Here is a 56,481-nt window from a genome sequence, read left to right as displayed (position 1 = left end):
GCCACTCGGTCCGGGTGGCCGAGGCGGTCGAGCGGGCCGGGCTGGAGTCGCTGGCCTCCCGCCAGGTGCGCAAGTGCTCCGGCGGGGAGAAGCAGCGCATCCGGTTCGCGATGGCCCTGGTCTGCGATCCCGCACTGATGATCCTCGACGAGCCGACCACCGGGATGGACGTCGAGGCCCGGCGGAGCTTCTGGCAGGCCATCCACGCCGATGCCGCGCTGGGCCGGACCGTCCTGTTCGCCACCCACTACCTGGAGGAGGCCGATGAGTTCGCCGACCGGATCATCCTGATGAGGTCGGGACGGATCGTCGCCGACGGCACCGGCGCCCAGATCCGGGCGATGGTCTCGGGACGTACCCTGCGAGCCACCCTGAAGCCGGGGATCGACCGGGGGAAGGTGCTGGGAATCCTGGGCGGACTCGACCTCCAGGCGGTCGAGGTCCTCGGCAGTGCCCTCACCGTCGTCGCAGACGACACCGATCCGGTCGCCCTGGCCCTGCTGCGGGAGGGAGCCGCCGCCGACCTGGACATCTCCTCCCGAGGTCTCGAGGACGCCTTCATCGCCCTCACCAGCTCCACCGGCACCACCGGCGCCATCGGTTCCAGCACGACCGCCGGCGCCCCTCCCCTCGCCCACTCCCACCAGAAGGTCCTCGCATGACTGCCATCGGCTCCACCGCCCGTTCGGTTCCCCCGTTCGGCGGTCTCAACCCCACCCTGCTGCGTGTCGAACTGCTGCGCGTGGTGCGCAACCGGCGCACCATGATCCTGGCCCTGCTGCTGCCGGTCGTGCTGTTCTGGATGGTCGGCTCCGACAGGTACAACCACATCCCCTACGGGCACGGCACGGTGGCCGGGATGGTGATGATCGGCATCGGTCTCTACGGCGCGATCATCTCCACCACCGGAGCCGGCACCGCCGTCTCGATGGAACGGGCGGCCGGCTGGAGCCGACAGCTGCGCCTCACCCCGCTCTCGCCGGTGGCATATGTCCTGGTCAAGGGGGTCGTGGGGATGCTCGTCGGCGCCCTGTCGATCGCGGCGGTGTGCGTCACCGCGGTGATCAAGGGGCTCGACCAGCCGCTCCACATCACGATCCTCAGTGGGCTGCTGGCGTGGCTCGGATCCGGCCTGTTCTCCGCCTTCGGGCTGTTCATGGGGTATCTGCTGCCCACCGACAGTGCGATGCAGGTCACCAATCTCTCCGTCGTGATGCTGGCCTTCCTCAGCGGGATGTTCGTCCCCGTCGACCCGTCCAGCGTGCTGGGTCACATCGCCCGGATCGCACCGATGTGGGGGATCCATCAGCTCGCCCTGGTGCCCTTCGGGGCGGGAGGGTTCGGCATCGGGGAGGCCGTCAACATCATCGGATGGCTGGCCGCCTTCGTCTCAGGTGCGGCATGGCTGATGAGCCGCGACACCGCTCGGGTCTGATCCCGGGACCGTGGCCCGTGGTGCGTCTCCCCGGGGAGGGCACAATGACTGGGCGCGGGATGGTGGAGCAGACAGGGGCGACGATGACGGGAACCGGCCGGAGCAGAACCATCGGCGGGCTGCGGCTTCCTCCCGGTCGACGCAGCCCGAGGGGCCTGGTGTGGTTCCTCTTCTGGTTCCTCTGCCTGCCCTCGGTCGTGGAGTCGGCCCTGGCGGTGGGCGGCGCCAGGTGCTGGATCGCCCTCACCGCGACCGTCATCGCCCTGTGCGCCTTCACCGTCGGCTGCTGGTACTCGGTGGGGTGGCTTCGCGAGACCGGCGAGGTGCCAGCGGGGCAGATATGGCCCTGGCTGTCGATCCTGCTGGCCGGCGGGGCGGTGGTGATCTCCACCCTGGGGTCCGGCGGGTTGGCGCTCCTCGTCTACCCGGTGATCCTGATCGGCCTCGACTTCTCATGGCGGGTCACCGCAGCGATCGGGCTGCTCCTGGCGCTGGTGCTCTACCTCAGCCTGCGGATCTGGACCCACTTCCCCGACCTGCAGGGTTGGGCATTTGCCGTGCTGAGCGGTGGGGCCGGGGCCGCCTTCGGCCGGATCGGCGCCCAACGACTCCACCAGAGAGAGCTTCTCCAGCGCCGGGAGCACGAGTTGGAGATCGCCGACACCCGCAACCAGATCGCCCGCGACCTGCACGATCTGCTGGGACACTCACTCACGGCGATCTCAGTCAAGGCGGAACTGGCCGAAAGACTCATCGACGTCGACCCCCTCCGGGCGCGCGCCGAGTTGTCCGACGTCCGCTCCCTCACCCGCTCGGCACTGGCCGAGGTGAGGGCCACCGTCAACGACTACCGGGATGTGTCCCTGGCCGCCGAGATCGGCCGGGCCCACCAGATGCTGGACGCGGCGCAGATCCGTCACGAACTGCCCGGTGCGATCGACCAGGTCCCCGAGGACCTCCGGACCCTGTTCGCCTGGGCGCTGCGGGAGGGGGTCACCAATGTCGTGCGGCACTCCGGGGCACGGCACTGCCGGGTGGAGCTCTCCGCAACCTCGATCACGGTGACCGATGACGGAGACGGCGTCGCGTCGTCCTCCGGAGACTCCTCGGGGGGCAATGGCATCGCCGGACTGCGGCAGCGCGCCGCCGAGGCGGCAGCGGTGGTGCGCACCGGTCCGGCACCCGAGGGGACCCCGGCGCGCCCCGGGTTCCGGCTGGTGGTGGGCAGGCCCGAGGCGATGGAATCCGCTCCTGGCCGGCCTCACTCGAAGGATCGTGCGCGGGAGACGGCGTGAGAGGCTGACCGCATCATGATCACAGTCCTGCTGGCCGACGACCAGGCGATGGTGCGCGGGGCGATGGCCGCCCTGCTGGAGCTGGAGGGCGACATCCGGGTGGTCGCCCAGATCGGCCGTGGCGACGAGGTGGTCGCCCAGACCCTGCGGACCCGACCCGACGTCATCCTGATGGATGTCGAGATGCCCGGCCTGGACGGACTGGCCGCCACCGCGCAGGTTCTGCAGGCGGTACCGACCGTGAAGGTCCTGGTGGTCACCACCTTCGGAAGGCCCGGTTTCCTGCGGCGGGCGGTGGACAGCGGGGCGCACGGGTTCATCGTCAAGGACGCCCCCGCCGCTCAGCTCGCGGAGGCGGTCCGCCGGGTGCACGCCGGGTTGCGGGTGGTCGATCCCCAACTGGCTGCCGACTCGCTGATGTTCGGCGAGTCCCCCCTCACTAGGAGAGAGGCCGAGGTGCTGGAGGCGGGGGCCGACGGAGCGACCGTGCAGGTGATCGCCGGGAGGATGCACCTGTCGGAGGGCACCGTCCGCAATCACCTCAGTGCGGCGATGGCCAAGACCGCCGCCGGGACCCGGGCCGAGGCGATCCTGATCGCCACCGAGCGGGCCTGGATCGTCGGGCCCTGACATGTCGCGAACGCACCTCGCCCCGGTCCCGCGGGCTGTCTGCGGAGCCGGGGCGAGGCTGTCATCGCGAGCCAGCGCTCAGGTGAGCGAGGCGTGGTAGATCGCGTCGATCGACGCCGCCAGAGTGGCGTTGAACTGCTCGTCGGTCTGGGAGTCGGACAGCCCCTCCGACAGCGCCCGGGAGAAACTGGCGATCAGCCCGTGGTTGCGCGCCAGCAGCGCGTCGGCCTCGTCGCGGCTGTAGCCGCCCGACAGGGCGACCACCCGCAGCACCGCGGGGTTGGCGATCAGCGGCGCGTAGAGGTTGTCGACGGTCGGGATGCTCAGCTTGAACATCACCGGTCCGGGGAACGGGTCGGAGTCCAGCCGCCTGGTGATCTGCTCGAGCAGCAGAGCCTCGCTGCGGGACTTGTCCTGGGCCGTGACGGTGACCTCCGGCTCCAGGATCGGCACCAGGCCGGCCTCGCAGATCTGATGCCCGAGCTCGAACTGCTGGGCGACGATGGCGTCGATCCCCCTCGGGTTCGCCTCGTCGATCACCGAGCGCATCTTGGTCCCGAAGATGTGGGCCCCCACGGCCCTCTCCAGCAGTCCGGCCAGGCCGGGGATCGGCTTCATCACCCTGACGCCGTCGGCGGGTTCGGCCAGTCCCTTGTCCACCTTCAGGAAGGGGACGACGTTCTTGGTCTCCCACAGGTAGTCGGCCGCCGGCCGGCCGGCGAACTGGCGGCCCATCGTCTGCTCGAAGAGGATCGCCGCCAGGATCTGCTCCCCGGAGAAGGCGGGGCTGGTGACGATCCTGGTCCGCATCGCGTGGACCAGGTCGAACATCTCCTCGTCATCGACGTAGCGGTCCTTCTCGATGCCGTAGAGGTGCAGGGCCTTCGGAGTGCTGCACCCCGCACGACCCCGTCCATCGCCTCGCCTAGGATCGGTGTGCTCGAGCCCTTCGCCGGGAGGAATCTCGCAGTGTCGACGGAGAGGACGCCTGGTGGCCTTCAACGAGGGACTGCGCCGACTGTGGCGGCTACCCCGGTTCCGCCGGATCCTCGGAGTCCGGGTCTCCACCCAGGCCGCTGACGGCACCCTCCAGGTCGGTCTGGCCTCCTACGTCCTGCTCTCCCCCGAGCAGCAGCCGGACGCCTGGTCGATCGCCATGGTGCTGGCCATCACGATGCTGCCGTTCAGCGTCATCGGCCCCTTCGTCTCGCTGGCCCTGGACCGATGGCCCCGTCAGCGCATCCTGGTCGGCACCGACGGGTTGCGCTGCCTCATCGCCCTGATGGTCGGCGTCCTGGTCTGGGGAGGGGCGAGACAGAACCCCGCCCACATCTCACTGCTGCTCCTGCTGCTGGTGGCGATGAGCCTCAACCGGTTCCTGCTGGCCGCCCTCACCGCCGGACTGGAACACACCATCGACCGCCGGGAGTACCTCACCGCCTCCTCGATCATGCCGGTTATCGGGCCCCTCGGGATGATGATCGGGGTCGTGATCGCCGCCGCCGTCCGGGTGATCGGCGGCCACTGGATGCCGGTGCACCACGCCGACACCGTGATCTTCTGCATCTCCGCCGTGCTCTTCGCCCTGTCCGCCCTGCTGGGCACCCGGTTCGGCCGCGACGAGCTCGGCCCCACCGCGCCCGACACCAGCCGGACGGCGTCCCAGATCCTGCACGGCATCGTCGACGGCTTCGGCCACCTCCGGCAGCTGCCCCATGTCAGCGCCGGACTCGGGCTGATCGGGGCCCAGCGGCTGCTCTTCGGGGTCTACTCGGTCGCCATGATGCTGGGCTTCCGCAACTACTTCCACGCCAAGGCCGAGGTCAATGCGGCGATGGGCGACATGGCGGTCTGGGGAGTGGTGATGGGCGCCGGGTTCGTCCTGTCGGCGGCCTTCATGCCGCGAGTGGTGCGGATCCTGGGGATGAGGGCGAGTCTGATCGGCCTGCTGGTCGCCACCGCGGTGGTCCAGGTCCTGCCGGGAGCGATGCTCAACCGGTGGTCGCTCATCGTGGCCTCCTTCTTCATCGGGCTGTTCGCCCAGTCCCTCAAGGCGGGGGTGGACACCGTCTGCCAGGCCCATATCGACGACGCCTACAAGGGCCGGGTCTTCATCGTCTACGACATGATCTACAACGCCATGTTCGTCGGCGGAGCCGCCCTGGCCGCCCTGGTGCTCCCGGTGCACGGCCTGTCCCATCCTCGTCTGATCGGTCTGGCCGTGGCATATCTGCTGGTCGCGGGGCTGTTCGCGATGATCACCTCGAGACACGGCTCGTCCCTTTATGACCGGGGGACCGGGCGGGCCTGAGGGACCGCAGGGCCCTGAGGGGCCGGATCCTGGGCCGTTCGGCCGTTTCGACCCGCTGACCGGCACGCATCCTCGGGCCGGCCTCTGCGCCGTCGGACCCTCCGGCTGTTCCGGCACTTCGTGCCCCTCTTGCCCCTCTGGCCGCTCCGGTCCGCTGACCAGCCGGAATGATCAGATGGTGAGACCGCCGTCCCACATTCTTGGTGATCCCTATTGTCTGACTCGTGAGACAGACCGGCGAGGTTATTAGCTAGCGCGTCCACCCGCCAAGAGGCGAGCGCGACGCGCATCCCGTTGCCCCTTTCGGGGCGGCGGGTTTTTTCTTGCCTGCCACTCAACCCGACACCAGAAGGAAGCCAGAGATGAAGTACACAGTCATCGGAGCCGGAGCCATGGGATACCGCTACGGCGTGCTGCTCCAGGAGGTCGCGGGCCTGGACGTCGACTTCATCGACACCTGGCAGCCCAACCTCGACGCCGTCCACCGCCAGGGCGGGGTCTACGTCTCCCGCGACCACGAGAACCGGCACCTGGTGCCGATCAAGATGTTCACCCCCGAGGAGTACACCGGCTCCCCGGACGTCTGGATCGTCTTCGTCAAGCAGATGCAGCTCGACGAGGTGCTGTCGCGCTGCGCCCACCTGTTCCGCCCCGAGCAGTACATGTTCACCGCGATGAACGGGATGGGCCACATCGACAAGATGCGCAAGTACTTCAGCGATGACCGGCTGGTGGCCGGCACCGCTCTGGTCGCCACCGTCCTCAACGGGCCCGGCGACGTCGACTTCATCGGCGCCCCCGGAGCCGGCACCATGCACATGGTCAACTGCACCGAGGAGCCGGACGACACGACCCTGGCGATGGAGCAGGACTTCAAGACGGCCCACCTCAATCCCGAGCTCACCCGCAACCTGTACGGCACCCTGATGGCCAAGGTGATCTTCAACTCCGTGGTCAACACGCTGTGCACGATGTTCAGCGCACAGATGGGCCAGTTCGCCTCCTACGAGCAGTCCGACGAGGTCACCCGAATCCTGGTCGACGAGGCCTACGACGCCTGTGAGCGGGCCGGGATTCAGCTCATCAACACCCGCCAGGAGGAGGTCGACTCGGTGCGCTACGTGAGCACCGTCGGCAACCCGCTGCACTACCCCTCGATGTACCAGGACTTCTCCAAGGGACGCCCCACCGAGGTGGACTTCATCAACGGCTACATTGCCAAGCTCGGCCGCGAGCACGGCTACGTCTGCCACGTCCATGAGTTCGTCACCCAGCAGATGCACCTGGCCGAGGCCATTCGCGACGCCAAGGCGCGCGACGCGGCCAAGGCCTGATTGGCTGGGGCGTGTGGGCCGACCCAGTGGGGTCGGCCCTTCGTAGGGTCGACACCGGTGTGACTGGTCCCTGTCGGCGTCACACCGCCAAGGTTCAACACTGACGGAGCCATCTCGTCCGCGGATGCAGGGAAAAGGCACGGATACGTGCTCTGCCGGGTCCGTCCCTGTCGGAATCCGGCCCCGGCGGAGCCACCCATCCCACGGATGCAGGGAAAAGGCACGGATGCAGTGGAGCTCCACTGCATCCGTGCCTTTTGGCTGCCTCTGTGCGGTTTGGCTGCATCCGTGCCGCCACTGGACCGGCTTCGCTCGGCGGTTTGGCTGCCTCTGTGCGGTTTGGCTGCATCCGTGCCGGGACGACACCTGGCCGAAGCCATCAGCCGGGACCGGTGCGGAACCGGCCCCGACTGAGTTCAGTAGGTCACTTGTTGTAGCGACCCTGCTTGTACTGGGCGGTGACCACCTTGCGGTGGGTGTAGAACTCCACGGAGTCCTTGCCGTTGGCGTGCAGGTCTCCGAAGAAGGAGTCCTTCCACCCGGAGAACGAGAAGTAGGCCACCGGGGCGGGCACACCGAGGTTGATGCCGAGCATGCCGGCGTCGATGTTCTCACGGAAGTAGCGGACCGCCGTCGCCGAGTCGGTGAACAGGCAGGCACCGTTGGCCAGGTGGTGGGAGTTGGCGAAGTCCACGGCCTCGGGCAGATCCTTGACGCGGATGATGTCGACCACCGGGGCGAAGATCTCGTCCTTCCAGATGCTCATCTCCTGGCTGACCCGCTCGAAGATGGTCGGACGGCAGAAGTAGCCGCCCTCGGGCACACCCTCGCGGCCGTCGAGGACCAGCTTGGCGCCGTCCTTGACGCCGTCCTCGATGTACTTGAAGGTGCGCTCCTGGTTCTCCTTGCGGATGACCGGCCCGAGGTAGTAGTCCTCCTCGTTCGTGTCGCCCATGTCGATGTCCTTGGCGGCCTGGGTGAACTTGGCGACGAACTCGTCGGCGACGGCGTCCTCGACGAGGATGACCGAGCCCGCCATGCAGCGCTCGCCGGCCGACCCGAAGCCGCCGGACAGCGACTTGGTGACGGCGTCGTCGATGTCGGCGTCAGACAGCACGATGGAGTGGTTCTTGGCACCGGTGAGCGCCTGGACCCGCTTGAAGTGAGCGGTCCCGTGCTCGTAGACGTAACGACCGACACCCTCGGAACCGACGAAGGAGACCGACTTGACGGTCGGGTTCTCCAGCAGCTCGTTGACGACGTCCTTGGCCCCCTGGACGACGTTGAGGACACCGGCGGGAAGCCCGGCCTCCACCGTCAGGTCGATGATCTTGTTCATCAGGTTCGGGGTCTTCTCGGAGGGCTTGAGCACCATGGTGTTGCCACAGGCGATCGCCATCGGGAACATCCAGAACGGCACCATCATCGGGAAGTTGAACGGGCAGATGGCGGAGGTGACGCCGATCGGGTACCGGTAGTTGGTGACCTCGACGTCGGTCGCGACGGTCGACAGCGAGTCGCCCATCAGCAGGTTGGGGATGGAGGCGGCGTGCATGACATTCTCGATGCCACGGCCCACCTCGGCGACGGCCTCGGCGTGGGGCTTGCCGTTCTCCATGGTGATGATCGTGCCCAGCTCGTCCTTGTCGCGCTCCAGCAGCTGCTGAAGGGCGAACAGGATCTTGGCCCGCTTGATGACCGAGGTCTTGCCCCAGGTCTTGAACGCCTCGGCGGCCTTCTCAATGGCGGCGGCGGTCTCCTCGCGGGTAGCCAGCGGCACCCGGGCGATGATCTCTCCGGTGGAGGGGTTGGGAACATCGATCGACTCGGTGGAGGTGGACTCGACCCACTCCCCGCCGATGAAGTTCTTGATGGTCTTGACGGATGACGACTCAGCGCTACTCATGTCTGTTACCAGCTTCAATTGATGGGACAAATACTCTTGCGCAGAATCGAGTGTAGCTTGTCGTCACCCTATTGTCAGCTCGAACCCAGTAGTTGTCCTGACATGGCAGAATCTGACCGCCCCGGGACCCGAAGATGCCCCACATCGGCGGTGCCAACGGACCTCACACCGTCCGGGCACGGGGCCGGCCCCGACGATGGCGCTGGTCGTGGCGTCGCTGATGGTCACACCACTCGGGCCCTCGGCCGGCCCTCCATCACCTCCTGGAGCAGCACCACGGTCTCCTCCGACAGGTCGACGCCGAGTCTCCTGGCCCGGCGCGACAGCAGGTAGACCAGTCGTTCCACCTCGGAGCGCTCCCCCGCCAGATCGGCCAGTCGGATCCGGCAGACCAGGAGCTCCTCGTCCTCGGGGCAGCACACCAGGGCCCTGGCCAGGGCCAGCCGGGCGGTGTCGAGGTCCCCGCTGTCGATCGCGCGGCGGGCCAGCTCGATGCCGATGTCGCGGACCGTCTGCATCATCTCGACCCGCCACTCCTCGGCCCAGTGCCACTGTCCGGGGGCGGCGTCGGCCAGGGGTGCTCCGCGCACCAGATCCAGGGCGGCCCGAAGGTTGCGGTCCGCCGCCGCGGCGATTCCCCCGGAGATGAGCAGCTGGAGTCTCTCCCAGTCGGTTCCGACCGCCTCGTTCAGCCGGATCCTCCCGTCATAGGCGTCCGGCAGGTAGAGCCTGCCCTCGTCGTCGCGACCCAGCCACCTCCGCAGCCTGGAGGTGTTCGAGCGGCGGGTCGGTTCGGCGACCATCAGCCCCTCGCGCATCCGCGCCGAGCCCGACCCCGGATGGTCCAGGATCCAGGCGCAGTACTCGACGCACTGGCGCACGGACCTGGCCGGTTCGGGGCCCCTCGCCCCGATGAGATCGACCGGGCCGAGCAGCCTCAGCATCGGGGTGGCCGGTGTCCCGGTCTCGCCCTGATCGGGGTCCGGGACGTCGCTGCGGTGTGACACGGTGACCTCCCCGATGGTGCTGATGGTGGACTGGTGGGGTGCATCTGTGTGGGAATGGGATGGGCTGAACAGGGTTTGGCCGGAACTGGGAGGGCCGGACTCGGGTGGGTCGGGCTCGTCCGGGTCGGGACCGGGTGGGCCCTGTTCGGAGGGACTCCACGGGGGCGGACCGACCTGGTGCGGTCCGGGAGGCGCCTGCGGCAACTGATCGGGATGTGGCGTCTGGTCGGCAGGATCCTGGCTCTCCGGTCGCCCCGTGGCGGCATCGGGATCGTCGCCGTTCCACCACCGGGCCGGCTCGGTGTCGGTGCGCGATGTGGTGGCGACCAGATCGAGGACCCCACGGCGCACCGGCTCGCCGACGAGTTGGGCGGTGAACCTCAGATCGCCGAGTGTGGCGCTGCCGTCGGCGTGCACCCGGACCAGGTCCTCCCCCTCCAGCTCGGCGGAGTCGCCCGGGACAGGGCTCACGATGACAGTCCCGAAGCTGCGGATCAGCCGCGGATCGGGGAGTCCGACGGGGGCGACATCCATCACCAGGACCCGTTCCAGGACGGGCTGCTGCGGACCCACTGGATGGGGGGACGACACCAGGTCGGACAGATCCTCCAGGGCCTCGTCGTGGTCGACGATGGTGGCGGCCTCGCTGCCGGTCCGGGCCAGCCAGGACAGCGAGTCACCGCAGGCGACCACCTCCAGACCCTCGCTCCACCAGGCGCAGGTGAGGCTCAGGGCGATCCCGGCGACCATCGCCCGGGCATCCTCAGGGGATCCCGCCACCCCGAACCACCCGGAGGTCGCGGCCAGATCCACCAGCACGGGCTCGTCCGCGTCGATCCCGCCGTCAGCCCGCTGGGCGTCGGGAGACCTCGTGCCGAGCACCACCGTCCCGGGGGTCATCTCGTGACTTCCGGAGGACGCCGGGTCGTCGCCGGGATCAGGGTCCGGCAGGGCCTCCGGCTCCGCGTCGGCCGCGGTGTCGAGGGCCGCCCGGAGGTGGGCGGCGTCCTCGCCGAGGACCGGAACCCGTCGACCCACCGGCCGACTGAAGAGTTGACGTCGGCGTCCGGTGACCAGGGCGCCGGCGATCCCGCCGGCCAGAAAGAGGCTGAGTCCGGCCAGTGTCCCCCGGATGGGGGACACCGACACCCCGTCGTGGTCCCCGGACTCCGCCGACGAAGGGACTCCGGGGATCGACTGAGCGCTCCCGGTGGGCCCGGTTGACGCCTCCCCACCGCCGGTCCCGGCTTCCGGGTCCGCAGATCCGGCGTCCGGGGCCGCGGCACGGGAGGGGGCATCCGCGGCATCGGTTCCCGCGGCATCGGTGTCCGCGTCGCGGGAGGTCTCGGGCCCGGCGTCCCCGGAATCGGTGCTGTTCGGGGCAGCGTCGTCGGGTGCAGCGCTGCTCGGCGCGGGTGAGGGCGTCCCGCCAGCATCCCCGGCATCCTTTGAGGGCGGACTCTGCTTCGCCGGCGCGGTAACCGCCGGTATCCGCAGTCTCCAGCCGATGTCGATGAGGTCGGGGTCGGAGATCTGGTCGCGGTTGAGACTCCAGATCTCCGGCCACCGGTCGGCGTCGCCCAGATGGGTCTGGGCCAGTCCGCTGAGGGTGTCACCGGCGACCACGACGATCGTCGGTCCCTGCCGATCCCCGGTGGCCGGAAGGGCTCTCGCCGGTCGAGCGGTCGGCGGGGAGGCGGGCGCGGCCCCGGACGGGTCAGGGGTCGGCGCAGATCTGGTCTGGGCAGGGGTGGTCCCGGCCTGGACGCCGGGAATGAGGATGATCTGTCCGACCGGCAGGTTCGCCGGGTCAAGCCCCGGGTTGCCAGCCACGATCCGCCGCCAGGCGGTGCCGTCCCCGTACCAGTGCTCGGCCAGCGACCACATCGAGTCCTGAACCGTCACGCGGTGCCAGACCCCCGCGCGGCTCTCGGAGGAGTGGCCGGCGGGTTGGGCGAGACGCGAGTCCGATCGTCCCATCGACGCCCGCTGGACGACCTCCTCGGACGCCGTCCCCGACGTCCCCACGGAGAGAGCCTCAGATGATCTGTCCCAGGTCCTCCCCGACGTGTTCTCGGACCCCGCGGTCCGGTCCTGGGCGGGGGAGTCGTCAACGGGCAGGGTCCTGCTGATCGCGGCTGGCTGGCCGGTCGACGTCGCGGGTCCCACCGGGGCGATCAGGGCGATGCTGGCGACCAGCAGTCCGGCAGCCAACCCCTGGACCTGACCGAGGCCGGGCACCCGCAGCCGGACCCGCGACCCGCTGGCCAGATCCACCGCCTCCACCAGCACGCAGACCGTGAAGACCAGCCATGCCGCCCACCCGACGAGGGTGGCCAGGCCGAGCAGGACCGAGCCGTCGTCGGGTGCGGTCAGTCGCGCCAGACTCAGCCCCCGCAGCTCCCCGATCCGACCCCAGACCGTCAGGGCGGCCGGTGACCCGAGGACCAGGGCGACCAGCAGGGCGGTGGAGGCGAGTCCGCGCAGCACCCTGCCGACGTCCTTCCGCAGATGACCCGATGTGCTCATGATCCGCGCTCCCTGTGACTGTCGACCGGGGCCGAGGCCTGTGCCGAGATGTGGATGCTGCCCGGCAGCCCGGGCACCAGGAGGTCGGACATCGCCACGGTGCAGCCGATCCGGGCGCTCACCGTTCCGGACTCTCCGACCGGGACCCCCAAACCCGAGGGATTGATCGAGACGCTGGCCTCCCGGCACCGGGTACCGGCCAGCTCCGCCCTGGCGACCGCGCTCCCAGAAGCCAGTCCGTTGGCCGGACCGGCTGCCACCGAGACGGCGCGGGCCGCCGTCTCGGCAGCGGACTGGGCGTCCCCGCGCGCCTGGTGGACCCGCCACGATGCGGCGGTCAGCGCCGCCAGGATGAGCAGGGCCGGGACCAGCAGGGCGACCTCGAGGCTCACCGCACCGCGCTGACGGTCGGCCGGACGCCTGCGCGCGAGGCTGCGGGACGCCGGGGAGACCGGGGTGGTCACCGGGAAGGTCAGCATGATCACGTTCCCTCCCTGACGGCCACGGCACCGGCGGACAGATGGACCGACCCGGCGTCGAGGAAGAACGGCGCCCGGCCGGTGACCTCGGCGCGCAGCAGACCGTCGCCCTCGCTGATCCTCACGCTGATCTCGCGGACCCCGGAGGGGGAGGCGACCTGGCGGGCGGCGCTCAGGGCGTCGCCGCGGCGCGACCCGACCAGAGCCTCGGCGCGCACCGCGGCCCGGGCGGCCTCGGTGACGGCCGAGCGGGCCTGCATGATCACCGCCGCCTGGACGATGCCGATCACCGCGAGGATCACCACCGGCCACACCAGGGACCACTGCACCGACTCCGAGAGTCCGCGCTCCCGGCGGGCCGAGGCCCTCAGCCGGGCAGATTGGACTGGACGTACCTGGTGACGGCGGTGATGACGATGGTCGCCACCGCGACCGCTCCGACCAGCAGGATGGCGTTCTCGGTGGACTGGCTGAGGCCGCGCTCCCCGGTGCGTCTCGGGGCCGGCCACAGGCCCGCGAGGATCGGCATCAGGACCGCCATCAGGCGGGCCCGCTGGGACCGGAGTCGGGGAAGGGATGACTGGGGACTGCTCATGATGTGCTCCTGAGGTGTGGTGACGGGCGGTCGAGGAAACGGATCGGGCGGCGGACAGGGGGCGGGAACGGGTGAGCGTCCTTGTGGGGTCGGGATGGAGAAGAGATGTGATCATGGCGCCACTCCCGACAGACTCAGCAGGGGCGGGGTGAGCAGCACCAGGCCGAGGACCAGCACCGGGACGACCATCCACACGGTCATCGACTCGGAGACCTGATGGGCGGCAAGCTTCTCCTGGGTGAGATGGGCGTCTCGCATCTCGGCGGCCCGTGCTCTGAGGGTGGCCACCAGGGAGGCGCCCTGGTCGTCGAGGGTGAGCACCTCGACGAGATCGCCGAGTCCCGGCAGGTCAAGCTCCCTGGAGAGCCGTTGCAGACCGGCCCAGGGCGCCTGCTGCTCCAGCCGTGAGCGCTCCAGGCTGGTGCGGATCCGCACCATCACCGGGTGGTCACTGATCTGCGAGGCCTCCAGCACCGCCCGGGAGGCCGACTGGTTGGCCAGCCGGGAGAGGGTGACGAGGTCGACGAAGGTGAGCACCGCCTCGGCGGCGTCCTGATGGACCGCCTTCTGCTCCGACCGCAGTCTCAGATCGGGAAGGAACCACCCGCCCACCCCCAGCACCAGACTCAGCAGGACCGGCGTCACCGGGAGGGCCATGCCCATCAGCTGGGCCGACATCTGGGCGATCAGCGGCACCATCAGCCCGCCCAGCACCCAGACCGACTTCTCCACCAGCAGGTCACCGACCGACCGGCCCTGCAGGGACAGCACCCGTCTGGTGCGCTCCGGGACCGCGCCGATCCGGCGGGTGGCCAGCCAGGCACCGAACCGGTCCAGGCGTCCGGCGTCGGCAGGCAGCTCGACCACCGGTTCGGTGCGGTCGTCGCCGGACAGGTGCGCCAGGCCCTCCGACAGCCGCACCGGGGCGGGCCGGCGTCCCGCCCAGATGAGCAACGGTGCGCAGGCCAGGGCGGAACCGGCGACCAGGGCGAGCATCAGGGAGGGCATCGCCAGCAGTGCGGCGAGCATGGCAGCGGTCGACAGGGGCGGCGCCGGGGCGGTGGGATCAGGCATCGCCGACCTCCTCGGTGTGCCCCGGGCCGCCGCGCGGACCGGAACCGCGTCCGCCCAGCGACCGCGGAGCGGGCCCGACGGCGGCCCGGACCAGGATCCGCTCCCGGTGCCGCGGCCGGGAGCGCCTGGCCAGCACCACCAGGGCCCCGGCGTAGGCGGCGGTGTAGATGCACAGCAGCAGCTGTCCGAGCAGGGAGGAGTAGGGGGCGAAGAAGTCGCGGCCGACGATGATCGCGGCACCGAGCACCACGCCGATCACCGCGGTGACCTGGCGCACCACGATCCGCGGCTTGGCCCGCTCGGTGGCGATCTCGCGCATCGCCCGGGCGCGCTCCTGCAGGGAGCCGGCCAGGGCGCCGAGGGTGGCCGATGCGCCGGTGCCACCCCGTTCGGCGGCGATCACCACCGCGGCGACCACCTGATCGGCGTCGGCGGAGTCCAGGTCGTCGGCGAACCGCTGGAGGGCGGATCTGGGACCCCACCGGGAGTCCAGCCGGCTCACCAGGGCCGCCAGCGGTTCGGCGAGCACCTCGGGGGCCTGGCCGCGGGTGGCACGGATGGCGTCGACCACCGACTTCCCGGTGGTCGCCGAGCCGGCCACCAGACGTACCCAGCGCTCCAGGCCGCGCAGCTTCTCCAGTTCGGTCTCGGGGGGATCGGCGAGCAGCGGGGGAAGCCCGATCAGCATCGCCGGAACCAGGATCAGACCGATCGGCCACCCCGTGATCAGATAGCAGACGACCCCACCGGCGACACCGGTGATCCACCGGATCCGAGCGGCCCGTGGGGCCGTTCGCCAGCTCTTGTCCACCCGTGTCCACAAGCCTGTGGACACCCCTGTGGATAACTTTCTCGGTCGGGGGATCGCGCCGATCAGCACCATCGCCATTCCACCGGTGATCATGGCCGCCAGCAGGGCGGCGCCGAATGCGTTCATGCCCATCCCCCGATCTCCGGCTCCACGACGGCCAGCTCGGCCAGCAGCTCCGGATCGGGGTGGAAGACCGCCGCAGAGCCGACCCCGGCCGTCCCGCCGATCCCTCCCGGACTCCCCCGGGAACCCCGCAGACCGGGCGCTGAGTAGGTGAGATGGGTGATCGGGCGGCCCTCCTCGACGGCCCCGGTGAGCTGTCGGATCTCCGAGATGAAGCGTCTGCGGGTGCCCTGCCGCCAGGTGTCGTCGACCAGCACGACATGGACCAGCAGGGTGATGTTGTGGGCGATCTGGCGGTAGGCCTCCTCCATGGTGAGCACTCCGCCCTGGGCGACCCGGGCCGCCAGCCGGTCCATCGTCGAGGAGGCCGAGTGGGAGTGGGTTGTGGACAACGTCCCGGCTCCGGTCTGCATCGCCTCGAACATGGCGCCGGCCTCGCTGCCCCGCACCTCCCCGATCACCAGCCGGGAGAGGTTCTGGCGCAGTGCCTCGGGCACCAGGTCGGCCACCGTGTACTCCCCCAGCGCCCGGCCGTCGACCTGCTCACCCAGACCCACGGTGGCCTGCAGGGCGATCATGTTGCGCTGCTCGGCGTGCAGATGGGTGAGCAGCTCATAGTCGGTCTCCAGGGTGCCGAACCGCTCGGTGGGCGGAATCGCATCGACCAGGGCCCTCAGCAGGGTGGTCTTCCCGGCACCTTGATCACCAGAAATCACGATCGAGCGGCGGGCCCGCACCGCCGCCCTCAGCAGCACGGCGACCTGGTGGGGCATCATCCCGCCGGCGGCCAGGTCGTCGAGGGTGATCTCGGTGAGGGTGTGGTGGCGGATCACGATCGAGGGCCGGTGGGCCAGCCCGAAGCCGATCGCGTGGAGCCGGTAGCGGTCGCCCAGGGCCACGGTGATGGTCGGGTGGGCGTCGTCGAAGGGCCGCGGGGGGCTGGCGGACTCCCCCAGGAAGCGGATCGCCTCGACCAGCTCCTGGTCAGAGTCGGCGACCGGGGGCTGAGTCTCCCGGTGACCGTCCGGGAACTGCACGAGCACCCGGTCGCAACCGTTGATCTCGATGTTCTCGGCGTCGGGGATCTCGAACAGGGGCTGCAGCCTGCCGTAGCCGAAGATCGCGTCGGCCACGACCCGGACGTGGCGCATCTCGATCTCCAGGGACCACAGGGCCTCGCCGGTGGTGGTGAGGCGCTCGGCGTGATCATGGACCACCTGCCGGATGACAGCGTCCCCGAGCAGCCTCAGGTCCTCGGCCTCCAGATCGGTCCCGAACCGTTCGCGGTGATCGGCGCGCTCCCGGCTGATCCGTTCGCTGGCCTCGCGGCGCAGCCGCACCACCAGCCCCCAGTCCACCCCGTCGTCTCCGCCCGCGGCAGTGCCGGTGAGGGCGGGACGCCGACGGGTCCAGCCCGGCGTCCCGGAGGTCACCGGAAGAGTGGAGACGTCGGAGAGGCTGAGGCGCCGGGCCCCGCGATCCTCCCCATCGGTCGATGAACGCCGTGTCGAGAGAGAGTCGCCGGGGAGAGGGTCGGGGAGAGGGGAGAGAGGGTCGTGCGGGAGGGTGGTCCGGGCGGCCTCCGGGGTCCCGATCGCCATCCGCCCGAGGGCCGCCGCCAGGCCCTGCTCGCCCCGGTCGTCGGGCTCGGGCCGAGGGTCGCGCGCGGGAAGGTCGGCCAGACGCCGTGGCAGGGTCATGTCGCCTCCTCGGCGCCGGCCCCGGGCTCCTCGAGGAGCTCGGGATCGACGAGACCTGCGTGCCTGGCCATCTGCCGGTGCAGGACCGATGCCCCGTGGCGCAGCGAGGAGACGTAGCGGCCCCGGCCCCAGCCGCGCGGCAGCGATCCGGAGGTGATGCCGACGCCGTCTGAGAGCACCGCCGCGGCCCGCGGGTCCTCCGCGACCTCGGCGAGCACGGGCAGCCCGAACTGGCGGCGGATCTCGTGGGCGGAGTAGGGGTGTCCGGCGCCGATCAGTACCAGCCCGACGGTGGCGGTGGTGCCAGCGACCAGGGCATCGATCCGGTCGCGGTGCAGACTCAACCCGGCCAGGGAGCGCAATCCGGCCCGCACGACGAGCGCCAGCAGGCCGGAGCGGGCCACCAGGTCGCCCGGCAGGCCGATACCTGCGGCCCCGCCGGCACCCGATGGCGCCCGTCCCAGATCGACGATGACGTCGACCCCGGCCTGGTCCAGTTCGACCAGGGAGGTCGACAGAGCCGGCCAGACCGCCTGGAAGAGGGAGGGCTGGGCGGGATGGCCGAACCCCGGCAGGAGGTGGGCCGGCTCCCCGCCCCCGTCACGGGCCGCCTCACTGTTCCCGTCACCGTCGCGGTCGACGCCTTCACCGATCGGCTCCACCGCCGCCGTCCCGGCAGTGCGGGAGGAGACAGTGCGGGAGGACACAGGGCGGGAGAAGGCAGGACGGGAGGAGCGCGCGAGATCCTCGGGTCGGGGAAGATCGATCAGCTGGGACCAGAGGGCGGCGGTGAGGTCACCGCCCTGCCGGTGCACCCGAGCCAGCTCCGGAAGTCCGCCGCCCGCCCGACCGCGCCCCCCGAGGTAGCCGGCCTCCACGGCATGGCAGGGATGCGGGTCGGCGTCGACCAGGACCACCTCGCGGGGCCACCACAGGGCCAGCCCGAGAGCGGTCGAGGTGACGCCGGGAGCCCCGGCGGCGCTGGTGAGCAGCAGGACGGCCATCAGCTCCCCCTCACGATCACCGCGACCCGGTCGCGGGCCGCCAGATCGGCGATGACCGCCGCATCGGCCTGAGGGACCTCGACGTCCAGCAGCCAGCTGGACCGGTCCTCGGCGCGCACCGGGGCCCTCGAGACCACCGCGTCGATGGTCCTGGGAACCGTCCCGGTGGACGGCCCGCCGGCGGCCGGACTGCTCTGCCCCGACGGGCTGCCGGTCTCTGCGGAGGTGGCATCGCCGGTCACCTCGACGATGGTGATCCGGGTACCGGCGGGCATCGGCTCGGTAGGGACCCGGCCGGCGGCCAGTTTGAGACCGACGTGGGCGCGACCGGCGGCGACCGGCAGGTCCCCGACCGAGCGGCTGCCCGGCAGGCTGCCGCGGGGCAGATCCACCACCGCCCGCCGTCCGATCAGGCTGTCGAGACGGGAGGCCGGCAGGGTGTCCACCTGGTCGGGTACCGAGATCGAGGCGACCGCGATGTCGCCGTGGCGCAGTTCCTCGCCGCGGGCGACGTCGCGGGTCATCACCAGCACCGACTGGGACTGGCTCGCCTGGGTCCAGGCGAAGGCCCCGCCCAGGGCGCCGAGCACGGCGCACAGCACCCCGGCGACGATGAGCATCGGGGAGCGACGGTTCGGCAGCGCCGTGCCGCGAGGGGGCGCGCCACGATGGTCGGGTGCGGGAGCCTGCCCGGCGTCACCTCCCGGGCGTCCGCCAGCTCCTCCGCGCGGTGCGGAGGTGCGGTGTCCGGTCCGGGTCGACATGCCCAGAAAAGTAGACAGACGCGCACATGGAGCTCAAGGAGACGTCACCGAATCTGTGGACAACTCGGCGCAATGCCCAACCCGTCACATTTTCGCGGGGTTGTCCACAGGCCGGCGGGCGGCCTGCCGGGTCGGATCACTCCCGCTCAGAGCAGGTGGACGGTGCCCTGGAGGGTCCAGCTGAGGCTGGCGTCCTCACTGCCCGAGTCGTCGCTGACCACCACCGCGGCACTGATCTGCAGCAGCTCGGCCCGCTCGTAGGGGGCGTTCTGGCCCACCATGAAGGAGGCCCCCGGTGCCAGCACATAGGGCGGCCGGGCGGTCCCCTCGCTGAACGGTGTGGTGGACAGCTTGTAGCGGGCCATCAGCGCCGGGGCGCGCACCCCGATCAGACCCTGGGCCCACGGCCAGTCGGGGTACCGGGTGGTGATGCTCACCGTCCCGATACCCAGGCTGATCGGGTCGCTGGAGATATTGGTGACGACATAGCGCAGCAGCACGATCCGGTCGCCCTTGGCGATCACCGGCCTGCCGTCGGCCGGGTCGACCATCACCGAGTTGTGCGGCGAGGGGGCCGTGGCGACCTGGTAGACGGTGATCCGGATCCGCTTGTCGGAGACCTCACCGAGCCGGGTGCCGGCGCTGGTCACCGGGAGCGCCCAGTCGGCGTCGACCCAGGGTCCGTCGTGGGAGACGGTGGGCGAGGGGGTGGCCGCCACCGGCGTCTGGACGGCGGAGGTGCCGCAGCCGACGGTGGCCAGCGCCAGCAGCGCCGCCATCGCCACCGCCAGTGGTCGCCACCGCGATCCACGCCTGCGCAGGCTCACTCCATGCTCCCCGATCCGACCGTCGAACACCCCCTGGTGCCGTTCTGGCTCGTTGCCGGCCATCGTCCTCCAGTGTGCCCCCTCACCGCATCCCGCGCACGATCGATCACAGGGGAGGGGATGTCGGGGACCCGGGCGCGAACGGTACGGTTCCAGACGTGTCCCGTGGCCTGCGCATCGTTCTTGCCGTCCTCCTCGCAGGCCTGACGGCCGGCGCGGCGGGGGGCCTGCTGAGCCTGCTCAACGTCGGGATCGAGACCCTCGCGATGGGTCACCACTACTTCGTCGACCCCACCGGGGTGAGCACCGTCCCGCTCTGGCGTCGGATCACCGTGCCTGTCATCGGGGGCGCGCTGGCAGGCCTGATCTGGTGGCGGCTGAGACGGCGCGGCCCGATCACCTCGGTGAACCAGGCGGTGCGGGTGGACTCCCCCGGCAGACTCGCCCCCGACACCGTGACAGACGCCGTCGCCCAGCTCATCGCGGTGGGCTCGGGCACCTCGCTGGGACGCGAGACGGCACCCCGCCAGATCGCCGGTTTCCTCGGACAGACCGTCTCGAACCGGTTCAGGCTTGGCCCGGAGGGACGACGGACCGTCATCGCCGTCGCCTCGGCGGCCGGTCTGTCGGCGGTCTACAACGTCCCGGTGGCCGGTGCCTGCTACGCCCTGGAGCTCATTCTCAAGTCCGATCTGCGCACCCGGCGGGGCTGGCTGGAGGTGTTGGCGGCCGCTGTCGTCTCGGGTCTGGCGACCGTCACCGCCTGGCTGTTCAACCACAACCATCCGATCTACCGGCTTCCCGGGGTGTCGCTGAGGATGCCGCCGGTGTGGTGGCTGGCGGTGGTCGCGGTGCTCTGCCTCGTGGTGGGGGCAGCCTTCGGCTGGACCAATGACCTCGCCAAGGACCACGCCCCCGCCGCGAGCCGGGTCTGGTGGGCGGTTCCGCTGGGATCGGCCCTGGTCACCGCGATCGCCCTGGTGGTCCCCCAGGTGCCGGGCAACGGCCAGATCGTCGTCCAGGCGGTGCTCACCCCGCCGGCCCTGGTGGGCGGCGCCCTGATCGGCGGGGTGCTGTTGATGGCGGCGGCCAAGTGGCTCGCCACCCACCTGGCGCTGCGGCTGGGGGCCAGCGGCGGTCTGCTCACCCCGGCCCTGGCGGTCGGAGCCTGCCTGGGTGCGGCGGTCGCGATGGCCTCGGGTCACCGCAGCGCCTCGGAGATCACGGTGCTCGCGGTGGTCGGAGCGGCCTGTCTGCTGGCCGTCACCCAACGGGCGCCGCTGTTCGCCGCCGCCTTCGCCCTGGAGCTGGTCAAGGCCCCTCCGGCGGTGACCGCCTCCGCGCTGATCGGGGTCGGCCTCACCTGGTTCCTCCGTCTGGCGGTCATTCGGGGGTGGGCGCACCGGCGGACCGGACGGCTGGGGACCCCGCCGAGCAGCTGACCCGGGCGCTGAGCTGACAGGAGGGACGCTGGGCTGACAGGACGGGTCCGAGGGGGACGAGGACCCGTAGACTCGGGCCATGGCGGGAAAAAGACCGAACACCTCGAGATCCCGACAGTTGACGACCTCCCTCGTCTTCTGCGTGGCCGTCTTCATGGTCATGGCCAGACCATCGGCGGCGGTCATCATCCCGATCATCATCGGCGCGATCGTCGTGGTCGGCGTGGTGAGCGCTCTGACCGCAGGTCGCAGATCGACACAGCGGTCGACTCCCCCGGGCCAGTCCTCCGCCCCGCAGCTCTCCCAGTACCAACAGGCGGGGTACCAGCCCTTCACCAGTGATCAGTCCGTCCAGCAGCCCCGGTCCGACCGGGCCTCCGGCGATCGAGGCAGTCAGACCAAGCAGAGCATCCTCGAACAGCTCGTCCAGCAGGTGGCATCGGTGGGCGTCGACCCCGCGTTGTCGCAGCCCACGACGGTGCAGAGGCGTGGGACGCTCCCCGGCGCCCGGGCCCGCACCTCCCAGGTCCACGCCCCGGCCGGAGCCTCCCAGCCGGCACCCTCCCAGCCGGCGGCCGCCCCGGCACCGGCCCCCGGCTCCGAGATCGACCTGTCGGACGCCCGATCGCGGATGCAGCCCGGCTCCGACATCCGCTTCGACGACCTGGGCCTGCCGGCGTCGAGGAGGCCCGGCGAGCGTCGTCCGGCAGCCGGCCGGGTCCCCGCGTCCGGAACCCGTGGCGCGGACCGCCCCGCCGGTTCCAGCGCCATCACCGACTCGCTGGCCTCCCCGAGCCTGCTGGGGTCCAGCCTCACGTCGTCCTCCCTGATCGGCTCGGGGAGTTCCCTGATGGCACGCTCCCTCGCGCCGTCGACCACCCGGACCGGCAGCGACCGGACCTCCCGCTGAGAGCCTCCCCGACCGTCTGAGGGCCGGTGCCCGCCAGTAGGCTGAGGCCCATGGCAGAGATGCGTGAAGAGAAAGACAGCATGGGCACGATCGAGGTGCCTGCCGATCACTACTGGGGGGCCCAGACGGAGCGTTCCCTCCACAACTTCGAGATCGGGCGCGACACCTTCGTGTGGGGTCGCGACATGATCCGCGCCCTGGGGACCCTCAAGAAGGCCGCCGCCGAGGCGAACAAGGAGCTCGGAGAGCTGCCGGGCGACGTCGCCGACCTCATCGTCAAGGCCGCTGACGAGGTCATCGCGGGCAAGCTCGACGCCGAGTTCCCGCTGGTGGTCTTCCAGACCGGTTCGGGCACCCAGTCGAACATGAACACCAACGAGGTGATCTCCAACCGCGCCATCGAGATCGCCGGGGGCCAGAAGGGGTCCAAGACCCCAGTCCACCCCAATGACCACGTCAACCGCGGTCAGTCCTCCAACGACACCTTCCCGACCGCCATGCACATCGCGGTCGTCACCCAGATCAACGAGCGGCTCTACCCGGCCGTCACCCAGCTGCGCAACACCCTGGACGACAAGGCCAAGCAGTACGACGACGTCGTGATGGTCGGACGCACCCACCTGCAGGACGCCACCCCGATCCGGCTCGGTCAGGTCATCTCCGGCTGGGTCGCCCAGCTCGACTTCGCCCTGGACGGGATCCGCTACGCGGACTCCCGGGCCCGTGAGCTCGCCATCGGCGGCACCGCGGTGGGCACCGGCCTCAACGCCCACCCGAAGTTCGGCGTCACCGTCGCCAAGCACGTCACCGAGGAGACCGGCCTGGAGTTCACCCAGGCGGCCAACCTGTTCGCCGCACTGAGCGCCCATGACGCCCTGGTGCAGGTGTCGGGATCCCTGCGGGTGCTCGGCGACGCGCTGATGAAGATCGCCAACGACGTCCGCTGGTACGCCTCCGGCCCGCGCAACGGCATCGGCGAGCTGCTCATCCCCGAGAACGAGCCCGGCTCCTCGATCATGCCCGGCAAGGTCAACCCGACCCAGTGCGAGGCCATGACGATGGTCGCCACCCGGGTCTTCGGCAATGACGCCACGGTCGGCTTCGCCGGCTCCCAGGGCAACTTCCAGCTCAACGTGTTCAAGCCCGTGATGGCCCACGCCTGCCTGGAGTCGATCCGGCTGCTGTCCGACGCCTGCGTGTCCTTCGACAAGCACTGCGCCTACGGCATCGAGCCGAACATGCCCAAGATCAAGGAGAACCTGGACAAGAACCTCATGCAGGTGACTGCCCTGAACCGCCACATCGGTTACGACCTGGCCTCCAAGATCGCCAAGAACGCCCACCACAAGGGGATCTCGCTGCGCGAGTCGGCCCTGACGGTCGGCGAGATGTCTGCCGCGGACTTCGACAAGTGGGTCGTCCCGGCCGACATGACCCACCCCTCGGCCGCCGAGTGAGGCGCGGCTGAACCCCGGCCTCGAGCACACTTCTGGCCCGGTCGGCGGACGCACATCCTGCGTCCACCGACCGGGCCAGAGTGCTGTCACCGTGCGGCACAGGTCGCCGCGGTCGGCAGGGGGCGCCCCATCGGCCGATGAGGCGGTGCACTACAGTCATGGCCATCCCACGGGAGTCCTCGGCAGAGGACTGAGATCGGGCTGATGCCGCCCGGACCGTCAGAACCTGTTCGGATCATGCCGACGTAGGAAGAAGGAGCTGGCTACCATGGCCGCATCCCCGCACAACACCCGGAACAACACCGCCCTCGAGGACTCTGCCACCCCCACCACGACGGTGAACGGCCCCGAGGAGAACTACCCCAGCCATCACTTGGGCTATCTCGTCAACGCCGCCCACGACATCCGGGTGCCGGTGACCATGATCAACCAGGACGACTCCCCGGACGGCAGTCCGAACGCCCCGCTGCCCGTCTACCGGACCGTCGGACCCGACTGCGACGTCACCCGCGGACTGCCCGGCCTGAGAACCGGGTGGATCCAGGCCCGCGGCGACGTCGAGAGCTACCCGAACCGTCGTCGCGATCTGGCCGACGACGGCCGTTCGGCGGTGCGCCGAGGCGCCGCGAGCCAGGAGTGGCAGGGCGAGCGGCGTCCGGTCCTGAGGTCCCGCGAGGGCGCCACGATCACCCAGATGCACTACGCGAGGGCCGGGATCCTCACCCCCGAGATGCGCTACGTGGCGCTGCGGGAGGGCTGCGACGTCTCCCTGGTGCGCTCCGAACTGGCCGCCGGCAGGGCCATCCTGCCCTGCAACGTCAACCACCCCGAGTCCGAACCGATGATCATCGGCAAGGCCTTCGCGGTGAAGATCAACGCCAACATCGGGAACTCGGCGGTCACCTCGTCGATCGCCGACGAGGTGGACAAGCTGCGGTGGGCGACCCGATGGGGTGCCGACACCGTGATGGACCTGTCCACCGGTGACGACATCCACACCACCCGCGAGTGGATCCTGCGAAACTCCCCGGTGCCGATCGGCACGGTGCCGATCTACCAGGCCCTGGAGAAGGTGGACGGCGACCACGCGGCGCTCACCTGGGAGATCTTCCGCGACACCGTCATCGAGCAGTGCGAGCAGGGCGTCGACTACATGACGATCCATGCCGGGGTGCTGCTGCGCCACGTCCCGCTCACCGCCGACCGGGTCACCGGGATCGTCTCGCGCGGCGGCTCGATCCTGGCCGGCTGGTGCCTGGCCCATCACCGCGAGAACTTCCTCTACGAGCACTTCGACGAACTGTGCGAGATCTTCGCCCGCTACGACGTCGCCTTCTCCCTCGGCGACGGACTGCGGCCGGGATGCCTGGCCGACGCCAACGACGCCGCCCAGTTCGCCGAGCTGGACACCCTCGCCGAGCTCACCAAAAGGGCCTGGACGCACGACGTCCAGGTGATGGTGGAGGGCCCCGGGCACATCCCCTTCCAGCTGGTCCGCGAGAACGTCGAGCGGGAGATCGAGCTGTGCGACGGCGCGCCGTTCTACACGCTGGGGCCGCTGGTGACCGACATCGCCCCCGGCTACGACCACATCACCTCGGCGATCGGCGCCACCGAGATCGCCCGCCACGGAACGGCGATGCTGTGCTACGTCACCCCCAAGGAGCACCTCGGACTGCCCGACCGCGACGACGTCAAGACCGGCGTCATCACCTACAAGATCGCCGCCCACGCGGCGGACGTGGCGAAGGGCCATCCGGGAGCCCGGGACCGCGACGACGCCCTGTCGAAGGCCCGCTTCGAGTTCCGCTGGCGCGATCAGTTCGGACTGTCCCTGGATCCGCAGACGGCGGAGTCGATGCACGACGAGACGCTGCCCGCCGAACCCGCCAAGACGGCCCATTTCTGCTCGATGTGCGGCCCGAAGTTCTGCTCGATGAAGATCTCCCAGGACATCCGCGACGGGTTCGGGGACGCCGCCGACCAGCGTCGGATCGCCGAGGACGGGATGGCGGCCAAGGCGGCGGAGTTCCGCGCTGCCGGCGGCGAGGTGTACCTGCCGGATCCCGGCCTTCCCGCGGCCAGGTGATCCCGATCAGGATGTCCTGAGGCGACCCCCGGTGGTGCCGCGGCCCTCCAGGCTCCACCGAGGGCCCCGCTGCCAGGAGCGACTCTCCTTGGTCTGCGACGAGGGCTCAGACCACCGACTTGCGCCGCAGGTCGGAGTAGGTGACCTCGTGCTCGTCGAGAAGGTTCGCGAAGGCGTCGTAGTCGTGAGCCTCCAACCACTGGCGCTCGGCCTCGGTGATCGGCATCGCCACCAGCCAGTGGACGGTGAGGTCGTCCTCGATGTCCACCGCACCCAGTTCGGTCGCGGTGAAGGGATGGCACCACACGATGTGCGGGGTGGTGGTCTGCGGGTCGTAGAGGGAGACGACGTCGCCGAAGACGACACCCGGGGCCATCATCCAGTGGTCCTGGAGCACCGCGAAGGCACAGGACCCCAGGACCTTGCCCATCACATCGGAGTCGGGCAGACCGACCGCCATCAACTCGGCGCGGATCTCCAGGCTCTCCCCCGAGGCCATCGGCAGCTCATTGGGCTGGGTGTGGAGGGTGACCGTCGACCAGGTGGTCCATCCGGGCACCGGGGCGTTGTGGCAGGTGAGGACGTCGACCCTGGTCTTGCCCACCGCGTCGACCATCCCCTCGACCTCGGGATCACCACCGATCGCCTTGACGGCGGCCGTCACGACCGCCGGGCCGGTGGGGGGAAGCTCCTCGGGAGAGGCGACGTCCTCGGGAAGCTCCTGGGGGCTGATCGGGGCGGGGCCGCCGGGAAGTCGTGCTGCATCCGAGATGTGGTCGTCTTTGCTCATTGTGCGAGTCTATTCGGGGTGGGAGCCCGGGTCTCGCCGACCCGGTCCTCAGGTGCGGCACGGCTGTCCGGCGCAGTGGCCGGGACGGCACCCGCCCGAACCCTGCGGCGTCCCTGCGACGTCCCTCCGGCCTCCCTCCGGCGTCCCTCCGGTTTGAGAGTCCCGAGAGCGCGGAAATGTGCTGACCACGGGCGTTTTCGCGGGTTCTGGGGGCGGTGAGATAGAACAGAGTCCATGACCACTCTCACGACTACTCCTACATCTGCCGGCGCCATCGACCAGGACCTGCTGGCCAAGGTCGCCGAGTCCGATCTCGACCCGAGCCTGAGGCTGGCCCTCAATGCCGTGACCCGTTCTGGCATCGACGAGTCCGCACTGGACCGCACCAAGGTCGTCGGCACCCCGGCGGTTGTCTCCAACCGGCTGGACAACTGGACCGTCACCGCGCAGAAGCGTTCGGGACGCTGCTGGTTGTTCTCCTCGCTCAACCTGCTGCGCGCCACCACCCGCAAGAACCTCGGGGTCAAGGACTTCGAGTTCTCCCAGAACTACGCGATGTTCTGGGACAAGTTCGAGAGGGCGAACTTCTTCCTCAACGACATCATCGCCACCGCCTCGGAGCCGCTGGACTCCCGGCTCATCCAGTTCCTCCTGAGGGAGATCGAGGGTGACGGCGGCCAGTGGGACATGGCGGTGTCGGTGTACCAGAAGCACGGCGTCATCCCCAAGCAGGCGATGCCCGAGACCCAGCCCTCCTCCAACACCCACCGGATGGACACCCAGCTGCAGACCCTGCTGCGCCGTCGGGCCCTGGATCTGCGCGATCTGGCGACCTCCGGAGCCAGCGCCGAGGACCTCATCGCCGCCCGTGAGGGCGTGCTCTCCGACGTCTGGCGGATCCTGGTGATCAGCCTGGGCAACCCGCCGTCCTCCTTCGAGTTCGAGTGGCAGGACGACGAGGGGGTCTTCCACACCGACGGCACCATCACCCCCAATGAGTTCTACGACCGGCACGTCGGGATCGACCTGTCCGGCTACGTCTGCCTGGTCGACGACCCCCGCACCGAGCACCCGAAGGGTCGGGCGCTGACGGTCGAGCACCTGGGCAATGTGGTCGGCGGACGCGAGATCCGCTACATCAACGCCCCCATGCAGGTGATGAAGAAGCTGGCCGCCGACTCCATCGTGGCCGGCGAGCCGGTCTGGTTCGGCGCCGACGTCTCCCATCAGTCCGACCGCGACTCCGGCCTGCTGGTCGGTGACCTGCACGACTACTCCGGCCTGTTCGGGGTGGACCTGTCGACCACCAAGGAGGAGCGGGTGGTCTCCGGCGAGTCGGCGATGAACCACGCCATGCTGTTCACCGGCGTCGACATCGCCGAGGGTCAGCCGCGCCGCTGGCGGGTGGAGAACTCCTGGGGCGAGGAGCCCGGCGACAAGGGGTTCTTCACGATGGACGATGACTGGTTCAGCAACTACGTCTTCGAGGTCGTGGTGAAGGTGGACTCCCTGCCCGAGGACCTGAAGGCCGCCGTCGCCGAGGAGCCGATGGCCCTGCCGGCCTGGGACCCGATGGGCACCCTCGCCTGAGAATGGCCCGCGCGGTGAACATTTCACTCACGGAACACCCGGTTTCCGGCATCTGAGCCGGTTTTCACGGGTTCCGCGAGTGAAATGTTCACCCGACCGCACCCGGACGACGGGTCAACGCCCTGTGATGGGTGATGATGCTGCCGCCCACCACGATCACCAGGGCGATCGTCACCATCAGCGCGTCCGACATCGCGCACAACAGGTGGCTCGAGGCGAGATCGTCCACCAGCACATTCCCTGACTGATGGCCTGCGGGAGGGCTCAGAACCAGTCCAGGGTGGCGTCCCAGCTCTGGTTCTTGGTCGCCGCCCGCACCGCCTCGGCGGAGCATCCCATCGCCACCAGGAAGATCGCCATCCTCACCCGCAGGCCGTTGTCGGTCTGGTGGAAGATCGACAGACCGGGCAGCTCGTCGACGTCGGTGGACAGGTCGAAGGAGTCCATCCGGGAGTCGCGCGGCAGGGGGTGCATGATGATGATCTCCTCGGCACCGGCCTCGTGGAGCATGGCCCGGTTGAGCAGATTGCCCGTCATGTTGGCGCTCGAGAGCACCTCCTCGGTCATCCTCTCGCGCTGGACCCGGGTGGCGTAGACGACGTCGGCGCCGGTGACCGCCTCGGTCGCCGAGCCCATCTCCACGATCCGGTGGCCGCGCTCCACGACGTAGCGCTCGATCTCGACGGGCAGCTCCAGGCTGGGCGGGCTGAATAGCCGGAAGGTGATCCCCTGGAAGAGGGTGAGCAGTTTCATCAGGGAGTGCACGGTGCGGCCGTACTTGAGGTCGCCGACGATGGCGATCGTGGCACCGTCGACCGACTTGCCCCGCCGGTCGAGCTCGCGACGCAGCGTGTAGAGGTCGAGGAGGGCCTGACTGGGATGCTCCCCGGCGCCGTCACCGGCGTTTATCACCGGGACCACCGAGGCGCGCGCGAACTCGGCCACCGAGCCCTTGTCGGGGTGGCGGACCACCATGATGTCGGAGTAGCCCGAGACCACCCGCGAGGTGTCGCTGATCGACTCCCCCTTGGCCATCGAGGAGAAGGTGAAACCGGTGGTGGTGGTGACCTCCCCGCCCAGCCTCAGGAAAGCCGACTCGAAGCTCAGCCGGGTACGGGTGGAGGGCTCGAAGAACAGACTGCCGAGGACGGCGCCGTCCAGGACGGTGCATCGCACGGTGCCGGAGGCGACCGGGTCGACCACCTCGGCGAGTTCGAGGATCTGGTCGAGCATCCCGCGGTCCAGCTGCTGGACGCTGAGCAGGTGGCGTCCAGGGCCGAAGGGAGGGAAGTCATCGGGGGTGCGGGTCATGGCGAAACTGCTCCTTCGACGGGGAGCCTGCGCTGGCAGGTCGTTCGCGGGCAGCCTATCCCCCGGTCGGGGTGGACTCCGTCTCCCCTCAGAACCTGGGACCGGAGTGTGCCCGCACGGGCCACCGGACCGCGTACCGGTCCAGACGCGCAAGGAGGGGCGGCCCCTCGACGGGACCGCCCCTCCATGCATCTGGCCGAGGGGACAACCCCTCAATCAGTCGAACTGGATCACATCATTCCGCCCATGCCACCCATTCCGCCCATGCCGTCGTCGCCGCCACCGGCGGGAGCCTTGACGGGCTCGGGCTTGGTGGCGATGACTGCCTCGGTGGTGAGGAACAGAGCAGCGATGGAGGCCGCGTTCTGCAGGGCAGAACGGGTCACCTTGGCGGGATCGATGATCCCGGCCTTGACCATGTCGACGTAGTCGCCGGTCGCGGCGTTCAGGCCCTGTCCGGCGGGCAGGTTGGCGACCTTCTCGGCGACAACCCCACCCTCCAGACCGGCGTTGACGGCGATCTGCTTGAGCGGGGCGGTGCAGGCGTCGAAGACGATCTGCGCGCCGGTGGCCTCGTCACCCTCCAGGCCGGAGACCGAAGCGGCCTTCGATGCCTGAATCAGGGCGACACCACCGCCGGGGATGATGCCCTCCTCGACAGCAGCCTTGGCGTTGCGGACGGCGTCCTCAATGCGGTGCTTGCGCTCCTTCAGCTCGACCTCGGTGGCCGCGCCGACCTTGATGACGGCGACGCCGCCGGCCAGCTTGGCGAGACGCTCTTGGAGCTTCTCACGATCGTAGTCGGAGTCGGAGTTCTCGATCTCGGTGCGGATCTGGGCGACCCGGCCGGCGATCTGCTCGGAGTCCCCGGAGCCGTCGACGATGGTCGTCTCGTCCTTGGTGACGCGGACCGAGCGGGCCCGGCCGAGCAGGTCGAGGGTGACGGCGTCCAGAGACAGGCCGACCTCCTCGGAGATGACCTGGCCACCGGTGAGGATGGCGATGTCGGCCAGCATGGCCTTGCGGCGGTCGCCGAAGCCCGGGGCCTTGACGGCGACGGACTTGAAGGTGCCACGGATCTTGTTGACGATCAGGCCGGCGAGGGCCTCACCCTCGACGTCCTCGGCGATGACCAGCAGCGGCTTACTGGACTGCATGACCTTCTCGAGGACGGGCAGCAGGTCCTTCAGGCCGGAGACCTTCGAGTTGACGATGAGGATGTAGGGGTCGTCGAGGACGGCCTCCATCTGCTCGGTGTCGGTGACGAAGTAGGGGGAGATGTAGCCCTTGTCGAAGCGCATTCCCTCGGTGAGCTCGAGGTCCAGCCCGAAGGTGTTGGACTCCTCGACGGTGATGACACCTTCCTTGCCGACCTTGTCCATCGCCTCGGCGATGACGTCGCCGACGGTGGTGTCAGCGGCCGAGATCGACGCGGTGGCGGCGATCTGGTCCTTGGTCTCGATGTCGATGGCCATGTCGGCGAGCTTGCCGATGATGGCGTCGACAGCGGTCTCGATGCCCTTCTTCAGGCTCAGCGGGTTGGCACCGGCGGTCACATTGCGCAGGCCCTCGCGGACCATCGCCTGGGCCAGCACGGTGGCGGTGGTGGTGCCGTCGCCGGCGACGTCGTCGGTCTTCTTGGCGACCTCCTTGACCAGCTCGGCGCCGATCTTCTCGTAGGGATCGCTCAGCTCGATCTCCTTGGCGATCGAGACACCATCGTTGGTGATGGTGGGAGCGCCCCAGGACTTCTCCAGGACGACATTGCGGCCCTTGGGGCCGAGGGTGACCTTCACCGCGTCGGCAAGGGTGTTCATACCCTGCTCGAGCCCGCGGCGGGCCTCGATGTTGAATTCGATGAGCTTTGCCATGTGTTGGGGAGTCCTCCGCTCCTGCGGGCCACCTGGGCCCTGGACGTCAGGTCTGCAGTGTTCTGCATGTGGCGGGATCCGACGACCCCGCGATGTGTCCCTCCGAGATGCCCGCGACGGACGATCTGGTGATCTCATCACCGGAAGGAGTTCACTGCCGTCGGTGCTCGCAACACCGACCGCGGCGATGGCACTCTCGTTGCTCGAGTGCCAACATCATTTTTAGCACTCGACCCAAGGGAGTGCAAAGGATTGGGTGGTGTTCGGGCACCGTGACGTCGCCGGACGGCGTGTTGTCGTCGCAACCATGGTGGCGTCGGGGGTGCTCCGTGGGCGGGAGCTCCGCCGCTGGCCGCATACTTGCAGCCGGGGCACAGACTGTCGCCGGTACCAGTTCCGACGTCGGGCACAATGGGTGGCCACCTCCCCGCAGCCCATCCCGCACCGCAGCCATCCCGCAGCGTCGGCGTCCCGCCCCCGACCTGCCACAGGAGAGATATGGACGACGCAACGGCCCTCAGCACCGCGGCCCGACTCATCGACGCGGGGCAGGACGCCGCGGCGCTGCGCTACGTCGGGCCGGTGCTGGCGCACGATCCGGGCCATCCGCTGGCCCGTCTCTACGAGGTGATGGCCCTGGAGGGGGTGGATCCGGAACGAGCCCGGGACCGGGCGGAGTCGCTGGCCTCCGACCATCCCGACTGGGCGGAGGCGTGGACCCAGCTCACCTTCATCCTCGCCCACCACGACACCCCTGCCAGAGCTGCGGCCGCGGCGGGAAGGGCCCTGCAGCTGGATCCGCAGAATCCCCAGGTGCACCTGTCGATGTCCGACGCGCTGGTGCGGATCGACAACTACCAGGAGAGCCTCAACGCGGTCGACCGCGCCCTGGCGATGGGAGTGCAGTCGTGGCGCGCCCAGCTGCGTCGAGGCCACTGCCTGTTCATGCTCGGGCGCCGGGCCGAGGGGATCGAGATCGTGTCCCGGGTGGTGGGCGAGCACCCCTCCGAACCGGAGGCGGTGAAGATGCTGGCTGCTCTGGAGGCCGACGTCGGTCACCACGAGAGGGCGCTGCGGCTGGCCAATGAGGCGGCCACCGAGGCGATGGGGCAGAAGGGGACCGCCGAGATGGCCAGGCGGATCCTGGTCGGATCGCTCAACAGGGTGGTGCTGACCTGGTTGGGATCCGGGCTGGGGCTGTCTGTGTTGTGGGGACAGATCTGGCACCTGGCTCCCGGTCACAACCTGGTGGTGGCGGCACTGTCGACCGGGGCCGTGATGTGCGCCCAGGTGCTGGTCTGGCCGGGGCTGTCGCGCGGCCAGACCAGACGGACCGTGATCCGGACCATCTGGCGGGACCGGACGACGGCCGTGCTGATGGGGCTGGCCCTGTTCCTCTACGCCCAACCCCTCTACTCCGCGATCCGGTGGCAGTTCGACCAGCGGTACCACAACTCCACCCCGGTGCTGGTCATCATCGCCCTGGCCATCGGGGCGGCCGGAAGCGCCGGCGGCTGGCTGCGATCGGTTCGGACCAGAGGCCCGAATGCACCCCCCGACCACCGCTGAACCCCCGGTGACGACGTCCTCCCCGTCATTTCCGCCATTTCCCTGCATCCGTCACCCCCTCCCCGCCATTTCCCTGCATCCGTCACCCCCTCCTGCACCTCTTTCCCGCCTACACCTCCGCGTTGATCCAGTTACTCGGCGTTGATCCTCTTGCAACTGGATCAACGCCGAGTAACTGGATCAACGCGGGAAGGAGGGGGTGGGAGGGTCGGCGTACGCTGCCCAGCAGAACTGGAGGGCTCTTCAGGAGAGACCGTGAACCCACTCATTAACAGCATCCGCCGGGCCGTCGAGGCCGCCCCCGACGACGTCCCGCTGCGCCTGCACCTGGCATCCCTGCTCATCGACGAGGGAGACGCCGCCGCGGCCATCGTCGAGTGCGGCCAGGCCCTGGTCAGGGACCCCACCAGCGCTGACGCCCGAGCCCTGATGACGCGCGCCCTCGGCCAGCAGACGCCGGCCTCCCCCGGACAGTCCCCGGCCTCCCCTGACCAGTCCCCATCGGCATCCCCCGGCTCACCGACCCAGCGGCCGCAGCACCCGGGGCCCGCATCCGACTCCCACACACGGCCTCCGCAGAATCTCGGACAGCCTCCTCGGCCGGACCCCGCACCCGGCCCACAGCAACCTGACCCGGACTCCGCACCCGGTCCCCGGCAGCCCGACCCGCACCAGCCCACCCCCGAACCCCAACGCGGACACTTCGACTGGGGAGCCGCCGAGCAGGAGGTCTCCGACCTCGTCGAACCGATGTTCGTCGACGATCAGTCGGCAACCCCTGGAACCGACCCCGTCGACGTCGAGAGACCATCCTTCGGGCTGAGCCAGGTGGCCGGCATGACGAGCGTCAAGAACCGGATCAACGCCTCCTTCCTGGCCCCGCTGCGCAGTCCCGAGATGCGACGCCTCTACTGCAAGAGCCTCAAGGGAGGCCTGTTGATGTACGGGCCGCCCGGCTGCGGCAAGACCTACATCGCCCGCGCCCTGGCCGGCGAGCTGGGCACCGGTTTCCTGTCCATCTCGATATCCGACGTGCTGGGGCCCTACATCGGCCAGAGCGAGGGGGCGGTCCACCAGCTCTTCCAGTTCGCCCGCCAGAACGCCCCGATGGTGGTCTTCCTGGATGAGGTCGACACCCTGGGCGGACGCCGCTCCCAGACCCACGGCTCGGCGGCGATGCGCTCGACGATCAACCAGCTGCTGGTGGAACTGGACGGCATCGACTCCCTCAACGACGCGGTCTTCGTGCTGGGCGCCACCAACCAGCCCTGGGACATCGACCCGGCGCTGCGTCGTCCCGGACGTCTGGACCGCACCATCCTCGTGCTGCCTCCCGACGAGCAGGCCCGCGCCGCGATCTTCACCCTCCACCTGCAGCAGCGCCCGGTGGAGGGGATCGACGTGCGCACCCTGGCCCGGCGCACCGAGGGATTCTCCAGCGCCGACATCGCCTACGCCTGCGACATGGCGGCCGAGCGGGCACTGATGGACAGCGTCTCCACCGGGCGCACCCGGATGATCACGATGGCCGACCTCAACGCCGCGCTCGGCCAGGCCCAACCGTCGATGAACTCCTGGTTCGCCTCGGCGCGCAACATGCTCGAGTACGGGACCGACGACGGCACCCATGCCGAGCTGCGCAGTTACATGAAGGGCCACCACCTGCTGTGACCCACGACAGACGCCGGCCAGCCCCCAAAGCCCCTCAGCCCCCGAAACCCCCTCGGTCCCTCAGTGCAGCTGGTCGGCCGATCGCGCCGTCCTGCGCTCCTGGCGCACCCGGCGCAGCCGGTTCACCAGGGCCGGCGCGTGGAGGGCGGCTCTCGGGTCGTCGAGCAGGACGTTGAGCCGCTGGTGGTAGCGCGGTGAGGAGATCTCCAGCCGGTCATGGATGACGGTTCCCTTGTCGCCGCGCAGCCGACCGTGCTGCCAGTCGTCCTCCAGATCGAGCAGGGCGATGTCCTCGGCCGGGAGGCCACTGTGCGCATCCTGTCGATCCTCGGTGAGGTCGTCGATGTCATCGCTGCCGGGGTCGTCGCTCACGTGATCCAGTCTATGGGAGTGCCATGATGGAATGGCTCGCTCACAAGGACGTGTCCGGGCGCAGTAGACACAGGGGAGAACATCCATGGAGCGCCTTCAGGGCACGGTCCAGAACTACGCGTGGGGGTCACTCGACACCATTCCGGGGATCCTCGGCGTCGAACCGGACGGACGTCCCCAGGCCGAGTACTGGCTGGGCGCCTACGAGACCGCCTCGGCCGCCCTGGCCGACGGGACCCCGCTCAACGAGCACCTCGACCAGCACCCCCAGGAGCTGGGAGCGGCGTGCCGGCAGACCTTCGGCGACAGGCTGCCCTTCCTGCTGAAGATCCTGTCGGCCGACCAGCCGCTCAGCATCCAGGCCCACCCCGACTGCCGCGACGCCTGCGAGGGGTTCAGCCACGAGCAGGACGCCGAGACGGCCGCCGCCGACCGCACCTTCGTCGACGACTGGCCCCGGCCCGAGCTGTTCGTGGCCCTGTCGGAGGTCGACGCGCTGTGCGGCTTCCGCGAGCCGAGACGGACCCGCGCACTGCTGGAGGGTCTGGGGGTGAGGACCTCCCTGGACGAGGTCTTCGGTCCGCTCACCGAGAGGTCGGGGTCGGCCGGTCTGGCCGAGGTCTTCCTGGACTGCCTGAGCGGTGACGGGCACCGTCTCGAACTTGTCGGAGAGGTGGTCTCGGCGGCGGTCAACCACGTCGACGACGCCGGGGACCTGGGGCTCCTGTCGCGCACCGCGGTGGAACTGGACGAGCACCACCCCGGGGATCCGTCGCTGCTGGCGGCGCTGCTGCTCAACCGGGTGCACCTGACCCGCGGTCAGGCTCTGCAGGTTCCGCCGGGCACCATGCACACCTATCTGCGAGGCACTGGCATCGAGGTGGCGGCCAACTCGAACAACACCGTGCGCGGCGGCCTGACGGCCAAGCACATCGACGTCGACTCCCTGGTGAGGATCGTCAACTTCGCCTCCGGACCCGCCCCGATCATCGAGCCCGACGTCCACGGGCCGCTGGTCGAGTACCCGACCGGGCGACCCGAGTTCCAGCTGTGGGCCGTGCACCTGCGTCCCGGGGCCGCCGAGATGCTGCCGGCCACCGACCGGCCGCGCATCCTGCTGGTGCTGGACGGCCATCTGGTGTGCTCCAGCGCCGCCAGCACCGAGGAGATCGTGCGCGGCCAGTCGCTGTGGATCCCGGCTGGCGAGCAGGTGCAGATCCAGGGCAACTGCGAGGCCGTCCAGGCCAGTTGCGGGCTGGACCCGGAGAAGCAGGTCAGGCGGCACTGAGTTCCCTTCCGGGTACTCCCGACCCCAAGGAGTACCCGGAGAGTTCTCGCCGTCGGAGTGATCCATCTGGACCTCTCCCGGCGACAGTGGGGTATGGAGACCGACGCCGTCGGCGATGCCGAACTGCTCGCCCGGATCAGCACCGGGGACGAGTCGGCCCTGCGCGAGCTCATCGAACGGCACAGCGGCTGGCTCATGCTGCGGCTGCGTCGGCGCGCCGGCAACGCGGACCTGGCGGCAACCGCCCTGCAGGACGCCTTCGTCGTCGTCTGGCAGCAGGCCGGCCGGTACCGCGGGGACGGCGACGTCGGCGCCTGGCTGTGGGGGATGGCCATCCGCCGACTGATCCCCTGCCTGCGCACCCGGCCCGCCCCGGTGGCGCTGCGCGACGAGGTCGTGGCGCGCTACGCCGGCCAGACCCTCAGCGCCGAGGAACAGCTCCTGCTCGCCGTGGAGCACGGGGATCTCGGTGATGCGATGGCGCGCCTGTCCCCCGACCTGCGGGCCGCACTGCGGGCCACCGTCCTCGACGGACTCACCACCCGGGAGGCCGCACTCCTCCTCGGCGTCCCGCACGGCACCGTCAAGAGCCGCGTCAGGCTCGCCAAGATCCACCTTCGCCGACACCTGATGGGGGGGCTCTGACATGACCAGCCGAGACACGCACCTCACCGCCGATCTCTGGCAGCGCTACGCCGCCGGCGGTCTGGACCCCACGACGGAGTCGGCCGTCGAGGCCCATCTGCTGTCCTGCCCCTCCTGCCGCCGTGACGCCCTGGCCGTCGCCGGAGATCCGCAACCCCTCTGGCAGGCGGTCCACGCCAGGATCGACCACCCACGACGCTCCCTGCCGATGCGGCTGCTGACCCGGCTCGGCGTCAGGGACAGCGACGTCGCCGTCATCGCCGCCTCCGACGACCTGCAGCTGCCCTGGGCGATCGCGGTCAGCGGGGCGATCGCCTGCGCCATCGCGGCCGCCCTGTCCGGGGTGAGCTATCTGCCGGTCTTCCTGGCCCTGGCACCACTGGTCCCGGTGATCGCCGTCAGTGCCGCCTTCGACGCCACCGACCCGCTGCGCGAGCTGGTCGGCACCACCGCCTGCCCGCGGCTGCGGATCACCCTGCTGCGCACCCTGTCCACCCTCGTGGTGGCGCTTCCCGCGGTCCTCGTGCTGGGTTCGATGGTCCCCGGCCTGAACTCCGCCATCTGGCTGTGGCTGCTCCCCGGACTGCTCCTCACCAGCGCCACCCTGGTGCTGCTCAACTGGCTTCCCGCCCGGACGGCCGCGGCCATCAGCTCTATCGGCTGGTTGCTCGTCGTTGCCTCGATGGCCGGCCTGCAGGCCTCCGATCTGCTCGGCCAGCTGCCGGTTCAGGGCCTGTCCGCCCTGCTCACCGTCCTGCTCGGCGTCGCCCTCAGGGTGCTGTCGGACAGGTCCCCAGCGATTGGAGTCTCACCGTGACCACCCATCTGGATGCCGTGTCCAAGACCTATGGCAGCCCGCTGCGCGCCCGCATCCACCCCACCGTGGCGCTGCACCCGACCACACTCACCCTCGGATCGGGAGTGATCGGTCTGCTCGGCCCCAACGGTGCCGGCAAGACGACCCTGCTGCGTCTGCTGTCGACCGCGATGGCTCCCACCGCCGGACGGATCGTCGTCGAGGGGCACCAGACCACCGCCTCGCCGGCCGAGCGCACCTCGGCCAGGCGGCTGATCGGCTACCTCCCCCAGGAGGTCGTCTTCCCGCGCGGCATGACGGCCTTCGGATTCCTCGACTACATCGCCGTGCTCAAGGAGTGGGACCAGACCACCGCCCGCCGCGCCGAGGTGCGCCGGGTGCTGACCCTGGTCGGGCTCCAGGAGCGGTCCACCGTGAAGGTGCGCAAACTCTCGGGAGGGCAGCGTCGACGGCTGGCCATCGCCCAGGCCCTGCTCGGTGAACCGAGACTGCTGATCCTCGACGAGCCCACCACCGGACTGGACCCCGAGCAGCGGGCCACCTTGCGCAGGATCCTCTCCGAGCAGGCGGGCACCGTGCTGCTGTCGACCCACCAGACCGAGGATGTCTCGGCGCTGTGCGACCGGGTGGTCGTCCTCGACGCCGGCCGGATCCGCTTCGACAGCGCGGTGGCAGACCTGCTCGCCACCGCCTCCGACCACGTCCACGTGGGCCCCCAGGAGAATGACGGGGCGGTCCACACCTGGCGCACGGGCACCGGCATGGTGCGATCGGTGGGAGGCCTGCCCCGTTCCGGGGCCACCCCCGTTCCTCCCACCGTCGAGGACGCCTACCTGTTGCTGCGCAGCCGCTCACTCGACGAAGGAGCACTCCGATGACCCAGACACTTGCCCCCGTCCGCCCGTCGTCGCGCACCGTGCTGGTGATCCAGGAGATCCGCAACTACGCCACCTCGCCGCTGTTCCTCATCGGTCTGGTGCTGCTGGTCGCCCTCCAGGTCCACCGGATCGGGTGGTCGCGGGACTCCACCGAGGCCCTCACCGACGCCATCGCGCCGGCCGCGCTGATCGGGCTGCTCGGAATCATGGTGATGGCCGGCCTCACCCGTCGCTCGGACCGGGCGGCCGAGGCCGCCGGAGCGACCGCCGTGAGCGAGTCGGAACGCACGATCGCACTCGCCTGGGCCGTCGTGGTGCCGGTGAGCGTCACGGTGATCTGGTACCTGTCCACCGCCTGGCTCATCCTCTCCCGTCCGCCCGCCGACTGGGCGGTGCCGTCGGGGCCGGTGACCACCAGCTATGTGCTGTCGGTGATCTTCGCGCAGAGTGTCATGGCGGCCGTCGGCGGCCCGCTGCTGGGTCTGGTCATCGCACGGTGGCTGAGGTTCCGCGGGGCGGCGGCGCTGTGCACCGTGCTCATGGTCGTCGTCACGATGCCCCTGCAGGGCTGGTTCGAGTCGACCTGGCGCTGGCACATGGTCTGGCCGTGGACGCACTGGTACGGCCCCCTCGCCTTCACCGCCGAGGGGGAACCGGTGCACTGGGTGGCCCTGCCAGGATCGCCGCAGATGTGGATCGTGTGCCTCGCCCTGCTGTGCGCGACCGGGGTGACGGTGGCCCTCTACCACGACCCGGAGGGGCCGCGGCCACGGCTGAGGACGGTGATCGCGATCCTGCTGGCGGCAGCCGTCGTCGCACTGGTCCTGACGATGGTCACCGGCCTGCCGCACGCCTTCCACAATCCGCTCATCGCGGCGCCGGCCTGAGGAGGACGAGATGTGGGCCCACGGCATTCGGGCGATCCCCTGGCGACTCGTACTGGCCAGTTCCGGCCTGCTGATCGCTCTTGTGATGCTGGTCGAGTACAACTCCTGGCTGCTGTGGCCCCTGCAGGGCATTGCCGTCGGGCTGCTCACCGCGGCCGTCTGCTGGTGCCTGGACGAGCCCCTTGCGGGGGTTGTGGACGCCGCCCCCCGCGGGATCCTGTGGCGCACCACGGCACGACTGGTCGGCGTCCTTCCCCTTCTCGGCGTGTGGCTGGTGATGGTGTGGGGAACGGCCCGACGATGCGCGGGCAGCGCCACCCCGGGACACCACTGGGCGGCGCTGGTGGTGCCGGCCGTCACCGCATGGGCGATCGTCCGTCCGGCACAGATGAGGGTCCCCGTCTTCCCCTACGCGACCCACGGGGTCGGCGGATCGTGGACCTCCAGCACGGTCGGATGGTCGATCCTCGGGGCGACAGCACTGGTCCTGCTGGCCGGCCTGCTCGTCACCGACGGACGGCTGCCACGACCTGGCAGGAGCTCCGGGGCCGGCGGGAGCTCCGGCGCTGACAGGCGTTCCGGTCCGGGAGGCTCTCCGAACGTGGCACAGGCTCTGAGGTGGGACGCCGACCCGCGGTCCGCGCAATGATGGGCCCATGACGCAGAAGATGAATGTCGAGAGCTTCAATCTCGACCACACCAAGGTCGCGGCACCCTTCATCCGGGTGGCCGATGTCAAGCATCTGCCGGCCGGCGACACCCTCACCAAGTACGACGTGCGGTTCTGCCAGCCGAACGCCGACCACCTGGAGATGGACGCCGTCCACTCGGTGGAGCACTCCTTCGCCGAGTGCGTGCGCAACCACAGCGACTCGGTCATCGACTTCGGCCCGATGGGCTGCCAGACCGGTTTCTACCTCATCATGGTCGGCGAGCCCGATGTGCCGGCCACCTGCGATCTGGTGGAGACCACCCTCAAGGACATCCTCACCCTGGACGCGGTCCCGGCCGCCAACACCACCCAGTGCGGATGGGGAGCCCACCACAGCCTGGAAGGCGCGAAGGAGGCCGCGAGCCGGATGCTGGCCCACCGCAGCGAGTGGGAACAGGTGATGGCCTGAGGGTCCGGCGTTCCGGGCCCAAGACGCCTTGCTCTGCTACCTGAGCTCCAGCGTGGTTCCGCCCTTCTCGCACTGGGCCTTCGCCGCAGCGCTCGGGCTGTTGTCCCTGCCGCACTCGAACCCCTTGAATGAGCCGATGTGCCCGCTGCCCTCCACGGGACCCGTCAGGTAGCCGTTCATGATTGCGTTGGCCTCATTGCAGCCGATGGTGCCCGAGGTCACGTACAGCTTGCCCTGCACATACTGCGTGCCCGCGCCGTGCAGAGCGCCGCATGCTCCGCCGGCCCCGGGCTTGTCGGATGCCGAACGGGTCTGCTGTGTCGAGGGCCCGGATGTGGACCGGGTCGGGGCCGGCGCGCTGGCCGCAGAGGTGCTTGCCGACGACGCCCCGGTCGCCAGCACCCTGGTCGTCGACGTACTCGGGGCTGGTGTGCCAGTCGCAGACGTGCTTGCGGAGGAGGCACTGATGGCGGTCCCACTGGTGGCCGGGGTGCTGGCGGTCGAGTCACTGTTGGCGCCGCTACACCCTGCCAACAGCACGGCAGTACCGAGCAGCCCGAGGGCGCCGGTGATCGAAACTCGATGATATAGCTTCATAGCCTGAGCATAGATTCGGAGTGCGCGGCTGTTCCGAGTGACCCCGGTCGTCATTTCCTTCATGCCAGGAGCGGACGAATATGGCCTCGGACGGGACCCACCGTTCCGGCACCGGGCCCTCACGGAGATGCCGAGGGCACGGTCTGGTCATGCAGGTGGTGAAAACCCGGCCGAACAGCATCTGACCGGGTTTTTCAGTGGAGCCTGTGACAGGAATCGAACCCGCGACCATCGCTTTACAAGAGCATTCAAGCTGTCCTAGTACCGGGCTCATTTCCCACCTGACAACGCTGTCTGTGTGTTTGCTTGCTGCTGGATGATGCCACGTTTTGCACCGCGCGAGGCCGATTTAAGGCCGAAGGGGGGTACGCGTCCGGTGCGGGCGACGGGATGCTTTCCGATCAATTGATCGGAAAGCATCTGGGGTTCCCGTGCGCGTGAGGAGCCCCGAAAGTATCATTTGATGCTTTCGCTCCTGCGAGTGGTCCCCTCGGGCGCGCGGGCGTCGGCCGTTCCGATCAATCGATCGGAACGGGGATGGTGGGGTTCCCTCGCGCGCGCGAGGGAACCGAAAGTGTCCAGATTGGACACTTTCCCGAGCGGGGGGTTCCCTCGCGCGCGCGAGGGAACCCCAGGGACCTTGAAGCTAACTCGGAATTTCCGAGTTGGTTCCCTCGCGCGCGTGAAGAGCCCTCATCGACCGCTTTCCGATCAATCGATCGGAAAGCGTTGGTCCCCTCGCGCGCGTGAAGAGCCCCCCGGGGCCTGAGGAGGATTCCCGGGGGGCTCGACGCGCTGGACGCAGGCAGGTCTTCACACCAACAATTCAAAAATGCTCGCTGCCTTCACCGGCCCTGATGGAATAACCGGTGTTAACCTCGATTTTTCATGGGTGGCTGCTGGGTGGGGGTTCGGCGGCTGTGTCGTCGAACTGAGCATTGGGGGTCTTTTGCCCAGGTCTAGCCGGCTATGTACTGGATGGTGACCACCCAGCCGGGCCGGTGATTGTAGGGGCGTCTTGGCATGCCCAGGTCTAGCCGGCTATGTACTGGATGGTGACCACCCAGCCGGGCCGGTGATTGTAGGGGCCGTGATTCCAGTCGGACGGGTCACCGGCGATCTGCCAGGTGCGGCCGTCCATCAGGATCTGGTCCTTGGATGTGGGGGCCGGGCCGTCAGGCAGATGTCTGATGAACAGGTTCCTGCGGCTGATCTTGCGGAACTGGCCGGTGGTCGGGTCCTCGGTGGACATGACGGGTGACCAGCCGTTGATGAGCATATCGACGGGGTCGGCCCACACGGTGCCAGTATGGCCGGAGGAAGAGACGAAGCGCTGAAGTTTGACGGTCTGCATCACAGGGCCCCAACCCGGTAGCGGTTCAGGACGGCCAGCTCGGGGAGCAGGAACCCTGCGAATGCTGCCGTGCTGAACGGCCCGGACCGCTGCTCCAGCAGGTCAGGGTTCGCCTCGATACGGGCGGCCACCATGTCGATCACAGCGACAATGTCGTCGGCGATCTGCTCGACCTTCCTGCCGTTCAGGACGGTGGTGAAACCGGCACCTCGGGTGTACGACCTCACCAGGGCGGTGGACAATTCCACCGCCCTGCCGTCCACCACGCCGGTGGGATCGGACATCAGCGGGTGATCCCGCCGATGGTGACGATGGCCTGCGGGTTGATCGGGGCCGCGTCGTAACGGGTCACGACACGAATGGCCTGCTGGTCGTAGTCGGCGAACCGCTCCGACAGGATCGTCACACTCGGTGCGAGGTCACGGGCGACGGCGATCTGACTGAAGTCGGCGAGGGCGGCACGGCCGGCCGGCTTCGAGTCGGTGGTGTCGGGGATTCGGCCGGTCACGATCACCGGGGACCCGAACAGGCGGAACACGGCGTCGGCGGTCGGGTCGGGCTGGAGCAGGTAGCGCTGCTGCCCGTCCTTGAGCTTCCGCAGCTTGACGAAGTCGCCGGGGGTGACCAGCCACTTCAGGGCGGCCATGTTGACGTTGGCGGCCAGGGCCTTGCCCCAGGCGTCCAGAAGCACGTCGAGGGACATCGGGCCGGCCGCGTCAACGGTCTGGGTGCCGGCGTAGGCAAACAGTCCCTTCGGGGTGGTGATACCGTCACCGGTAGCGGAGAGCAGCTGCAGGTCGATCTTGTTCGCAACGTCGGCGACCAGGCGGTCCTTCAGCACCTGGTCGAGGGAGACGAACGACTGCCGGGACAGCTCGTTGGAGTAGCGGGTGAGGACCTTCACCGACTTCATCGTGGAGGGCATCAGCTCCAGTTCGGAAACCTGGTAGTCGGCCTCGGGGATCTGCTCATTCTCACCCACCCAGGTGAGCTTGGAGTCATCACCGACGGGGGCCTTGGGAATGCGGATGGGGCCGGCGGTGTCGAACATGCGGGGGCCGGCTGCGAGGAAGACGCTGGCGTCCTGAAGGGGCTGGACGAGGACCTTCTGAACCTGCTCTGCGGTGAGCTGGGGAATGGTGGTGGTCGATGCGACCATGGGAATCTCCTGACTGGGGAACAATGTGGGATCGGTGCCCGCCAGGAACACACAACAAGGGGTGAGCCACCAGGGCTCACCCCTCATTGTAGATCAACTAGTTGACGTGTCAATCAGAAATGGAATCGGCGGGTTAATTCGTCGTGGGTGATCCGATCCCAGAATCGTCGCTCCTCCTCAGCTGGCCCTGGCCCTGAGCATCGACGCGAGATCCACTGCTCCAGCGTCTCCGGATCGTGGCCCCTGCCCGACCGAGCCGTGCGGGACACGGGATGCCAGGTGCGGCTTGGCGTGGAGGAGTTCTCCGATGGCCTGGTCGAGTGCTGCCGAGTCATTGAGAAGCCCCTCGTCGTAGGGCAGGTCGGTGGGGTCGGCCAGCCGGCCGGTCGCGGCCACCTTCGCGGTGAACAGTTCCAGTGCCAGGTCGTCGCGGTCCTTCGCCCGGGTGCGGTACCTGGCGGCCTCGTCGCGCAGCTTGTGGACCACGTCGGCGGGAAACATCTCAGGCTCCGCCTCCTGGTGGCTCTCAGCGGCTCCGCTGTCGTCAGCGGGGGTTTCCCCGGGTTCGGGCTCCTGATCGATCCCAGGGCCCTCCACGGACGGCTCAGGGGCAATTCCCGGTGCCTCGGTCTCTGCCGTCTCGTTCTGCTCGTCGGTCGTCTTATCCATCATGTTTCTCCTCAGTTGGTTGAGGCCGGGGTGGCCTCGATCTGTGCGATGTCCTCGGCCGAATAGCCGAGCTTCTGCAATGCGAACCGGCGCGGCAGGATGCCGGCCTGGAACAATTTGACGGTCGCGTCAGCCTCCTGGGCCGCGCTCCGGGTGTCGGCCGGTGCCCAGTCCACCGACGTGTGAATGGCTCTGGGATCGGCCCCCGTGCGGACCGCAACCATCAGGGCGGCCACCTGCTCCCAAGCTCGACCGAACGTCACCTGACGGGCCTCGGCACGGGCTGTCAGTCCCGACTCGGCAGCGCGCAGAGCATCCGCCGATGTCGGATTCGCGGCCGTGATGCCGACCATGTGCGCCGGCAGCGCGGACATCGCCATGATCTGCTGGAGGGTCACGTTCACCGCGTCCTGGTAGGCGGACAGGTCAGCCCCTGGCAGCTGCCCGAACTTCGATTCGGCCGACTCCGAGATCATCATCTTGTCGCCCTCGGGGAACGGGTTGGACAGAGCCGAGGACTCGTTAGGATCGTCGGAGTCGAGGTCCTCCGCCAGCGTGATCCCCGTCGCCCACCGTCGCGGACGCGCCGCCGACTCGGAGGTCGTCAACATGTCCAGCAGCAGCTTGTCGAGCGCGTCGACCAGCGGGATCAGATCATCGATCTCCGAGGCCCCAGGACCCAGCAGTCGATCCGAGTTGCGCAGGTCCACCACCGGCACCACACCCAGCGGATTGTCGACCTTGCGGACCGCCTGGAAGCCACCAGCAGCACCAGCGGACTGTGCAACGAACCAGACGATCTGGTCAGGCAGATACTCCACCGCGTAGGTCTGGCCGGCGTCCTCGTTGGACCAGCGTTTCAGAGCGCCCACCACCTCACGGGTTGCAGGGTCGCGGCGGACCACGCACTGGTGCGGGGACTCCACCGACACACGCGGGTTGCCCTGATCGTCGGCCCACACGATCACCGGGCACTCGCCCAAGGTCAGGGCCTCCCGGTGCGCCACCGCCGCCATCTCGTCCAGGTTGTTGGCTTTCCAGTCCGACCACAGCCGGGCATCGGCGGCACCATCGACACGCAGCCCCGTCACCCTCAGCCGCTCCGCCAGCGAGTCCACCGCCAGCCTCGGAAAGTTCACCGCCATTCGGAACAGTTTCCGGTTCAACAGTTCGGCCTCGTCGGCGTTCAGGAATGTGACTGCCTGGTCACCTGAGTAGTACCGGTCCAGCAGCGAGAACCGACCCTGGGGGCCGTCCAACTGCTGCATCATCTTGTCGAACAAGTTCACGAGAATCTCCTTAACGCTTGAATGAGTACACGCGGCCACGCCGCGCCTTGTGGTTGATATGGAATTGTGCCCGGTCGAAAGCAATCACCGCAGCAATCGCCAGGTCGATCTTCAGTTTCGACATCTTCTTCGGTTTCGTGAGCATGTCACCCTGCGGGGTGGCAATGACCGTCGCGTGGTCGATGTGCGCTGCCAGCCGGTCATCACCATCATGGGTGAGCCCGCCGTTCATCACCGCCTGGTAGAAACGGTCTGTTGCCGGACACATCCGCTTCCGATAGCCGGTGTTGAACTCCACCACCTTCTTGTCGCCGTACTGCCCGGCCCAGCCCTCCAGCTCCGAACGCCAGCCCCACGGGTCGGCCGACATCTCGACAACATCGAACCGGTCGAAGGCGCCGGCCACCGCCTCGGCGACCTCCGCGCGCGGGGTCGGACCCGAACCGTCCCAGCAGCCCAGCACCTCCAGGTGAGGCACCTTCTCGACCGTCGCCGCGACCAGCGCCGTGGTGTCGCCAGCCGCCTTCCCGGACAGCGAGGAGCCGTCGAACCCCAGACACACCCGGGCACCATCGACAATCCGCTGGCCGCCCACGCACTTGCCCCAGGCGCCCCACGGCAGCCACGACACATCCGAGTGAACCCACTGCCCCAGACGCAGCTGACGGAAAGCCGGCTCCCGCAACGTGCGCGCGGCAGTCGCCATGCCATCGGCGGCCAGAAAGTCACCCAAGGCAGGATTGGCTTCCGCCCAGGCGTCCCGGTCCCACAGGTCGCAGCCGGTCGGGGCAGCGAACTCCTTCAGGTAGAAACTCGGGTCGTCGTCGTCGCGGCCATGCTTCACCAAACGCCACATGATCGAATCCTCCGAGGCCGCCGGCGTCGAGATCGCCAAGACCAGCGACTCCGGACGCTTGCCCGACATCGAGGTGATCGCCTCCCAGACCTCCTGCGTGACAGTGTGAAGTTCGTCCACGATCAACAACGACGGGTCCCAGCCGTGCAGCGCGTTCGGGTCGGCAGGCAGAGCACGCAACACCGAATCGGTCTCCGGAACCTCGATCCGGTCTTTGTAGATGTGGACCCGACCGGCCAGCTCCTCGTTCAGCTCGATCATCCGACGCGCCAGATTCACCGTGATACCCGCCTGCCGCTCGTCACTGGCGACGACCAGCACCTCAGCAGACGCGGCCCCCACGAACAGTTCAGCCACCGCCAGAGCAGCAGCCAAGGACGTCTTGCCATTCGCACGAGGCAACGACCACAAAGCAGTTCTGACCCCCGGCGCGAACGCACCCCCCACGATCTCCCGCTGCCAGGGACGCAGCCGGAACCGCTGGTGAGCACCAGCACCACGCGGCGTCAGCACGAACTCGCGGATGAACTTCTCCCGCCGCTTCGCCCGGCCCCTCGGCCACCCCGTCGTGTCCAACGGCGGCAGCTCAATCCTCGACTTCGCACCAGGCTTCAACATGAAACCCCCTCCAAACCGCCAGGCTCATTAACGCAACGATTAACGCAACGATCAGAGAGCGTAATTCTGGGTCGCGCCGTGGGAGCCGGGGAGTGTTCGTCGGGGGTGTCCCCCCACCTGGGGAGTGTGGTGTCGGGTGTGGTGGCGTTGAGGTTGCCGTCGTCGGCGGCCCAGTGGTTGTAGCGGGGCGTGCCGGGTTGGGATGAGCCGGCTGCCAGGTTGCAGTGCTGGCAGACGACGGTGATGTCGTCGAGGCGGATGGAGCGTCCGGCTTTCAGGCGTGCCCAGGCTCTGGGTGAGTGGTCGGCTTGGAGGTCTCGGGTGGACCCGCAGACCGAGCAGAACGGCTGTGCTGCTCTTGCACGGCGGGAGAGTGACATCCAGGCGGTGGTGCCGAGGTCGGCGCGTCTGTGGGGTCTGCCGCGTCTGTGGTCGGGTCGGTGGGGGCGATGGTCGGTGCAGTAGGTGCCGGTGCAGACGGATCCGCAGACGGCGCAGGTGGACTTCACGGGGTGCTCCTTCCGGGGTGTTTGGGTGGTCATGATGCGGCCTCCTGCTGTGCTTGGGTGTGTCGCCACGAGCAGGTGTTGGATCCTGTGCGGCCGGTGAGCGACAGGTTGCAGTCGGGGCACGGATCATCGGGGACCACAGTCAGCTGGGACTCTGCATGTGTGTCACATCTGTCACGTGTCACATTCCCGGGCTCGTCGTCCGATGTGACATGTGACACTTGTGACACGGTGTTGACGGGGAAGTACTTGCCGCGATCCTTCGGCTGGAGGATGCGCCCGTCCTTCAGGGCTCGGCGGAGGTCCTGCCTAACGGTGTCCTCCCGCAGCCCGGTTGCCCTCGCCACTTCGGTGCCACTGATACCTTCCGGCGATCTGGACACCAGGCTGACGATCTGGGTCATCTTGTCGCCTACCCCGGATGTGAGGCGGGCTTGCGCGGCAGCATGTGACGCTTCAGCGAGGCTGTCGCCGTCAATGCTCCAGGATCCGTTCTCGGATACGGCCGCATAGGATCCCTCCTCGACATCGCGACCCGAGATGGCGATGATCGCGTCGTTCTCGCCTCGGGGCCGCTGGAGGACGATGGTGAAGTCCGCTGCGCCGTTGAGGCCCTGGGTGCCAGAGGTGGAGTCCATGAAGTCGACACTCTCGGCCTTGCGGCTGTGGTGGACGGTGAGCACTGTCGATCCGGGGTGGTCGTCGGCCACCTTCTTGAGTCGGCCTCCGATGTTGTAGTCGCGCTGGTACTGGGTCTGCCCGGTTGATGCGGCAGGCATCACCTTGCCCAGGGTGTCGAGCATGACGAGGCCGCCCTTGTGAGCGTCGAGCCAGTAGTCCATCACGGCGAGGATGTCCCGCTCCTCCACCAGGTCGGTGATGTAGGAGAAGTTCTCGGGGATCGGGTCACCGTCGGGGAGGAGCTTTCGGCAGCGGGTCTGCATCCGCCGGTCGCCGTCCTCCAGCGCGAGGTAGAGAACGTCGCGCTGCTCCACGTGGATGGCACCGAGTGCTGATCCGCCGGCCGCGACTGACAGTCCGAGGCCGAGGGCGAACCAGGACTTGCCGATCTTCGGGGGTCCGACGAGGAGGCCGGAGCCTTCGGGGACGAGGCCGGGGACCATCCATTGCATTGGGGCGAAGTGGTGTTGGTCGAGCCAGTCGCCGGTGTGGATCTTGTCGAGGAGGCGGGCCTTGTATCGGGCTTCCGCCTGCCGGGCTTCGTCGTCGCCTTCGGGGAAGGCGGGTCCGTCGTATGACTCGGTCATGCTGCCGCCTCCTGCCGGTAGTCGTCCATGAGCCCTGCGATCACGATGGACGCGGACCCGAGCAGTTCGGGGTCGCCGTACAGCCGGACGAACTGGGCCTTGGCGCGGCAGGCGAGGGCGGTCTCGGCGAGGTCGCGGTCGCGGGCCTCCCGTTCGGCCTGGGTGGTCTTGCCGACGTACTCTCCGGGCTTGCGGCGGGCGTCCTCGAACTGTTGGGCGCGGCGCTGCCAGTAGTGCACGTCGCCGTCTGTGAGGGCGTCCTGCAGCAGACGGAGGGCTGACCAGTTGAGCATGTCGAGGAAGTCGAGGAGACGATCAACGGGGATGTCTCCCAGTTCCTTCTGGGCCTGGGTTGGGGTATCATGATTCGCGAAAGGTACCGAGTTCTTCTTGGTGGCCCCCTGAGCTGTTGCCTGCAGCTGGGGGGCCGTTTTCATGTCATGAGGCACTGGGGCCCTCCTGGGTGTCGGCGATGAACTGGGCGGCTGATTCCTTGAGTTCTTTGTCGATCTCCCCGTCGGCGATGCGTGAGCCGCGACGGTTGGAGACCATGTTGTTGAGTCCGACCAGGTCGTCGATGCGGGCGATCTGCCTGTCGATCTCGCGGCCGATCTGCATGTCAATGTCGGCCATGACGCCGATGGCGTGTAGCCGTCGGGCGATCTTGCGGATCTGCGACGTCGAGCGGGAGACCTTGTTGTGCTCGCACCAGGCGGTGACCGTGGTACGCCACCAGTTCAGTGATCCAGGCACAGTGGTCCCCCGGTGCTGGCCCGGTCGGTTGCAACCGGGTGATGCTGCTGTGGAGGTCACGACGTCACGACTTCATCGCCGACGACCGAGGTCTCGTACTGCTGGGCGATCCAGGCGTCAAGGTCGGACTTGCGGTATCGGACCACGCCTCCGAGCTTGAAGGACTTCGGGCCCTTCCGCTGGTGTCGCCAGGCCCTCAGGCTCCCCGATGGGATCCCACCCAAATACTCGGAGGCCTCCTCCGTCCGGAGGAACTCTTCCCGCTGTGCTGTCATCTCGAACCTCGTTTCACTCGCTCTGTCTCGATGATGAGTAACAGCGTATACCTCTCTCCCCAGCATCGGCAAGTATCTTCGAGTAGGATGGTGCCGTGGCAGCAGACGACGAGATCATCGGGGCGAACATCCGGCGTGCGAGGAAGTCCGCCGGGATGAACCAGAGCGAGCTCGCGGCCGCGATGAATGGGCGTGGATTCACGTGGAGGCAGAACATCGTCTCCCGCGTCGAGATCGGCCAGCGCGAGCTTCTCGGGACTGAGTTGGAGGCTCTGGAGAAGATCTTGGGCAAAGGGCTGGTCCGCGGAACCTCGATCGAGAACTCCGCGAAGAAGATCGGCGGAGCCTTCGTCAACATCCGCGACAGGAAGACCATCGACTCCATGGGCCGACTCCATGCGCGGATCAGGACAGCTCGGGCGGAGTTGACAGCTGCAGAGGCCGAGCTGGACGAGCTGTTGGCCTACTGGCACGACGACAGCCAGGGCGATGGCGAGTCTTCGTAAGGTTTTCACTGAGCGTTCGGGGGCGGTCCGCTGGGAGGCCCGGTACTACGACCAGGAGCACCGGCAGCACAAGCGGTTGTTCCGTCGGAAGGTTGACGGCCAGCAGTGGCTGGACGAGCACACGGCAGCCCGGTGGAATGGTGCCGAGGTCGACCCCCGGAAGTCCCGTCGGACCGTCGCGGTCGAGGCGCAGGCATGGTTGGACGCCCACGGCGACTGGGGGGTATCGACCCGCACCCGCAACGAAGGCGTCATCAGGAATCACATCATGCCGAGGTGGGGGAAGGTGCAGCTGGGGCAGGTGAGCACCGAGGCTGTGCAGGCGTGGGTGAACGCCATGGCGGGGGCACCCGGCACTGTGCGGAAGAACGAGGGGGTGCTCTCGTCGATCTGCGATCATGCGGTGACGATGCGGCGTCTCGGCGTGAACCCGTGCAAGGGGGTGGTGCTGCCCCGCCAGGTGAAGGAGCAGCGCCGGTACCTGTCAGACGTCGAGGTGCAGGCGCTGGCTGTGGCCGCAGGGGACAGGTCGGTGATCGTCCGGCTGCTGGCCTACACCGGTCTACGGTTCGGGGAGTTCGCCGCCTTGAAGGTCGGCAGTGTGGACCTCGGCCGCCGGCGTCTCCTCGTCGAGCAGTCGGTCACTGAGATCAATGGGGTGATGGTGTGGTCCGATGTGAAGACTCATCAGCGGCGCAGTGTGCCCTACCCGGGGTTCCTCGATTCGGCGATGGCCGACCAGGTGCAGGGCCGTCGGCGTGACGAGATTCTCTTCCCGGGGAGGGGCGGCAATCCGATTCGGGAGGGTAACGCGCGGCGGGACTGGTTCGACCGGGCGGTGGCCACCTCGGGGGTCGACTACCTCACTCCGCACGAGTTACGACACACTGCTGCCAGTCTGGCGGTGCGGTCGGGGGCGTCGGTGTTGGCAGTGCAGAGGATGCTCGGTCACGCCAGTGCGGCCATGACCCTGGACACGTACGCTGACTTGTTCGATGACGACCTTGACCAGGTGATGGCGAAGGTCACAGCGGCCAGGGCTGAATCCCTTGAGGCCGATTCGAGGCCGACGGTCAAGACGCAGGACGGGGAAGTGACCGGTCAAATCGGCGTTGACAAGGGATAACGATGGAGCCTGTGACAGGAATCGAACCCGCGACCATCGCTTTACAAGAGCGGCGCTCTACCAACTGAGCTACACAGGCCTGTGACCCGCCGGAACCTGTCCAGCGTGGCGACCGCCTCACATTCTGACAGCAGGACGCCGGGTGAGGAAATCCGGCCCGCCGGCGATCAGCGGACGGCGTCGATCAGGGCTTGGCGGGCCCCCACCATCGAGGGTCCGTACCAGGCCAGGCGCTGCCCGTCGACAAGTCGAACGTCGTGTCCGGGGAAGGCCTCGGGGCCGTCGGCGGCGGTGAAGTGGTAGGGCTCGTCGGGCAGCACGACCCGGTCGACGTCCAGCCCCTGCAGGACCTCCAGGTCGACGTGCGGGTAGCGGGTCCCGTCGTCGGGCAGCGCCACGAGTCGCACCCCGCAGTGGGCCATCAGGTCGGCGATGTAGGTCGTGCGACCGGCGCACATCCACGGATCCCGCCAGACCGGGACCACCGCGGCGAGGACCGGCTGGGGAGGTTGCGCGCCCCACTCCGAGCGCGCCTGGTCGAGCCACTCGGGATCGGCGATCCGGAGGGCCTCGGTGAACAGCCTGCTCAGACTGGCCACCGCCTGCTCGGCGCCGTCGATGCTGGTCACCCAGACCGGGATCCCGTCCTGGCGCAGCAGGTCGACGTCGTACTTGCGGTTCTCCTCGCGGTTGGCGATCACCAGGTCGGGACGCAGCGCGGCGATCGCCGCCCGGTCCGGATTCTTGGTGCCGCGCACCCGCTGCACCCGGTGGCCCGCCCGGGCCTCGATGTCGGTCGGCCGGATGCACCAGTCGGTGCACCCCACCAGCCGCTCGGGGCAGGTGAGGGCGATGGCCTCGGTGATGGAGGGCACCAGACTCACGATGCGCCGGGCCGGGGCAGTCAGTTCGACGAGGTCTCCGCAGTCATCGACAGTCACGGCTCCACCCTGCCACGGACGTCGCCCTGAGCGACATCCCGGACGACGTCACCAGAACAGGGCCGCACCGATCGCCAGAACCGCCCACAGCACGCACTGGGTGGTCTCGTTGAGGGATCCGAAGCAGTCCCCGGTCACCCCGCCGAACCGCCGCACCAGGTGACGGGTCCAGCCCTGGGCCCAGACCAGCGCCAGCACCGCGGCGACGACCACGAGCGCGGCGCCCGCCCAGCCCGAGACCAGCCAGCCGAGTACCGCCCAGACCACCGCCAGACAGACCATGTTGATCCCGGCGGCCCGACCCGTGGTGACCCCGGCCACCAGCGACCCGAACCCGCCGGGCCGGGCGCACGGCACCGAGGGAAGGGTCGCCAGCAGGATCGAGGCGCGTCCCACCGAGGGTCCGACCAGCACCAGCAGCGCGACCCGCCACCAGGATCCCGGCCCGGCGACGGCCGCGGTGGCGGTGAGACTGGTGAGGGCTCCCAGGTCGATGAGCAGCACCATCAGCAGGCTGATCACCCCCATCGGCCCGATGTCGGACTGCTTCATGATCGCCAGGGCGGGTTCGGCCGGCGCCCGGGAGCCCAGCCCGTCAGCGGTGTCGGCGACCCCGTCCAGGTGGAATCCCCCGGTGGCCGCGGCCAGCCAGGCCAGGGCCAGCACGCCGGCCAGCCAGGGTCCGGCGCCGGCGGCCAGCACCCCGCCGGCCACCGCCCCGGCGACCACTCCGAGCAGGATCCCCATCCACGGGAAGGCGCGGATCGCCCGGGTGGCGATCCGGCGGTCGACGGTGGGCAGGACGGGGGCCGGGATGATCGAGAACAGTGCGAAGGCCGAGACGATGCCCAGCAGTGGGCCGGGAATCCGGGCCGGGGCGGGAGTCTGACTCATGCCCACCTCTTCGGGATGCCGGCGATGCACACCCACACCTCGTCGCAGGCCCCGGCGACGGCGGCGTTGAGACGCCCCAGCTCGTCGCGGAAGAGTCGTCCGGACGCGGTCTCGGGGACGAGTCCCATCCCCACCTCGTTGGACACCATGACCACCTCGCGGCGGGTGTGATGGACGGCGTCGACCAGATCGTCGACGCGCCCGGCCAGCCTCTGCCGCCAGCCCTCCTCGCCGGTCCAGGCGCCGGCCTCGTCGAGCACCCGGGTGATCCACACCCCCAGGCAGTCGACGAGCACCGGGGCGTCCTCGTGACGCCTCAGCACCGAGCCGACATCGAGGGTCTCCACGGTGGTCCAGGAGTCGGGACGCCGTGCCCGGTGGAGCCGGATCCGCTCCTCCCACTCGGGGTCATCGGGGTTGCGGGCCGAGGTGGCGACATAGGTCACCTCGGGAAAGCGGGCCATCCGGGACTCGGCCCAGGAGGACTTGCCGGACCGTGCCCCGCCGAGCACCAGGGCGCGCACCGGAGGGGCGCCGACCGGGCTGGGGACGTGCAGCTGGCTCATGCCGGGTCGCCCTCCTCGGCGGCCGCCGCATCCGGCGCATCCGGGATGCCGGTCTCGCCGGTCACCTTGATGTCGGTGACGGCGGCGTCCTCGAAGGTGGCCATCTCGTTGAGGATGTGCGCGGAGGCCTGGACGATCGGCAGGGCCAGCACGGCTCCGGACCCCTCCCCCAGACGCATCCCCAGATCCAGCAGGGCCGGAAGTCCCAGGACGCCGAGGGCCGCGGTGATACCGGGCTCGGCACCGGCGTGGCCGGGCACCAGGAAGTCCACCGAGGCCGGCGCGATGGCGGCGGCCAACAGGGCCGAGGAGCAGGCGATGACGCCGTCCAGGACCACCGGGACGCGATGGGCGGCGGCCCCCAGGATGAGTCCGGCCATCGCACCGTGCTCGAATCCGCCGACCTTGGCCAGCGCCTCGACGGGATGGTCGGCTTCGGGCCGGTTGACCTGGAGAGCCCGCTCGATGACGGCGACCTTGTGCCGGTGGCGGTCGTCGGCGGCGCCGGCGCCGCGGCCGGTGACGTCGGCGGCGGACAGGTTGGTGAAGACGCTGATGAGGGCCGATGCCGGTGTGGTGTTGGCGATCCCCATCTCTCCGGTGACCAGGATGTCGGCCCCGGCGGCGACCGCCTCGTCGGCGGTGGCGATGCCGATCTCCAGGGCCTGGACGGCCTCGTCCACGCTCATCGCCGGACCCCGGGAGATGTCGTCGGTGCTGTGCCGGATGCACTCCTCGCGCACCCCGCAGCCAGCGGGCAGATCCACCGCGACGCCAACATTGGTCACCCAGACCTCGGCTCCCATCTGGCGGGCCAGAACGGTCACCCCGGCCCCGCCGGCGGCCATGTTCACCGCCATCTGGGCGGTGATCTCCTGCGGGTCGGGGGAGACTCCCTCGGCCCAGACGCCGTGGTCCCCGGCGAACAGGCCGACCACCGGGTGGCTGGGCACCGGGGTGGGCACCCGACCGCTCATCCCGGCCAGCCGGATCGACAGGTCCTCGAGGCGGCCCAGTGATCCCTCGGGCTTGGTGAGGATCTGCTGACGGTCGCGGGCGGCGGCCAAGGCATCGGGATCGGCCGGGCGGATGGCGGCCACCGTGCGGGCGAGCAGTGCCTGGGCGGGCAGGGAGTCGGGGAGCCGAGTGTCGGCCATGCTGTACGTCTCCTGTATCTGGACGCATGGCCGGGTCCGGGGATCCTGTGTCCTCGCAGTGCTCCCGAACCCACCTCGGCCTGCGCCCGAGGGTTCTGGCGGACCGCTGATGCGACCCGCGATCCACCGGTGATGACCTGGCTCGCGCCGCCACGCACTCGACGGCCGGAGGGGTTCGCCTGGGCTCGCCTCATCGGTCGGGTGCACGCGCTGACGCTCACAGTGGCGGGACCGCCCCGGAGTCGCACCGGAGTTCCACCTGGGACCGGAATCCATCCTCCCACACCGGTGAGGCTGCTTTGATGGACGCCATGGACGTTCTCATCCTCGGCGGCACCCGCCGCGCCCGCGTGCTGGCACGGCAGTTGGTCGACGAGGGGGTCGACGTCGTCACCTCCCTGGCGGGGGTGACCACGTCCCGGCGTCCGCTCCCCGGAGAGGTCCGGGTCGGCGGGTTCGGCGGGGCAGACGGCCTGGCGGCCTTCCTCGGCGACCACGCTGTCAAGGCGCTGGTCAACGCCACCCATCCCTTCGCCGCGACGATGTCGCAGCACGCGGCCGAGGCGGCCCGGCGTCTCGGCCTGCCGCTGGCACGTCTCCAGGCACCCAGCTGGCGGGCCCTGCCCTGGTCGACCGAGTGGATCTGGGCCGCCGGCCATGACGCGGCGGCCCGGGAGGCGGCGTCACTGCCGGGGGACATTCTGCTGACCGTCGGACGCCAGCCCGTCCCCCACTACCTGGCGCCCCTGGCCGACCGCAGGGTCACCGCACGCTGCATCGACGCCCCCGAGGGGCCGCTGCCGGCCGGCTGGACCGTCAGACAGGAGAAGGGGCCGTTCACCGTCGACTCCGAGCGAGCCCTGCTGGCGGGGTTCGACGTGATGGTGTCCAAGGACGCCGGCGGGTCCCGGCCCGACGCCAAACTGACCGCCGCCCGACAGTCCGGCACCGCAGTGGTGATGATCTCCCGGCCGCCGTCACCGAGCTACGGGCAGCAGGTCACCACCCCGGAGCTGGCCGCCGAGTGGGTTCGCAGCACGCTCGGCTGACGGTCCGTGGAGGTCGCCGTCCGACCCCCAGAACCCCTAGGCCCCCACGATCCTGGACCTCTCGATAACCCTCAGTGATCCGAGTGGTGCCGGGCGGCGGCGTCGGTGTGATCCAGATCCAGTCCGGCGACATCACCGACCACCACGATCGCCGGCGGCCGGACCTCGGCGGCGGCCATCACATCGGCCACCTCCGCCAGGGTCGTGCTGATCACCGACTGGTCGGGCAGTGAGGCCTCGCGCACCACCGCGACCGGGGTGTCGCCCGCCAGTCCGCCGCCCATCAGGTCCTCGGCGATCCGCTTGATGTGAGCCACCCCCATGAGAATCACCAGGGTGGTACCGCACCTGGCGAGCTGACCC

Annotated in this window: 54 protein-coding genes, 1 tRNA gene, 1 pseudogene and 2 riboswitches (2 of these 58 running past the window's edge); of the genes and pseudogenes, 24 read left to right on the top strand and 32 right to left on the bottom strand. The window is 69.2% G+C overall.

Features of this window, described 5'->3' with window-relative positions:
- The 4 genes in view from H590_RS14050 to H590_RS0100530 are tightly spaced (at most 44 nt apart) and all read left to right on the top strand, a layout consistent with a single transcriptional unit that may run on beyond the window.
- Positions 1-662, top strand: the 3' portion of a protein-coding gene (locus H590_RS14050; RefSeq protein ID WP_051238005.1) for an ABC transporter ATP-binding protein. It extends 331 nt beyond the left edge of the window; the window shows 662 of its 993 coding nt (coding positions 332-993); its start codon lies off the left edge, out of view; its stop codon occupies positions 660-662.
- The gene (locus H590_RS0100540) at positions 659-1,435 is read left to right on the top strand and encodes an ABC transporter permease (protein ID WP_028702015.1); all 777 of its coding nucleotides are present in this window, start codon (positions 659-661) and stop codon (positions 1,433-1,435) included. The genes H590_RS14050 and H590_RS0100540 overlap by 4 nt, the downstream gene beginning before the upstream one ends.
- A 44-nt stretch (positions 1,436-1,479) precedes the next feature.
- Positions 1,480-2,730, top strand: coding sequence for a histidine kinase (locus tag H590_RS14045; protein ID WP_126412732.1), 1,251 nt, complete (start codon positions 1,480-1,482; stop codon positions 2,728-2,730).
- Between the two features lie 15 nt (positions 2,731-2,745).
- On the top strand, positions 2,746-3,360 hold the full coding sequence (locus tag H590_RS0100530) for a response regulator transcription factor (RefSeq protein WP_028702014.1): 615 nt from the start codon (positions 2,746-2,748) through the stop codon (positions 3,358-3,360).
- A 78-nt stretch (positions 3,361-3,438) separates the two neighbouring features.
- Here the strand turns inward: H590_RS0100530 and H590_RS0100525 are convergent, their stop codons facing one another.
- Positions 3,439-4,323: a fructose bisphosphate aldolase gene (locus H590_RS0100525; RefSeq protein WP_028702109.1), complete on the bottom strand. Its 885-nt coding sequence runs from the start codon at positions 4,321-4,323 to the stop codon at positions 3,439-3,441.
- Positions 4,324-4,351: 28 nt separating this feature from the next.
- Between H590_RS0100525 and H590_RS0100520 the strand changes: the two genes are divergently transcribed.
- Both H590_RS0100520 and H590_RS0100515 read left to right on the top strand, forming a co-directional pair.
- Positions 4,352-5,671: an MFS transporter gene (locus tag H590_RS0100520; protein ID WP_036980345.1), complete on the top strand. Its 1,320-nt coding sequence runs from the start codon at positions 4,352-4,354 to the stop codon at positions 5,669-5,671.
- A gap of 362 nt (positions 5,672-6,033) precedes the next feature.
- On the top strand, positions 6,034-7,005 hold the full coding sequence (locus H590_RS0100515; protein WP_028702012.1) for a ketopantoate reductase family protein: 972 nt from the start codon (positions 6,034-6,036) through the stop codon (positions 7,003-7,005).
- Positions 7,006-7,429: 424 nt separating this feature from the next.
- Here H590_RS0100515 and H590_RS0100510 read toward each other — a convergent pair whose 3' ends face one another.
- The 11 genes from H590_RS0100510 to H590_RS0100460 all read right to left on the bottom strand — a co-directional run bounded on the left by H590_RS0100510 (position 7,430) and on the right by H590_RS0100460 (position 19,776).
- Positions 7,430-8,911, bottom strand: a complete 1,482-nt coding sequence (locus H590_RS0100510) for a CoA-acylating methylmalonate-semialdehyde dehydrogenase (RefSeq protein WP_028702011.1) — start codon at positions 8,909-8,911, stop codon at positions 7,430-7,432.
- A 224-nt stretch (positions 8,912-9,135) separates the two neighbouring features.
- Positions 9,136-12,447, bottom strand: coding sequence for a LysM peptidoglycan-binding domain-containing protein (locus tag H590_RS0100505; protein ID WP_051238003.1), 3,312 nt, complete (start codon positions 12,445-12,447; stop codon positions 9,136-9,138).
- Positions 12,444-12,926 carry a TadE/TadG family type IV pilus assembly protein gene (locus tag H590_RS0100500; RefSeq protein ID WP_232021232.1) on the bottom strand — a complete coding sequence of 161 codons (483 nt, stop codon included), beginning with the start codon at positions 12,924-12,926 and terminating at the stop codon, positions 12,444-12,446. The genes H590_RS0100505 and H590_RS0100500 overlap by 4 nt, the downstream gene beginning before the upstream one ends.
- A 2-nt stretch (positions 12,927-12,928) precedes the next feature.
- Entirely contained in the window at positions 12,929-13,255 is a 327-nt protein-coding gene (locus tag H590_RS18995; RefSeq protein ID WP_232020900.1) for a TadE/TadG family type IV pilus assembly protein, read from the bottom strand.
- 38 nt (positions 13,256-13,293) lie between these two features.
- A complete protein-coding gene (locus H590_RS18990; protein WP_036980342.1) occupies positions 13,294-13,521 on the bottom strand; it encodes a hypothetical protein in 228 nt (75 codons plus the stop codon).
- 111 nt (positions 13,522-13,632) lie between these two features.
- Positions 13,633-14,535, bottom strand: a complete 903-nt coding sequence (locus H590_RS0100485; protein WP_028702006.1) for a hypothetical protein — start codon at positions 14,533-14,535, stop codon at positions 13,633-13,635.
- Between the two features lie 52 nt (positions 14,536-14,587).
- Complete coding sequence (locus tag H590_RS0100480; protein WP_028702005.1) at positions 14,588-15,538, bottom strand: type II secretion system F family protein; 951 nt, start codon at positions 15,536-15,538, stop codon at positions 14,588-14,590.
- The gene (locus tag H590_RS0100475; protein ID WP_028702004.1) at positions 15,529-16,773 is read right to left on the bottom strand and encodes a TadA family conjugal transfer-associated ATPase; all 1,245 of its coding nucleotides are present in this window, start codon (positions 16,771-16,773) and stop codon (positions 15,529-15,531) included. Before H590_RS0100475 ends, H590_RS0100480 begins: the two co-directional genes overlap by 10 nt.
- A 452-nt stretch (positions 16,774-17,225) precedes the next feature.
- Positions 17,226-18,233: a hypothetical protein gene (locus tag H590_RS18805; protein ID WP_197720468.1), complete on the bottom strand. Its 1,008-nt coding sequence runs from the start codon at positions 18,231-18,233 to the stop codon at positions 17,226-17,228.
- The gene (locus tag H590_RS0100465; RefSeq protein WP_232020898.1) at positions 18,233-18,997 is read right to left on the bottom strand and encodes an SAF domain-containing protein; all 765 of its coding nucleotides are present in this window, start codon (positions 18,995-18,997) and stop codon (positions 18,233-18,235) included. Before H590_RS0100465 ends, H590_RS18805 begins: the two co-directional genes overlap by 1 nt.
- A gap of 146 nt (positions 18,998-19,143) precedes the next feature.
- Positions 19,144-19,776 carry a hypothetical protein gene (locus H590_RS0100460; RefSeq protein WP_414973656.1) on the bottom strand — a complete coding sequence of 211 codons (633 nt, stop codon included), beginning with the start codon at positions 19,774-19,776 and terminating at the stop codon, positions 19,144-19,146.
- Positions 19,777-19,982: 206 nt separating this feature from the next.
- On the opposite strand from H590_RS0100460, the gene H590_RS0100455 reads away from it, so the two are divergent.
- From H590_RS0100455 to thiC, 4 genes are all read left to right on the top strand, one after another.
- The gene (locus H590_RS0100455; protein ID WP_028702001.1) at positions 19,983-21,266 is read left to right on the top strand and encodes a chloride channel protein; all 1,284 of its coding nucleotides are present in this window, start codon (positions 19,983-19,985) and stop codon (positions 21,264-21,266) included.
- Positions 21,267-21,345: 79 nt separating this feature from the next.
- The gene (locus H590_RS0100450) at positions 21,346-22,176 is read left to right on the top strand and encodes a hypothetical protein (RefSeq protein WP_126412731.1); all 831 of its coding nucleotides are present in this window, start codon (positions 21,346-21,348) and stop codon (positions 22,174-22,176) included.
- A 50-nt stretch (positions 22,177-22,226) separates the two neighbouring features.
- On the top strand, positions 22,227-23,633 hold the full coding sequence (fumC, locus tag H590_RS0100445; protein WP_028701999.1) for a class II fumarate hydratase: 1,407 nt from the start codon (positions 22,227-22,229) through the stop codon (positions 23,631-23,633).
- Between the two features lie 161 nt (positions 23,634-23,794).
- A riboswitch (TPP riboswitch) is annotated at positions 23,795-23,902 on the top strand.
- A complete protein-coding gene (gene thiC, locus H590_RS0100440) occupies positions 23,902-25,722 on the top strand; it encodes a phosphomethylpyrimidine synthase ThiC (protein ID WP_172599479.1) in 1,821 nt (606 codons plus the stop codon). Its footprint overlaps the riboswitch before it by 1 nt.
- Positions 25,723-25,828: 106 nt before the next feature.
- Here the strand turns inward: thiC and H590_RS0100435 are convergent, their stop codons facing one another.
- Entirely contained in the window at positions 25,829-26,512 is a 684-nt protein-coding gene (locus tag H590_RS0100435; RefSeq protein WP_028701997.1) for a suppressor of fused domain protein, read from the bottom strand.
- 234 nt (positions 26,513-26,746) lie between these two features.
- Here H590_RS0100435 and H590_RS0100430 point away from each other — a divergent pair, with 234 nt between their 5' ends.
- The gene (locus tag H590_RS0100430; protein ID WP_051238000.1) at positions 26,747-28,102 is read left to right on the top strand and encodes a C1 family peptidase; all 1,356 of its coding nucleotides are present in this window, start codon (positions 26,747-26,749) and stop codon (positions 28,100-28,102) included.
- Between the two features lie 88 nt (positions 28,103-28,190).
- Here H590_RS0100430 and H590_RS18190 read toward each other — a convergent pair whose 3' ends face one another.
- The 3 genes from H590_RS18190 to groL form a co-directional block, all read right to left on the bottom strand.
- Complete coding sequence (locus H590_RS18190) at positions 28,191-28,331, bottom strand: hypothetical protein (RefSeq protein ID WP_154655304.1); 141 nt, start codon at positions 28,329-28,331, stop codon at positions 28,191-28,193.
- Between the two features lie 35 nt (positions 28,332-28,366).
- On the bottom strand, positions 28,367-29,413 hold the full coding sequence (gene pyrB, locus H590_RS14035; RefSeq protein ID WP_036980339.1) for an aspartate carbamoyltransferase: 1,047 nt from the start codon (positions 29,411-29,413) through the stop codon (positions 28,367-28,369).
- A gap of 230 nt (positions 29,414-29,643) precedes the next feature.
- Complete coding sequence (gene groL, locus H590_RS0100415; RefSeq protein WP_028701995.1) at positions 29,644-31,284, bottom strand: chaperonin GroEL; 1,641 nt, start codon at positions 31,282-31,284, stop codon at positions 29,644-29,646.
- A gap of 498 nt (positions 31,285-31,782) precedes the next feature.
- On the opposite strand from groL, the gene H590_RS0100410 reads away from it, so the two are divergent.
- Positions 31,783-32,853 (top strand): tetratricopeptide repeat protein, encoded by a 1,071-nt coding sequence (locus tag H590_RS0100410; protein WP_028701994.1) that lies wholly within the window; start codon positions 31,783-31,785, stop codon positions 32,851-32,853.
- A 255-nt stretch (positions 32,854-33,108) separates the two neighbouring features.
- Positions 33,109-34,524, top strand: coding sequence for an ATP-binding protein (locus tag H590_RS0100405; RefSeq protein WP_051237999.1), 1,416 nt, complete (start codon positions 33,109-33,111; stop codon positions 34,522-34,524).
- A 60-nt stretch (positions 34,525-34,584) separates the two neighbouring features.
- Here H590_RS0100405 and H590_RS0100400 read toward each other — a convergent pair whose 3' ends face one another.
- Positions 34,585-34,896: a DUF3263 domain-containing protein gene (locus tag H590_RS0100400; protein ID WP_232020896.1), complete on the bottom strand. Its 312-nt coding sequence runs from the start codon at positions 34,894-34,896 to the stop codon at positions 34,585-34,587.
- Between the two features lie 85 nt (positions 34,897-34,981).
- Here H590_RS0100400 and manA point away from each other — a divergent pair, with 85 nt between their 5' ends.
- The 8 genes from manA (at position 34,982) to H590_RS18185 (ending at position 41,118) form a co-directional block, all read left to right on the top strand.
- Positions 34,982-36,184: a mannose-6-phosphate isomerase, class I gene (gene manA, locus H590_RS0100395; protein ID WP_028701991.1), complete on the top strand. Its 1,203-nt coding sequence runs from the start codon at positions 34,982-34,984 to the stop codon at positions 36,182-36,184.
- 93 nt (positions 36,185-36,277) lie between these two features.
- Positions 36,278-36,829 carry an RNA polymerase sigma factor gene (locus tag H590_RS0100390; RefSeq protein ID WP_028701990.1) on the top strand — a complete coding sequence of 184 codons (552 nt, stop codon included), beginning with the start codon at positions 36,278-36,280 and terminating at the stop codon, positions 36,827-36,829.
- Between the two features lies 1 nt (position 36,830).
- Complete coding sequence (locus tag H590_RS0100385) at positions 36,831-37,646, top strand: zf-HC2 domain-containing protein (RefSeq protein WP_028701989.1); 816 nt, start codon at positions 36,831-36,833, stop codon at positions 37,644-37,646.
- Complete coding sequence (locus H590_RS0100380; protein WP_028701988.1) at positions 37,643-38,524, top strand: ATP-binding cassette domain-containing protein; 882 nt, start codon at positions 37,643-37,645, stop codon at positions 38,522-38,524. The genes H590_RS0100385 and H590_RS0100380 overlap by 4 nt, the downstream gene beginning before the upstream one ends.
- Positions 38,521-39,411: a hypothetical protein gene (locus H590_RS0100375; protein ID WP_028701987.1), complete on the top strand. Its 891-nt coding sequence runs from the start codon at positions 38,521-38,523 to the stop codon at positions 39,409-39,411. Before H590_RS0100380 ends, H590_RS0100375 begins: the two co-directional genes overlap by 4 nt.
- 10 nt (positions 39,412-39,421) lie before the next feature.
- On the top strand, positions 39,422-40,060 hold the full coding sequence (locus H590_RS0100370; protein ID WP_028701986.1) for a hypothetical protein: 639 nt from the start codon (positions 39,422-39,424) through the stop codon (positions 40,058-40,060).
- 7 nt (positions 40,061-40,067) lie between these two features.
- Positions 40,068-40,532 (top strand): S-ribosylhomocysteine lyase, encoded by a 465-nt coding sequence (locus tag H590_RS0100365; protein ID WP_028701985.1) that lies wholly within the window; start codon positions 40,068-40,070, stop codon positions 40,530-40,532.
- 334 nt (positions 40,533-40,866) lie between these two features.
- Complete coding sequence (locus H590_RS18185; RefSeq protein ID WP_028701983.1) at positions 40,867-41,118, top strand: hypothetical protein; 252 nt, start codon at positions 40,867-40,869, stop codon at positions 41,116-41,118.
- 1,044 nt (positions 41,119-42,162) lie between these two features.
- On the opposite strand, the gene H590_RS0100345 is transcribed toward H590_RS18185, so the two are convergent.
- The 10 genes from H590_RS0100345 to H590_RS0100300 form a co-directional block, all read right to left on the bottom strand.
- Positions 42,163-42,429, bottom strand: coding sequence for a hypothetical protein (locus H590_RS0100345; RefSeq protein ID WP_126412729.1), 267 nt, complete (start codon positions 42,427-42,429; stop codon positions 42,163-42,165).
- Between the two features lie 53 nt (positions 42,430-42,482).
- Positions 42,483-42,767 carry a hypothetical protein gene (locus H590_RS0100340; protein ID WP_036980332.1) on the bottom strand — a complete coding sequence of 95 codons (285 nt, stop codon included), beginning with the start codon at positions 42,765-42,767 and terminating at the stop codon, positions 42,483-42,485.
- Entirely contained in the window at positions 42,767-43,642 is an 876-nt protein-coding gene (locus tag H590_RS0100335; RefSeq protein WP_028701980.1) for a phage major capsid protein, read from the bottom strand. The genes H590_RS0100340 and H590_RS0100335 overlap by 1 nt, the downstream gene beginning before the upstream one ends.
- Before the next feature lie 177 nt (positions 43,643-43,819).
- On the bottom strand, positions 43,820-44,143 hold the full coding sequence (locus H590_RS0100330; RefSeq protein ID WP_126412728.1) for a hypothetical protein: 324 nt from the start codon (positions 44,141-44,143) through the stop codon (positions 43,820-43,822).
- Between the two features lie 179 nt (positions 44,144-44,322).
- Positions 44,323-45,600, bottom strand: a complete 1,278-nt coding sequence (locus H590_RS14030) for a phage portal protein (RefSeq protein WP_154655303.1) — start codon at positions 45,598-45,600, stop codon at positions 44,323-44,325.
- 10 nt (positions 45,601-45,610) lie between these two features.
- The gene (locus tag H590_RS0100320) at positions 45,611-47,074 is read right to left on the bottom strand and encodes a terminase large subunit domain-containing protein (protein WP_028701978.1); all 1,464 of its coding nucleotides are present in this window, start codon (positions 47,072-47,074) and stop codon (positions 45,611-45,613) included.
- 538 nt (positions 47,075-47,612) lie between these two features.
- The gene (locus H590_RS14025) at positions 47,613-48,851 is read right to left on the bottom strand and encodes an AAA family ATPase (protein WP_071161677.1); all 1,239 of its coding nucleotides are present in this window, start codon (positions 48,849-48,851) and stop codon (positions 47,613-47,615) included.
- On the bottom strand, positions 48,848-49,288 hold the full coding sequence (locus tag H590_RS0100310) for a hypothetical protein (RefSeq protein WP_028701977.1): 441 nt from the start codon (positions 49,286-49,288) through the stop codon (positions 48,848-48,850). Before H590_RS0100310 ends, H590_RS14025 begins: the two co-directional genes overlap by 4 nt.
- A gap of 1 nt (position 49,289) precedes the next feature.
- Positions 49,290-49,604: a hypothetical protein gene (locus H590_RS0100305; RefSeq protein WP_028701976.1), complete on the bottom strand. Its 315-nt coding sequence runs from the start codon at positions 49,602-49,604 to the stop codon at positions 49,290-49,292.
- Between the two features lie 56 nt (positions 49,605-49,660).
- Positions 49,661-49,879, bottom strand: coding sequence for a helix-turn-helix transcriptional regulator (locus H590_RS0100300; RefSeq protein WP_028701975.1), 219 nt, complete (start codon positions 49,877-49,879; stop codon positions 49,661-49,663).
- Positions 49,880-49,974: 95 nt separating this feature from the next.
- On the opposite strand from H590_RS0100300, the gene H590_RS14020 reads away from it, so the two are divergent.
- Both H590_RS14020 and H590_RS14015 read left to right on the top strand, forming a co-directional pair.
- Positions 49,975-50,385, top strand: coding sequence for a helix-turn-helix domain-containing protein (locus H590_RS14020; protein ID WP_036980326.1), 411 nt, complete (start codon positions 49,975-49,977; stop codon positions 50,383-50,385).
- Positions 50,369-51,511: a tyrosine-type recombinase/integrase gene (locus H590_RS14015; protein WP_051237997.1), complete on the top strand. Its 1,143-nt coding sequence runs from the start codon at positions 50,369-50,371 to the stop codon at positions 51,509-51,511. Before H590_RS14020 ends, H590_RS14015 begins: the two co-directional genes overlap by 17 nt.
- A 3-nt stretch (positions 51,512-51,514) precedes the next feature.
- On the opposite strand, the gene H590_RS0100285 is transcribed toward H590_RS14015, so the two are convergent.
- From H590_RS0100285 to cobT, 4 genes and pseudogenes are all read right to left on the bottom strand, one after another.
- Positions 51,515-51,590, bottom strand: a tRNA-Thr gene (locus H590_RS0100285).
- 88 nt (positions 51,591-51,678) lie between these two features.
- Positions 51,679-52,452, bottom strand: coding sequence for a helical backbone metal receptor (locus H590_RS0100280; protein ID WP_028701974.1), 774 nt, complete (start codon positions 52,450-52,452; stop codon positions 51,679-51,681).
- 48 nt (positions 52,453-52,500) lie between these two features.
- Positions 52,501-53,346: an adenosylcobinamide-GDP ribazoletransferase gene (locus tag H590_RS0100275; protein WP_028701973.1), complete on the bottom strand. Its 846-nt coding sequence runs from the start codon at positions 53,344-53,346 to the stop codon at positions 52,501-52,503.
- Positions 53,343-55,069, bottom strand: a pseudogene (gene cobT / locus H590_RS14010) (nicotinate-nucleotide--dimethylbenzimidazole phosphoribosyltransferase). The gene H590_RS0100275 and the pseudogene cobT overlap by 4 nt, the downstream one beginning before the upstream one ends.
- Before the next feature lie 111 nt (positions 55,070-55,180).
- Positions 55,181-55,374: riboswitch (cobalamin riboswitch) on the bottom strand.
- Between the two features lie 6 nt (positions 55,375-55,380).
- Here cobT and H590_RS0100260 point away from each other — a divergent pair.
- Positions 55,381-56,118 carry a cobalt-precorrin-6A reductase gene (locus tag H590_RS0100260; protein WP_028701972.1) on the top strand — a complete coding sequence of 246 codons (738 nt, stop codon included), beginning with the start codon at positions 55,381-55,383 and terminating at the stop codon, positions 56,116-56,118.
- 71 nt (positions 56,119-56,189) lie between these two features.
- On the opposite strand, the gene cobA is transcribed toward H590_RS0100260, so the two are convergent.
- A protein-coding gene (cobA, locus tag H590_RS0100255) for a uroporphyrinogen-III C-methyltransferase (RefSeq protein WP_028701971.1) crosses the window boundary here: on the bottom strand, positions 56,190-56,481 show its final stretch. It continues 500 nt past the right edge of the window; only the last 292 of its 792 coding nucleotides appear in the window; the start codon falls outside the window, past its right edge; the stop codon is at positions 56,190-56,192.

Source organism: Acidipropionibacterium jensenii DSM 20535, from assembly GCF_000425285.1.
GTDB classification, from domain to species: domain Bacteria; phylum Actinomycetota; class Actinomycetes; order Propionibacteriales; family Propionibacteriaceae; genus Acidipropionibacterium; species Acidipropionibacterium jensenii.
The sequence above is the reverse complement of the archived record's forward strand: the minus strand, read 5'-3'. Positions and strand labels throughout refer to the sequence as shown.

What these genes read in the sequence shown, in the direction of transcription:
- H590_RS0100540 (WP_028702015.1), top strand. Translation starts at nt 659, where the DNA reads ATGACTGCCATCGGCTCCACCGCCCGTTCGGTTCCCCCGTTCGGCGGT.
- H590_RS14045 (WP_126412732.1), top strand. Translation starts at nt 1,480, where the DNA reads ATGACTGGGCGCGGGATGGTGGAGCAGACAGGGGCGACGATGACGGGA.
- H590_RS0100530 (WP_028702014.1), top strand. Translation starts at nt 2,746, where the DNA reads ATGATCACAGTCCTGCTGGCCGACGACCAGGCGATGGTGCGCGGGGCG.
- H590_RS0100515 (WP_028702012.1), top strand. Translation starts at nt 6,034, where the DNA reads ATGAAGTACACAGTCATCGGAGCCGGAGCCATGGGATACCGCTACGGC.
- H590_RS0100510 (WP_028702011.1), bottom strand. Translation starts at nt 8,911, where the DNA reads ATGAGTAGCGCTGAGTCGTCATCCGTCAAGACCATCAAGAACTTCATC.
- H590_RS0100505 (WP_051238003.1), bottom strand. Translation starts at nt 12,447, where the DNA reads ATGAGCACATCGGGTCATCTGCGGAAGGACGTCGGCAGGGTGCTGCGC.
- H590_RS0100500 (WP_232021232.1), bottom strand. Translation starts at nt 12,926, where the DNA reads ATGCTGACCTTCCCGGTGACCACCCCGGTCTCCCCGGCGTCCCGCAGC.
- H590_RS18990 (WP_036980342.1), bottom strand. Translation starts at nt 13,521, where the DNA reads ATGAGCAGTCCCCAGTCATCCCTTCCCCGACTCCGGTCCCAGCGGGCC.
- H590_RS0100480 (WP_028702005.1), bottom strand. Translation starts at nt 15,538, where the DNA reads ATGGGCATGAACGCATTCGGCGCCGCCCTGCTGGCGGCCATGATCACC.
- H590_RS18805 (WP_197720468.1), bottom strand. Translation starts at nt 18,233, where the DNA reads ATGGCCGTCCTGCTGCTCACCAGCGCCGCCGGGGCTCCCGGCGTCACC.
- H590_RS0100465 (WP_232020898.1), bottom strand. Translation starts at nt 18,997, where the DNA reads ATGTCGACCCGGACCGGACACCGCACCTCCGCACCGCGCGGAGGAGCT.
- H590_RS0100460 (WP_414973656.1), bottom strand. Translation starts at nt 19,776, where the DNA reads ATGGCGGCGCTGCTGGCGCTGGCCACCGTCGGCTGCGGCACCTCCGCC.
- H590_RS0100450 (WP_126412731.1), top strand. Translation starts at nt 21,346, where the DNA reads ATGGCGGGAAAAAGACCGAACACCTCGAGATCCCGACAGTTGACGACC.
- fumC (WP_028701999.1), top strand. Translation starts at nt 22,227, where the DNA reads ATGGCAGAGATGCGTGAAGAGAAAGACAGCATGGGCACGATCGAGGTG.
- thiC (WP_172599479.1), top strand. Translation starts at nt 23,902, where the DNA reads ATGGCCGCATCCCCGCACAACACCCGGAACAACACCGCCCTCGAGGAC.
- H590_RS0100435 (WP_028701997.1), bottom strand. Translation starts at nt 26,512, where the DNA reads ATGAGCAAAGACGACCACATCTCGGATGCAGCACGACTTCCCGGCGGC.
- H590_RS0100430 (WP_051238000.1), top strand. Translation starts at nt 26,747, where the DNA reads ATGACCACTCTCACGACTACTCCTACATCTGCCGGCGCCATCGACCAG.
- pyrB (WP_036980339.1), bottom strand. Translation starts at nt 29,413, where the DNA reads ATGACCCGCACCCCCGATGACTTCCCTCCCTTCGGCCCTGGACGCCAC.
- groL (WP_028701995.1), bottom strand. Translation starts at nt 31,284, where the DNA reads ATGGCAAAGCTCATCGAATTCAACATCGAGGCCCGCCGCGGGCTCGAG.
- H590_RS0100410 (WP_028701994.1), top strand. Translation starts at nt 31,783, where the DNA reads ATGGACGACGCAACGGCCCTCAGCACCGCGGCCCGACTCATCGACGCG.
- manA (WP_028701991.1), top strand. Translation starts at nt 34,982, where the DNA reads ATGGAGCGCCTTCAGGGCACGGTCCAGAACTACGCGTGGGGGTCACTC.
- H590_RS0100390 (WP_028701990.1), top strand. Translation starts at nt 36,278, where the DNA reads ATGGAGACCGACGCCGTCGGCGATGCCGAACTGCTCGCCCGGATCAGC.
- H590_RS0100385 (WP_028701989.1), top strand. Translation starts at nt 36,831, where the DNA reads ATGACCAGCCGAGACACGCACCTCACCGCCGATCTCTGGCAGCGCTAC.
- H590_RS0100375 (WP_028701987.1), top strand. Translation starts at nt 38,521, where the DNA reads ATGACCCAGACACTTGCCCCCGTCCGCCCGTCGTCGCGCACCGTGCTG.
- H590_RS0100370 (WP_028701986.1), top strand. Translation starts at nt 39,422, where the DNA reads ATGTGGGCCCACGGCATTCGGGCGATCCCCTGGCGACTCGTACTGGCC.
- H590_RS0100365 (WP_028701985.1), top strand. Translation starts at nt 40,068, where the DNA reads ATGACGCAGAAGATGAATGTCGAGAGCTTCAATCTCGACCACACCAAG.
- H590_RS0100340 (WP_036980332.1), bottom strand. Translation starts at nt 42,767, where the DNA reads ATGTCCGATCCCACCGGCGTGGTGGACGGCAGGGCGGTGGAATTGTCC.
- H590_RS0100335 (WP_028701980.1), bottom strand. Translation starts at nt 43,642, where the DNA reads ATGGTCGCATCGACCACCACCATTCCCCAGCTCACCGCAGAGCAGGTT.
- H590_RS0100330 (WP_126412728.1), bottom strand. Translation starts at nt 44,143, where the DNA reads ATGTTTCCCGCCGACGTGGTCCACAAGCTGCGCGACGAGGCCGCCAGG.
- H590_RS0100320 (WP_028701978.1), bottom strand. Translation starts at nt 47,074, where the DNA reads ATGTTGAAGCCTGGTGCGAAGTCGAGGATTGAGCTGCCGCCGTTGGAC.
- H590_RS14025 (WP_071161677.1), bottom strand. Translation starts at nt 48,851, where the DNA reads ATGACCGAGTCATACGACGGACCCGCCTTCCCCGAAGGCGACGACGAA.
- H590_RS0100310 (WP_028701977.1), bottom strand. Translation starts at nt 49,288, where the DNA reads ATGAAAACGGCCCCCCAGCTGCAGGCAACAGCTCAGGGGGCCACCAAG.
- H590_RS0100300 (WP_028701975.1), bottom strand. Translation starts at nt 49,879, where the DNA reads ATGACAGCACAGCGGGAAGAGTTCCTCCGGACGGAGGAGGCCTCCGAG.
- H590_RS14015 (WP_051237997.1), top strand. Translation starts at nt 50,369, where the DNA reads ATGGCGAGTCTTCGTAAGGTTTTCACTGAGCGTTCGGGGGCGGTCCGC.
- H590_RS0100275 (WP_028701973.1), bottom strand. Translation starts at nt 53,346, where the DNA reads ATGAGTCAGACTCCCGCCCCGGCCCGGATTCCCGGCCCACTGCTGGGC.
- H590_RS0100260 (WP_028701972.1), top strand. Translation starts at nt 55,381, where the DNA reads ATGGACGTTCTCATCCTCGGCGGCACCCGCCGCGCCCGCGTGCTGGCA.